This window comes from Acidovorax sp. GW823-FHT02H02 (assembly GCF_058797075.1).
This window is the reverse complement of sequence record NZ_JBXAJH010000020.1, coordinates 1-55,530: the sequence shown is the minus strand read 5'-3', so window position 1 is coordinate 55,530 and position 55,530 is coordinate 1. Positions and strand designations below refer to the sequence as shown.

The following is a 55,530-nucleotide window of genomic DNA, read 5'->3' as shown; positions in this document are numbered from 1 at the left end:
TCATTGAAACGCACGGCGCCCGGCAGGTTGTAGGCGGGCACCATCTTCTTGACGTTGCGCACCACGTAGTTGACCAGCAGCCCCTTGAGCATGCCCAGCTGATCGCCCATGGCGCACAGCACCACATGCTTGATGGGCGTATGCGCAATGCAATGCTCCAGCGTGGAGGCGAAGTTCTCGATGATCACGATGGCCTTGGCACCCGAGTCCTTGAGCTGGTGCTCCAGCTCGCGCGGGGTGTACAGCGGGTTCACATTGACCACGACAAAGCCTGCCCGCAGGATGGCGGCCACCGCGACGGGGTATTGCGGCACGTTGGGCATCATGATGGCCACACGGTCCCCCTTGACCAGGCCCAGGCTCTGCAGGTAGGCCGCAAAAGCGCTGCTCAGGGCATCGGTCTGTGCAAACGTGACCTCCTTGCCCATGAAGCTGTAGGCAACGCGGTCGGCGTATTGGGTGAATGCCTCGTCCATCAGGGCGACGAGGGAGGGGTAGTGTGACGGGTCGATGTCGGCGGGCACGCCTTGCGGGTAGGCAGCCAGCCACGGGCGGTCGGTCATTTGCGCGGTCTCCAGGTAGGTTTTATTGCGGCCATGAAAACACGCCGGCGTTTTTCAGCACGGCCGTGCTTTTTCTGCAAGGGCATTATGCCCGTCAGCCTTTGAGCGCGGCGAGTACTTCATCGAGCATCTTTTTGGCGTCGCCGAACAGCATGCGGTTGTTGTCCTTGTAGAACAGCGGGTTGTCCACGCCGGCGTAGCCCGAGGCCATGGAGCGCTTCATCACGATCGAGGTCTTGGCCTTCCACACTTCGAGCACCGGCATGCCCGCGATGGGGCTGGTGGGATCGTCGAGGGCGCTGGGGTTCACGATGTCGTTGGCGCCGATGACCATGGCCACGTCGGTCTCGGGGAAGTCCTCGTTGATCTCGTCCATCTCCATCACGATGTCGTAGGGCACTTTGGCCTCGGCCAGCAGCACGTTCATGTGGCCGGGCATGCGCCCCGCCACCGGGTGGATGCCAAAACGCACATTGACGCCCTTTGCACGCAGCGTCTGGGTGATCTCGTTCACCGTGTGCTGGGCCTGGGCCACGGCCATGCCGTAGCCGGGCACGATGATGACGCTCTTGGCCTCGCGCAGCAGCTCGGCGGTCTCGGCAGCGCTGACGGGCACCGCCTCGCCCTGCGGCTCTGTTGCATCACCCTTCTTGGCGGGCGTGCCGGCGCCCGAGCCGAAGCCGCCCGCGATCACGCTGATGAAGTTGCGGTTCATCGCATTGCACATGATGTACGACAGGATGGCGCCCGAAGAGCCCACCAGCGCGCCGGTGACGATGAGCAGGTCGTTCGAGAGCATGAAGCCCGTGGCCGCCGCCGCCCAGCCCGAATAGCTGTTGAGCATGGACACCACCACCGGCATGTCGGCACCGCCAATGGCCATGACCATGTGGATGCCGAACAGCAGCGCGATCACCGTCATCACCATCAACGGCACCATGCCCTGTTCTATCGTCTCGGCGCGCAAAAATTCGCGGCCGAACCAGACCACCACCAGCAGGCCGGCCAGGTTGAGCCAGTGGCGCCCGGGCAGCAGCAGCGGCTTGCCGCCGATCCTGCCGTTGAGCTTGCCGAAGGCAATCAGCGAGCCGCTGAACGTGACCGCGCCAATCAGAATGCCAACGTAGATCTCCACCTCGTGGATGATCTTCTCCGCGCCCTGCAGCTGGATCGAGGTATCGACGTAGCTGGCAAAGCCCACCAGGCAGGCCGCCAGGCCCACCAGGCTGTGCATGAGCGCGACCAGCTCGGGCATCTGGGTCATCTTGACAACCTTGGCGGCATACAGGCCGATGCCGCCGCCGACCACCAGCGCGCCCACAATCCAGGCAATACCCGAAGGGCTGACGCGCGGGCCGAACACCGTGGCCAGCACGGCCAGCGCCATGCCGACCATGCCCAGCAGGTTGCCACGGCGCGAGGTTTCCGGGTTGGACAGGCCACCCAGGCTCAGGATGAACAAAATGGCCGCCCCCAGGTAGGCAACGGTAGCGAGACTTTGGGACATGTTCGTCTTTCCTTGGCTTTGTCGTTGTTATTTGCGGAACATGGCGAGCATGCGGCGCGTGACCGCGAAGCCACCGAACATGTTGACGGCCGTGAGCACCAGTGCGGCAAAGGCCAGCCAGAGAATCAACCCATCAGGGCGCCCGTTGATGCCTGCATCGGGTGGCGCAATCTGCACCAGCGCGCCGATGGCGATGATGCTGGAGATGGCGTTGGTCACGCTCATCAGCGGCGTGTGCAGCGCGGGCGTGACATTCCACACCACCATGTAGCCGATGAAACAGGCCAGCACGAACACCGTGAAATGCCCCAGGAAGGCCACCGGCGCATAGGCGCCGATGGCCCAGAACAGCAAGGCCAGCACGGCAAAGACGATGGTCAGCGTCTTGGCGGACATGGGTTCACCCGGGCCATGGCTGGATTTCTTCACGGCCACGGGAGCCGCCGCTGGCTTGGGTGCCGGCGCAGGCGCCTGCTTGAGCGGCGGGGCGGGCCAGGTGATCGCGCCGTCCTTGACCACGGTGAGGCCCCGGATCGCGTCGTCCTCCATGTTGACCACGGCCACGCCGTCCTTGGCCTTGCACAGTTCTTCAGTGAGGCGCAGCAGGTTGGTGGCGTACAGCGTGGACGACTGCTTGGCCAAGCGGGAGGCCAGGTCGGTGTAGCCGACGATGGTCACCCCATGGCGCACCACGGCCTGGCCGGGCACGGTCAGCTCGCAGTTGCCGCCCTGCTCGGCGGCCATGTCCACGATCACGCTGCCGGGCTTCATGCTCTGCACCATCTCGGCCGTGATGAGCTTGGGCGCGGGCTTGCCCGGAATCAGCGCGGTGGTGATGATGATGTCGGCGTCCTTGGCCTGCTCGGCGTACATCTTGCGCTGCGCGGCCTGGAAACCCTCGCTCATGACCTTGGCGTAGCCGCCGCCGCCTGAGCCCTCCTCTTCGTAATCCACCTTGACGAATTCACCGCCCAGCGATTTGACCTGGTCGGCCACCTCGGCGCGTGTGTCGTTGGCGCGCACGATGGCGCCCAGATTGGCCGCCGTGCCGATGGCGGCGAGGCCCGCCACGCCAGCGCCTGCAATGAACACCTTGGCGGGCGGTACCTTGCCCGCGGCCGTGATCTGGCCGTTGAAGAAGCGGCCGAAGGCGTTGGCCGCCTCGATGACGGCGCGGTAGCCGCTGACGCCGGCGGTGGATGTAAGCGCGTCCATCTTCTGGGCGCGTGACAGTGTGCGCGGCAGGCAGTCGATGGCCAGCACCGTGGCCTTCTTTGCGGCCAGCTGCTGCATCAGATCGGGGTTCTGGGCAGGCCAGATGAAGTCGATGAGCGTCATGCCCTCGCGCATCAGCGCCACTTCGCCACTGCTGGGCGGGCGCACCTTGAAGACGATGTCCGAAGCGGCCCACAGTGCGGCAGCGTCGCCGGCGATCTGGGCCCCGGCGGCGCGGTAGGCGTCATCGCTGAAATTGGCGGCATCCCCGGCACCCGACTCCACGGCAACCCGGAAGCCCAGCTTGATCAGCTTTTCCACCACATCGGGCACGGTGGCCACGCGCTTTTCGCCGGGGAAGGTTTCCCTGGGTATGCCGATGCATTGCACCGGTGGAATGGGGTTTGCCTGCATGAATGGTCTCCTCCAAGTTGAGTGATCGTTACGCGAGCCCCGCTGTGGCTTGCTGCGCTATCGAACCGGGCCGCGATGCTCCGTACACGCACCCGCGCGCGCTAACTGACCACGAGCTTACATGAAGAAAATGCAAGGCCCGCCTCCTCCGGGACACTCTCGCCTGATCAGCCCCCCAAAACGCCAACCGGCAGCACAAGGGCTGCCGGTTGGCGCTGAAGGGGTGAGCAAAAAACGTCAGTTGACCACTTGGGCCAATGCACCTGCAGTGTATTTTTGGGCCATCACGGTCAGCGATGCACCCTTGATCTTGCCCCCCTGGCCTTCGCAGCCGAACTCGATGTAACGCTGCTTGCAAATCGCCTTGGCAGCTTCGCGCGCGGGCTTGAGCCATTCGCGGGCATCGAACTTTTCGGGGTTTTCGGCCAGGAACTTGCGCACCGCGCCAGTCATGGCCAGGCGGATGTCGGTGTCGATGTTGATCTTGCGCACGCCGTGCTTGATGGCTTCCTGGATTTCGGCCACGGGCACGCCATAGGTTTCCTTCATCTTGCCGCCGTACTGGTTGATGATGGCCAGCAGATCCTGGGGAACCGAAGACGAGCCGTGCATCACCAGGTGGGTGTTGGGGATGCGGGCATGGATTTCCTTGACGCGGCTGATGGCCAGGATGTCACCCGTGGGCGGACGGCTGAACTTGTAGGCGCCATGGCTGGTGCCAATGGCAATGGCCAGGGCATCCAGCTGGGTGGCCTTGACAAACTGGGCAGCCTCTTCGGGGTCGGTCAGCATCTGGCTGTGGTCCAGCTTGCCTTCGGCGCCAATGCCGTCTTCTTCCCCGGCATCACCCGTCTCCAGGTTGCCCAGGCAGCCCAGCTCGCCCTCCACCGTGACGCCGTACTTGTGCGCCAGCTCCACCACTTTGCGCGTGACTTCGACGTTGTAGTCGAACGACGAAGGGGTCTTGCCGTCCTCCATCAGCGAGCCATCCATCATCACCGAGCCAAAGCCCAGGTCGATCGCGCCCTGGCACACCTTGGGCGAAGTGCCATGGTCCTGGTGCATGACCAGCGGAATGTGGGGATACATCTCGGCCGCCGCCTGGATCAGGTGCTTGATGAAGGGCTCGCCTGCGTATTTGCGCGCACCGGCGCTGGCCTGCAGGATGACGGGCGCACCCACCTCGTCGGCGGCGGCCATCACGGCCTGCACCTGCTCCAGGTTGTTGACGTTGAAGGCAGGAATGCCATAGCCGTTGGTGGCAGCATGGTCGAGCAGTTCGCGCATCGAGACGAGGGGCATGGTGGTGAAGTCCGTTCAGGGTTGAGGGAGGCGCTGACAGGCAGCCGGCGCGGTGGTAACCGCTTGGTAACCCGGATTTTACCCGGCCGCCACAGCGCTGGGTGGTGGGAAATCCAGACGGTAGCAAGTGGTGAATGGCGCCGGCGCAGCCGCCACGCCAAAGGTGCCGTTATGCATCTGCGCCACACGCAGCACAATTTCATGCCCCAGCTGCAGGCTGTCCGCCGGGCGCGCCATGCTGGCGTTGCCCGCAGCCGCCTGGACACGCCCGCCGTCGTCACACACCTGCAGCCAGACCGCCCCGGTGTCGGACTGCCCTATCTGCACGGAAATCCGGGTGCCATGCGGAGTGTGCCTGAGGGCGTTTTCGACCAGATTGCGCACCGCCAGGTCCAGCAGCACCCCATGGCCCGCCATGGGCAAAGCCTCGGGCGCCACCACGGCGATCTCGCCCCCCCGATGCCATGCGGCCTGGGCATAGTCGACACACACAGCGCGCGCCGTGGCGGCCAGGTCCACCGGCGCCGTGGCTTCGTGCAGCTCGGCACGGCTGGCCCGGGCCAGCGCCAGCAACTGGTTCAGCACATGGCCCGCACGCAAGGCATCCTGCTGTATCCGCGCCAAGGCCTGTGCCTGCGCGTTCGGGTCCAGCCCACCGCCCAGCGCACTGGCCTGCAGCGCGATCGACGACAAGGGTGTGCGCAGCTCGTGTGCCACCTCGTTGGCCAGACGGCGCTCGCGCACCAGCGCGGCCTGCTGCCGCTCCAGCAGCGTATTGATGGAGGCCACCACCGATTCGAATTCGCTCCATGCGTGGCGCGACGCCAGCCGCTGCGCGATGGCAGGGTCGAGTGCGGCCACATCCGCAGACAGTGCATACAAGGGCCGCAATCCCCGGTGCAAGGCCAGCCCCAGGGCCAGGGCCACCACCGGCAGCAGCCACAACCCCGGCTCGACCATCTGGTCGGCGATGTCCTGCGCCAGCTCGTCGCGCTCGCGCAACTCCAGCAGCACCATGACCTTGCGGGTTTCGGCCTCATCCCATTGCGAAAAGCTGCGCCAGGCCACGGCCTGCGGTCCCAGGCTCAGATCGGCGAACCCCTCGGCCTCATTGAAGGCAGGCAATGGTGCGCTGCCGCTGTGCGCCAGCACATGCCCTGCGGCATTCCACTGCACCACGCTGATGGACTGCTGGTAGTCATGCGCCTTGAGCCAGGGCATGGCGGGGCGCTGCTTAGTGACGGCCTGGTCCACGGCTTCAAAAGCGCGCAGATTGATGAGCAGCGCCGCCACACTGGCCAGATGGCCGTCGGTCAGCTCATCCGCCTCATTCACACCGGCGCGGTACCCCACGAACACGAAGCTGCCCCAGACAAGCACCAGCGCCCCCAGAGACCACAGCAGCAGATGCCGGGTCAGCGAGTGGCGGACCGGGCCCCGGGAGGGGCGGGCAGCGGAACCCGGCGCTGCCGTCACAAGGCCTCCTGCGGCATGAAGTAACCCACGCCCCGCATGGTCTGGATGCACCCGCTGCCCAGCTTGCGGCGCAAATGGTGGATGTGCACTTCGACCGCGTTGCTTTCGATGGCCGATTGCCAGCTGTACAGGCGCTCCTCGATCTGCTGGCGGGACAGCACCCGGCCCCGGGCCTGCAGCAGCACGAGCAGCACGGAAAACTCGCGCGGCGACATATCGACCGGTTTGCCGGCCTGCAGCACCGTGCGCGCGGCCGGATCCACTTCGATATCGCGGTAGCGTATGGTCGGAGAGGCCCGGCCTGCCGCCCGGCGCAGCAACGCACGCAGGCGAGCATCGAGTTCATCGACATCAAAGGGTTTGACCAGATAGTCGTCGGCCCCCTGGTCCAGGCCGGCGATGCGCTGGCTGACCAGATCGCGGGCCGTCACGATGAGCACCGGGGTCGCAGGATCGGGCAGCGCTGGCACGCCAGCGGCCGGCGGACTGGCGCGCAGCCGGTGCAACAGCTCCCCGCCTTCACCGTCGGCCAGTCCCAGGTCCAGCAAGACGGCGTCAAAGCGCTCGGCACGCAGTGCGCCCCAGGCCGACGCAATGCCATCGCACACATCCACGGCATAGCCGCGCTGCTGCAGGTTGGTGCGCAGCCCGTTGGCAATGCCCGCATCGTCTTCGACCACTAGGATTCGCATGGCCCGATTGTCACCGCGACGGCCCCCAGAAAAAGGTTAAGACCCCGTTAAGCGCACACGCCTATCGTGCCGAACATGTCGCAGTCAAGCCTTGCTTCCACCTCGCCACCCCACTCCCTGCGCGGAACCCTGGCCTGGACCCTTGGCACATTGGCATGCCTGCTGGCCTGGGATGCCCTGGGGCAGGACCGGGCACTGGCCCATGTTTTTGGCTCGGGCACCGGTTTCCCGATGCGCGAGCAGTGGTTCTTCACGCAGGTACTGCACGAAGATGCCCGCCATCTGGGCTGGCTTGTGGTGCTGCTGCTGACCCTGGGCGTATGGTGGCCGGTGGGCTTGCTGCGGCGCATCGACCTGGGGGAGCGGCTGCAACTGGCCGCCAGCGCGCTGGCGGCGCTGTTTGTAGTGAGCAGCCTCAAGAGCCTGAGCGCCACCAGTTGCCCCTGGGATCTGGCCGAATTCGGTGGCGTGGCCCGCTACGCATCGCACTGGGCCCTGGGCATCGTGGATGGTGGAGGGGGGCGCTGTTTTCCTGCGGGCCATGCCTCGGCGGGGTTTGCCTTTGTGGGCGGCTACTTTGCGCTGCGGCGGCGCCAGCCGCGCGCCGCGCGCCTGTGGCTGGCGGCATCGCTGGTAGCAGGCCTGATTCTGGGCGGCGCCCAGCAGGTGCGTGGCGCCCACTTCATGAGCCACACCCTGTGGACGGGCTGGCTGTGCTGGACCACCGGCTGGCTGTGCGACCTCGCGGCTGCCGCGCTGCGCCGGCGCCTGGCGCTTGCCGACAACCCACAAGCCGACGAGCCGCCGCCTGCAGCCAGGTGACCTGGCCGTGGTTCACGCCGTGAACGGGGTCAGCTTGCGCGGCAGATTTTCAGCATGTTGGTGCCACCCGGTGCGCCCATGGGCTCGCCACAGGTAATGGCATACACGTCGCCGCTTTGCACAATGCCGCGGCTCTTGAGGTGGCCTTCGGCCTGCGCGAGCGCCGTGTCGCGGTCGGCGCTGGTGTCCATGAGCAAGGGGCGCACATTGCGGTACATGGCCATCTTGCGCTGCGTGGCCACCTTGGGCGTGAGCGCGTAGATCGGGATATGGCTGCGGTGGCGGCTCATCCACAGGGCAGTGGAGCCGCTGTCGGTCATGGCCACGATGGCCTTGGCCTCCAGGTGGTGGGCCGTGAAAAGCGCCCCCATGGCAATGGACTGGTCGATGCGGCCAAAGGTGCGGCCTGTGAAGTCGGCATCCAGCCGATGGTCCTCGGCCGCCTCGGCGGCGGCGCAGATCTTGGCCATCTCTTCCACGGTTTCCAGGGGGTATTTTCCGGCCGCCGTCTCGGCGCTGAGCATCACCGCATCGGTGCCGTCGAGCACGGCGTTGGCCACGTCGCTCACCTCGGCCCGGGTGGGCACGGGGTTGGTGATCATGCTCTCCATCATCTGCGTGGCGGTGATGACCACCTTGTCGAGATCCCGCGCCATGCGGATCATCTTTTTCTGCAATGCCGGCACGGCCGCGTTGCCCACCTCCACCGCCAGGTCGCCGCGCGCCACCATGATGCCGTCGCTCACGCGCAGGATGGACTCCAGGTGCGGAATGGCCTCGGCGCGCTCGATCTTGGCGATCAGCCCCGGCTTGTGGCGGTATTCCGCCGCCGCCACGTTGCACAACTGGCGCGCCATCTCCATGTCGGTGGCATTCTTGGGAAAACTCACGGCCACATAGTCGGCCTGGAAACCCATGGCCGTGCGGATGTCTTCCATGTCCTTGGCGGTGAGCGCCGGCGCCGTGAGGCCGCCACCCTGCTTGTTGATGCCCTTGTTGTTGGACAGCTCGCCGCCAATCTTCACCGTGGTGTGCACGGCCTCGCCGCGCACGGCGTTCACCGTGAGAACGATCAGGCCGTCGTTGAGCAGCAGCACATCGCCGGGCTTCACGTCACGCGGCAGTTCCTTGTAATCGAGCCCCACGCCGGCCAGATCGCCCGGCTCGGTGCGGGAAGCATCCAGCACGAACGGTGCGCCCTGCTCCAGCAGCACCCGGCCTTCGGCAAACTTGCCGACCCGAATCTTGGGGCCCTGCAGGTCCGCCATGATCGCCACCTCGCGCCCGGCCCGCTGCGCGGCGGCGCGCACTGCCGTGGCGCGGTCGATGTGGTCCTGCGCCTTGCCGTGGCTGAAGTTCAGGCGCACCACGTTGACGCCGGCGCGGATCATGCGCTCGAGCAATTGCGGGTCGCTGGAAGCGGGGCCCAGGGTGGCAACAATCTTGGTGGCGCGACGGGTGGACATGGAGGTGTCTCTTTCTCACTGAACGTGTAATTGAGTTTCCATTTTTACACGGAAGCGGTTACCACCGCGGAACCATCGGCTGCCACGCGGCCTGGGCACCGCGCTGCGGGGCCCGCTTCAGGCGCGCATCAGGGCCTCGATCTCGTCGGCCTGCACCGGCACGCCGCGCGTGATCAGTTCGCAGCCCGCCTCGGTGACGATGGCGTCGTCCTCGATGCGGATGCCGATGTGGTGAAACGCCTCGGGCACGCCCGCGGCGGGCCGCACATAGATGCCCGGCTCGACGGTGAGCACCATGCCCGGGCGCAGCACGCGGCTGGGGCGATTGGTGATCAGCTCGCCCGAGAGCGGGTCCTTGCGCTGGCCCACCTGGCCCACCTCGCCGGGCTCCACGTAGCTGCCGCAGTCGTGCACGTCCATGCCCAGCCAGTGGCCGGTGCGGTGCATGTAGAACTGGAAGTACGCCCGCTGGTCGATCACGTCCTGCGCTGTGCCCACCTTGTTCCTGTCGAGCAGGCCCAGGTCCAGCATGCCCTGTGCCAGCACGGCCACGGTGGCGTCGTGCGGGTCGGTGAAACGTGCGCCCGCCCGGGTGGCGGCCACGGCGGCTTCCTGGCTGGCGAGCACCAGATCGTAGAGCGCACGCTGTGGCCCGGTGAAACGGCCATTGGCCGGAAAAGTGCGCGTGATGTCGCTGGCATAGCCGTCGAGTTCGCAGCCGGCGTCGATCAGCACCAGCTCACCGTCGCGCACGGGCGCGGTGTCGGCGCGGTAATGCAGCACGCAGGCATTGGCCCCCGCCGCGACGATGGAGCTGTAGGCGGGGTATTGCGAGCCCTGCTGGCGAAATTCGTGCAGCAACTCGGCATCGAGGTGGTATTCGCGCACCTCTTCGCCCGCACGCAGCATGCGGGCCGAGCGCTGCATGGCGCGGATGTGGGCGCCGGCGCTGATGGCGCTGGCGCGGCGCATGATGGCCTGCTCGTGTTCATCCTTGACCAGGCGCATCTCGTCGAGCAGGGTGCACAGGTCGTTTTGCACTGCGGGGCACAGCGCACCGTAGCGCACGCGGGCGCGCACGGCATTCAGCCAGCCCTCCACCCGGGCGGCCAGCCCGCCGTGGGTGGCAAACGGATACCAGACGCAGGCCCGGTTCTCCAGCAGGCGCGGCAGCTGTGTGTCCAGATCGCTGCTGGCATGGGCGGCCTCCACACCCAGCGCGGCAGGCGCCGCCGCGGGGCCCAGCCGGTAGCCGTCCCAGATCTCGCGCTCCAGATCCTTGGGCTGGCAAAACAGCGTGCTGCGGCCTTCCTGCGTGAGCACCAGGCAGGCGCCCGGCTCGGTGAAGCCCGTGAGGTAATAGAAATAGCTGTCGTGGCGAAACAGAAAGTCGCTGTCCCGGTTGCGCTGGCGCTCGGGCGCCGTGGGGATGATGGCGATGCCGCCTTCGCCGAGCATCGAGGCAAGGCGGGCGCGACGCTGGGCATAGATGGATGTCGGTAGACTCATCCACGCATTTTGAGCCCTCCGGGCGCAGTACGGTCTGCCAGACGGCGAATTTCCTTTCACTTTCCGGCTTATCGGTGCCGCACGGGCACCCTCTTCCCTTTCTCCATCGCATGTCTGATTTGTTCACTTCCCTCTGGCAGTTCATCCTGGCCACCTTGGTCCCGTTGCTGGGGCTCGTGCTGATCGTCGCACTGCCCGTCTATGGTGTGTATGTGCGCTGGATCGACGTCCCCCGCAAATGGCTGCTGGCCCGGCGCACGGTGCAGGTGCTGCTGGCCGTGGCGCTTTTGTGCAATGCCTGGCTGGGCGTTCGGCTCTACCTGTCGCACAGTGCGCAACAGGCCCGGCAAGACGGCGCTTCCGTCCGCGCAAGCCGTGAGCGGTTTGTGCTGCCGCAGGACTTTGTGTATGGCGAACTGACCATCCCTGCGGGCAGCCTGATCAACCGCCGGGACCCTTTCGACAAGGGCGAACCGGGCCGCCCGCTGGCGTTGCATGGCCTGGAGGCCGTGCGCTTCGCGCAGCCAGTGCAGGTGGCTGGCGTGTGGGCCAGCGCGCTGCAAACCGTTCCCATGCGCGTGGAGCTGGCGCAGGACCAGAGCATCGGCCCGCTGCACCGCTTCGACAGCGCCAGCCTGAGCTGGGTGCCCAACACCGTCGTGTCGGCACTGAACTGCAAGAAGGGCCAGATCGCCCTGTTCCACGTGCCGCACATTGCCTACGACATCCAGGCGGAGCTGGACAAACCCGCACCCGACGGGCCGCAGGCGAGGTTTCTACCCAGCCAATGGCTGTTTCGCAACTGCGAGGCGGGCCCGGCCATCGCCGTGGAACCCGTGCCGCCATCGTCTTAGCGGTTGAGCTCTGCCAGCCGCTCGGGTGTGCCGACATCGGTCCAGCGGCCGGTGTAGAGCGAGGCCGATACCCGGCCGGCGTCCATCGCACGGCGCAGCAGCGGTGCCAGCGGGGCCTGGGTGCCACCGGGGTTGCCCGCCGGGATATCGGACCAGGGCGCCGCAAAAAGTTCAGCGCGCAACAGGGCGATGGTGCTGTAGGTGTAGCGCGGTGTGGGGTCGTTGGCGGGCAGGTTCAGCGCCACGCCGTCGGCCGACAGGCCAAAGTCGCCACGCGGGTTGTGCGCCGGGTTGGGCACCAGCCACAGGTGGGCCAGATGGTCGCTGGCGGCAAAGGCCTGCACGGCGGCACGGTCGAACATGAAGTCGGGCGCAAACACATCGCCCGCCGCCAGCCAGAAAACCGGCCCCAGCTGTGGCAGGGCGCGGGCGATGCCACCCGCCGTTTCCAGCGCGCCGCCAAAATCCACGCCCTCGTGGGAGTATGAAATCGATAGCTGCTCGCGCTTATTTGACATGCGCCACAAGCCATTCTGATTTGAAAAGTAGGCCGGAATCTGCTCACCCAGCCAGGCGGTGTTGATCACCACGCACGACACGCCGGCGTCGGCCAGCGCCTGCAGATGCCATTGCAGCAGGGGCTGGCCCTGCACCTGCAGCAGCGGCTTCGGGGTGGTGTCGGTGAGGGGCCGCATGCGTTCGCCGCGGCCTGCCGCCAGCACCAGGGCTGGCACCTGCACAGCAGTGGACTGCGTCATCGCACCGCCCCGGTGGCGGGCCCCACGGCGCCGCGCTGCAGGGCATGGCGCTGCACCTCGGCAGGGTCGAAAAGGGCCAGCAGCGCATCCATCAGGGCCTGGGCCCTGGCCGAATGGTCGGCGCCAAAGTTGCAGACATACACATCCAGCGTGACGGCGCTCTGCTCGGGCCAGGTGTGCACGCACAGGTGCGACTCGGCCAGCAACACCGTGGCGGTCACCCCGCCAGGGCCTTGCGCCGTGGCCGGGAAGGTGTGGAACAGCTGGCCTACCGCCTGCAGCCCCGCAGCGCGCACGGCATCCGTGCAGGCCAGGGCCAGGGCGGCGGCATCCAGCAGGCGCTGGGAAACGCAGCGGCAGCCACGCAGATCGGCGGTGAGATGCAGTCCTTGCATGGCGTGCACTGTAGTGCATTGCCGCCGCTGCCCCAGGCCTGCCACGGGCCAATTCAGGCGAACGAAAGCCGCCCCGGTAAAATGCGGGGTTTCCCCTGAACCTCCCACCCCTGAACCCTCCCCCATGGCCAACACCCAGCAATCCCACCAGATGGCCAACGCAATCCGCGCGTTGGCCATGGACGCAGTTCAACAAGCCAACTCCGGCCACCCCGGCGCGCCCATGGGCATGGCCGACATGGCCGTGGCGCTGTGGAGCCGCCACCTCAAGCACAACCCTGCCAACCCCCAGTGGTTTGACCGCGACCGTTTCGTGCTGAGCAATGGCCACGGCTCGATGCTGCTGTATGCGCTGCTGCACCTCACGGGCTACGACCTGCCGATAGGCGAACTGAAGAACTTCCGCCAGCTGCACAGCAAGACCGCTGGGCACCCCGAAGTGGGCCACACCCCCGGCGTCGAAACCACCACCGGCCCGCTGGGCCAGGGCATCACCAACGCCGTGGGCTTTGCGCTGGCCGAAAAGCTGCTGGCCAGCGAATTCAACCGCGAAGGCCACACCGTGGTGGACCACCACACCTACACCTTCCTGGGCGATGGCTGCCTGATGGAAGGCATCAGCCACGAAGCCGTTTCGCTGGCCGGCGCCTGGAAACTCAACAAGCTGATTGCCCTGTACGACGACAACGGCATCTCCATCGACGGCCAGGTCGCCCCCTGGTTTGCCGACAACACTCCGCAGCGCTTTGCGGCCAGCGGCTGGAACGTGATCGGCCCCATCGACGGCCATGATGCCGACACGGTGGACGCCGCCATCGAAGAGGCCAAGCAGCAGACCGAGCGCCCCACCCTCATCGTATGCAAGACGCACATCGGCAAGGGCAGCCCCAACCGCGCCAACACGGCCAAGGCCCACGGCGAGCCGCTGGGCGCCGACGAAATCGCACTCACGCGCGAAGCCCTGGGCTGGACCAGCGAGCCCTTCGTGATTCCGCAAGACGTGTATGCCGACTGGGATGCCAAGGCCAATGGCCAGGGTTTTGAATCCGTCTGGAACGAGCGTTTTGATGCCTACAGCAAGGCCTTCCCCGAACTGGCCGCCGAGTTCAAGCGCCGCATGGAAGGCAACCTGCCCGCCCGTTTTGCGCAAGTGGCCGTGGACACCGTGGTCGCCGCCCACACCAAGGGCGAAACCGTGGCCAGCCGCAAGGCCAGCCAGCTGGCGCTGGAAGCCTTCACCGCAGCCCTGCCCGAACTGCTGGGCGGCAGCGCCGACCTGACCGGCTCCAATCTCACCAACACCAAGAGCACGCCCAGCCTGCGCTTTGACCAGCAAGGCGCCGTGGTGCAGACCGAGGTCGAAGGCGGCAAGAAAATCGGTGGCCGCCACATCAACTACGGCGTGCGCGAGTTCGGCATGGCCGCCATCATGAACGGCATTGCGCTGCATGGTGGCTTCATCCCCTACGGCGGCACCTTCCTGACCTTCAGCGACTACAGCCGCAACGCCATCCGCATGGCCGCGCTGATGAAGCAGCGCGTGATCCACGTCTTCACGCACGACTCCATCGGCCTGGGTGAAGACGGCCCCACGCACCAGTCGGTGGAACACGCCGCCAGCCTGCGCCTGATCCCCAACCTCGACGTCTGGCGCCCCGCCGACACGGCCGAAACCGCCGTGGCCTGGAGCGTGGCCCTGAGCAACCGTGACAAGCCCACCGCCCTGCTGCTCTCGCGCCAGAACCTGCCCTACGCACCCAAGCGCGACCTGGGCGACATCTCGCGCGGCGCCTATGTGCTGTCCGAGCCTGCGGACGTGGGCCTGAAGAAGAAGGCCCAGGCCGTGATCATTGCCACCGGTTCCGAAGTGCAGCTGGCCCTGAAGGCCCAGCGCCTGCTGGCCGACAAGAAGATCGCCGTGCGCGTGGTCTCCATGCCCAGCACCACCACCTTCGACCGCGAAGACATCCCCTACAAGAGCAGCGTGCTGCCTGCCGGCGTACCCCGCGTGGCCGTGGAAATGGGCGTGACCGACGGCTGGTGGAAATACGGCTGCGCGGCCGTGGTGGGCATCGACACCTACGGCGAATCGGCCCCGGCGCCTGTGCTGTTCAAGCATTTCGGCTTTACCGAAGAGAACGTGGCAGCCACCGTGCTGGCCGTGCTCCAGCGCAAGTGATCTGGCAAGGGGTCCCGCAGTGATGCGAGGCCCCTTTGGGTTTTGGATTTTCGGAAATCAACTTTGGAGAGACTATGACGATCAAGATTGGTATCAACGGCTTCGGCCGCATCGGCCGCAACGTGCTGCGCTCGGCCATCCAGAACTTCAGCGACATCGAAGTCGTTGGCATCAACGACCTGCTGGAGCCCGACTACCTGGCCTACATGCTGCAGTACGACTCGGTGCACGGCCGCTTCAAGGGCGAAGTCTCGGTGGAAGGCAACACCCTGGTCGTCAACGGCAAGAAGATCCGACTGACGCAAGAGCGCGATCCGGCCAACCTGAAGTGGAACGAAGTCGGCGCCGACGTGGTGATCGAATCCACCGGCCTGTTCCTGGACAAGGCCTCGGCCCAGAAGCACATTGATGCGGGCGCCAAGAAGGTGCTGCTGTCGGCCCCCTCGAAGGACGACACCCCCATGTTCGTGTTCGGCGTGAACCACGACACCTACGCCGGCCAGGCCATCGTGTCCAACGCCTCGTGCACCACCAACTGCCTGGCCCCCGTGGCCATGGTGCTGAACAACAAGTGGGGCATCAAGCGCGGCCTGATGACCACCGTGCACGCCGCCACCGCCACGCAAAAGACCGTGGACGGCCCGAGCAACAAGGACTGGCGCGGCGGCCGCGGCATCCTGGAAAACATCATCCCCTCCAGCACCGGCGCTGCCAAGGCCGTGGGCGTGGTGATTCCGGCCCTCAACAAGAAGCTGACCGGCATGTCGTTTCGCGTGCCCACCTCCGACGTGTCGGTGGTGGACCTGACGGTGGAACTGGACAAGGCTGCCACCTACGACGAAATCAAGGCCGAGATGAAGGCCCAGTCCGAAGGCGCCCTGAAGGGCGTGCTGGGCTACACCGAAGACAAGGTGGTGGCCACCGACTTCCGTGGCGACACCCGTACCTCCATCTTTGATGCCGACGCCGGCATTGCGCTCGATGGCACCTTCGTGAAGATCGTGTCCTGGTACGACAACGAGTGGGGTTACTCGAACAAGTGCCTGGAAATGGTGCGCGTGGTGTCCGCCAAGTAAACGCTGCGGCCCCATGAAAAACGCGCCTTTCGGCGCGTTTTTTTATGCCCTGCCCAGAAAGACCGGGCCCGGCGAACCGCGCAGCAGCGCTTATTCCTGTGCGTCACGGATGGTGTCGCGCCCGTGGCGATCCTTTGCCCGGCCCAGGTCGGCGTCCAGCGCGCGCATAAGCTTGTCCACGGCGCTGATGAAGGCAGCGGCCATCTTGTCGGCTTCGGCGGTCACGGCCACCGGTTGGCGGCTGGCCACGCGGGCCTCGATGCGGCAGCGCTTGTCCTCCGCGCCCGATTTGCCGGCGTCCACGTCGGTCAGAAACACCTCCACGCGCGTGATGTAGTCCCGAAACCGCGCGAGCCGGGTGCCAGCCTCGTCCTGGATCCATTGCGCCAGCGACTCTCCACCCTGGATGTGGTCGTCGGTGTGTACTTGTACTTGCATAGGGCACTCCTTGTGAAAATGAAGCGGGATGGCGACAGGCCATGGCCAACCGCATGCCTTCATCATGCACGCAAGCGCAGGTCGCGACTTGACGTCCGTCAATAGCAGTTCGCCATCCGGGGAAACAGCGCCACGGCGCGCGCACCCAGCGCCAGTGCCGGAACAGGCATGCACGACACTTTCCTACAGACGTAGCCTGGGTGTGGTGCTACAAACATATTGGCAAAATTCTCTCGCACGGTTTTGCTGCGCACTGCGCCTGTTCTCCATCGGAGCCTCTTCATGCCCGCTTCCCGCCGCCTCAAGATTGGCCTGTCGGCCTGCTTCCAGCATGCCGACCCCACCCGCCCGTTGTTCACTGGCAAGACCCTGCAGTACGTCGAGCAATCGATTGCCCACTGGCTCATGTCGGCCGGTGCCATGGTGGTCATGGTGCCCTGCCCCACGGGCGAGACGGCACGCGGCGACGTCACACTGGACCACTATGCCGAATGGCTCGACGGCATCGTCATGCACGGTGGCGCCGATGTGTGGCCCGGCAGCTACGGCGAGGAACCCCTGCGCGAAGAATGGGTGGGCGACCGCGTGCGCGACCTGTACGACCTGGCCCTGGTGAAAGCGTTTGCCCAGGCCGGCAAACCCATATTTGGTGTCTGCCGGGGCCTGCAATTGATCAACGTGGCGTTTGGCGGGGCGCTTTACCAGGATCTACAGACCCAGCATCCGGGTGCGCTGCAACACCGCAATGCCGCCACATACGACCAGCACTTCCACGACATCCACATCGTGGCCGGCTCGCATCTGGCCAAGCTCTACCCCGACACGCCGCGCGCCCGGGTGAACAGCATCCACCACCAGGGCATCAAGCGCGTGGCGCCCGACTTTATGGTGGAGGCGCTAAGCGAGCCCGACGGCGTGCCCGAAGCCATTCGCCTCCAACCCGCGCCGGGGCGCGGCTACATCGCGGCTACGCAGTGGCACCCCGAGTTCCACAAGGCCAGTTCGTACACGCTGGACGACACGGCCATCCTCAACGACTTTCTGGCGGCGTGCGCACAGGCCAAGGCGAACCCGCCGGCGCGGCGGGGCCCGCCTGCGGGGCTGCGGGATCGGGCAACGAGGCTGCTGCGCAGTGCGTTGCGCAGAGACAAGGCGGCGGAATAGTTGGCAGCCGGACGGGCGTGAACGGGCCGCCAATGCGACGCTGGCGGATGCCTGCAAAGCGCTGTGGCCCGCTGGTTGGCCAAGGAGATGAGGACAACCGTGGCGGCCATGCGCCACCGCACGTTAAGGCTCCAGAAACGTCGCGCCCAGGTGCCCCACCTTCACCAGAATCAGCGCATCTTCGGCCCCAGTGAAGGGGGTGTGCTGGCTCCAGCGCTGGCTGCGCAGCCAGCTGCCCTGCGGGTAGTGGCCCCATTCGTCGGAAAAAAACGCCTTGCAGCACCAAAATCTCTTCGCCCCCCGGATGGGTGTGGGGCTGAAACCGGGTGTGGGGCGCCCAGCGCACCAACGCGGTGTCAATGCCGTCGTGCGAATGCAGCGGCATCACCGTCAAGCCCGGCACCAGGCCCTGCCGCCAGGTGCCCGCGCGGGTGTCCAGGCGCAATGGCTCGGTATCGCCCGCGGTGAACTGCCACAGCTTCACGAACAGCACGCAGCCCTCGCGCGAAAACGGGGCGTGGGCGCTGCCCGGTGGGTTGCGCAGGTAGGTGCCTGCGGGGTGATCGCCCGTTTCGTCGGAGAACACGCCCTCCAGCACCAAAATTTCCTCGCCGCCGCCGTGCACATGGCGGTCAAAGCGCGCGCCGGGTGCATAGCGCACGATGCTGGTGGCCCGCGCCGCCTCGCCCCCTGATCGGTCAAGCATGCGGCGCTCCAAGCCCGCCAGGGACGAGAGCGCCCAGTGGGCATCGTCGGGCAGCACAGTCACCCGTACGGTCATGTCGTCGTGAAGTTTTTGGAGCAGGCCTGCAGCGACCTCGTGAGTAGCCTCCGCAAAAACCCCAGAGATGGCTGATCGAGGTGTTTTCGCGCATTCAGAATGCATCGAATTACGGGCCGTAACCGGCTCCATTCGAGATCAGGCCGCTCTCTCCTCCCTATCGAAAACCCGTGCGCAACGGGTCGTTTGGCGGCAATCAATGACTGAGATCCGTGGTGACTACGCGGGTCATTGGCATGGGGATGTCTCACGTGCCGCGGGCTCGCGGCCATGGTGCAACCAATACACGCGGGGGATACCACGCTGGCGCCAGCGTACGGGTAACGCAACATCCAAATCCATATTGCGATTGTGGAAAGCGGTCCCTGCCCTTACCATCTGCAAAATAGTTTCGCCTGAAAGTAATTTTCGGGAAATATCCAACACAAACACATCTAGGAGACACATGAAAAATACCAAATTGTTACTGGCCTTGCTAGCCTGCGGCGTTGCCACCAGCGCCATGGCACAAGCGGGGAAAGACAACCTCTCCAATCTCAAACAGATGAAAGTGTCGGGCACCGACCTGAACATTCCACCTGTACCGCAAGAGGGCAAGAACGCGGATGCCATCCGCGCCAATCTGAAGGCCGTGAAGTTGCCACCGGGCTTCAAAATCGATCTCTACGCCGTCGTACCCGACGCACGGCACATGGCCGTGGCGCCAAGCACCAACATGCTGTTTGTTGGCACCCGCAAAACACGCGTATGGGCCGTGACAGACCGCAACGGCGACGGCATGGCCGACGAAGTCAAGCCGTTCGCTCCATCGCTCAACTTCAAGGTGCCGAACGGCGTGTGCTGGACCAAGGATGGATTCTTGGTGGTGGTGGAGCAAAACCGGGTACTCAACTTTCCTGCGGCAGAGTTCTTTTATGAGGGACCAGATGTCGCCGTGTCCGAAGTGGTTCCGCAGGGGGCGCTGATCCCCGTAGAGGAAGAGTCATACAACCACGGTGCACGCACCTGCCGTGTTTCCGACGACGGCACGCTTTACATCACGCTGGGCCAACCGCACAACGTACAACCTGCCAATAAGGTCGATCTGTATGACAAGCTGGGCATTGGCGGCATCATCCGCATGAATGCGTTTGACGGATCCAAGCGCGAGGTATTTGCACGCGGCGTGCGCAACTCGGTCGGCATGGACATCAACCCCAAGGACAAGACCGTGTGGTGGACCGACAACCAGACCGACGGTCTGGGTGATGACATTCCCCCGGGTGAACTCAACAGGTCCACCAAAGCCGGCGAGCACTTTGGTTACCCCTATTGGAACGGTAAGTTCAAAGTGGCTGGATCCGCTGCAGCGCCAGACCTCAAAGACATGAAGGAACCGGCAAATGCGGTGTTTCCGCAAGTGGAATTTCCAGCGCACCAGGCTCAGCTGGGGATGACGTTCTATAACGGCAAACAATTTCCAGCCAAGTACCAGGGTGGCATTTTTGTAGCCGCGCACGGTTCGTGGAATCGCAGCAAGGCCACTGGCGGTTTGATTAATTTCATTCCGCTCAACCCCGATGGCACGGCCGGCAAGTCAGAGGTATTTGCCGAAGGCTGGCTGGATGGCAATGGCGTGTACAAAGGCCGTCCGGTGGATGTGGCGCCCATGAAAGACGGTTCGCTGTTGATCTCTGACGACTACGTCGGCGCAATCTATCGCGTCACCTATTCGCCCAACTGATCTGGCGCGATCACAGCAACTAAGCTAATGCCCCGCGCTGGCGACCACCCTTGCTGGCGGCCAGCGTGGGGGCACCCTGACAAGGACTCCCAGAACCATGCGATTTTTCCTCCTGATGGTGACCGCTGCGCTGAGCATCGGTGCCGCGCACGCCGCCGACGCGGTTGTCGGCCGCACCAAAGCCAACGGGGCCTGCGCTGTCTGCCACGGCCCCACGGGCATAGCGATGGTGCCCAACGCCCCCAACCTTGCGGGTCAACCCGCCATTTACCTGACGGAGCAGCTCCACAACTATCGAAGCGGCAAGCGCTCGCACGAAGTGATGACCGTCATCGCCAAGCCCCTGACCGATGCAGAGATCGACGATCTCGCAGCGTGGTACTCATCGCTACAAATCAGCGTTCAGGCCCCCTAAGCCTCCCCGGAGTTCACCCAACTTCCTTCACAGCCCACCCAACAATCGTGCGCTACCTTGCTATTTTCCCCCTCGCCGTGCTACCCGCTTGGCTGCACGCCCAGACGACGCTGCAATCCGATGTCCCCGACGGTGGGGCTTTGGCACCGGTAGTGATCACTGGCAGCGGCTCAGTCGCGCAACGCTGGCGCGGCGCGGTCACCGTGGATGTAGTGGACGGCCGCGAATTGCGCGACGGCCAGTTGCAGATCAACCTGTCCGAAGGACTCGCGCGCGTGCCGGGGTTGGTGATTCGCAATCGCGAAAATTACGCACAGGACCTTCAAGTGTCAATCCGAGGATACGGCGCCCGGTCCACTTTCGGGGTGCGCGGCGTGCGCCTGTTTGTTGACGGTATTCCGGCCAGCGCTCCAGACGGCTCCGGTCAAGCGGCGAACTTTCCGCTGGGCAGCGCCGATCGCATCGAGGTCGTGCGCGGGCCGTTCGCAGCGTTATATGGTGCGTCCAGCGGCGGGGCGATCTTGTTGTACACGGAAGACGGTAGGCGCCCCGGTGAGATCCGCACCGGTGTTGCGGCGGGCGCGAATGGCTTGTGGCGCTTTTCAACCCAAGTCAGTGGCCATACCGGCTCCGAGCAGGATCCCGGCTGGTCCTACGCGCTGGATGTGGGCAAGTTTGCAACCGATGGTGCACGGGCGCAGTCGGCGGCCGACCGGACCACCGCAAACATGAAACTTTCGCGCGCCCACGACGGTGGACGCACGGTGTTGCTGTTCAACCAACAGCGAGGGTTTGCGCTCGATCCGTTGGGCCTGTCGCGTGCCGAGTTTGATGCGGACGACCGGCAGACCACACCGGCCGCGATCCAATACAACACCCGCAAATCGGTGTCGCAACGCCAGCTGGGCCTGGCCTGGGACCAAGCGCTCGGCGGAGGTCACAAGATCGAATTGATGGGATATGGTGGCAATCGCCAGGTGGTGCAATATCAGTCCATTCCCACAGGTGCCCAGGGCATCACCAGTTCTGGCGGCCTGATTGACCTGGACCGGAACTACTGGGGCTGGAATGCACGCTGGCGCTGGACCGGGGAGGCCGCCCATGGTCGCGTCAACCTGAGTGCTGGGCTGGCGTCCGACCGCCAGGTTGATCTGCGCAAGGGCTACCAGAATTTCGTTGGTCCATCCCTGGGCGTGCAGGGTGCTTTGCGCCGCGATGAAACGAACCGCGGGACCACCCTCGACCCTTATGCACAGGCCGAATGGAGCACCGAGCAGCTGACCCTCAGCGCGGGTGTGCGCCGCGTGCATGCCGAATACAGCTCCAGCGACCGATTCATCAGCGGTGCCAATGGCAACGATAGCGGTGCCCGGGATTTCGGCGGCACGCTTCCCGTAGTGGGAGCGCGGTACCAGATCACCCCCGCCCTGCAGGTTTTTGCCAACCTGGGCAAGGGATTGGAGATCCCTACGCTGAACGAGGTTGCCTACCAGAGCAGTGGCGCGGCCGGCTTCAACAGCACGCTGAACGCAGCCCGCAGCACCAACGCCGAAGTGGGCCTGCGCGGGCGCAGCGGTGCTGGTTTTTGGAACGCAACCGTGTTTGACATCCGCACCGACGACGAGATCGTGGTGCAGAACAATACCGGGGGCAGGTCCACGTTTCAGAACGCAGGGCGAACACGGCGCCAGGGCTTGGAGCTCTTGGCCGAGCACGGTGTAGGCCCGTTCACCCTCACTACCGCCTACACCTACCTGCGAGCGCATTACCAGGACAGTTTTAGCACCTGCACTGTCACGCAGTGCCCAGGCGTGAATCCCCAGGTGCGGGTCCCTTCAGGCAATCGCATGCCAGGGATTCCTGAGCAACAACTCTTTGCACAGCTGGCCTGGGCGCCGAATTTCGCCGGCACCTGGGCGGCCGGAAGCGTGTTCACAGTGGAAGTGCGCAGCACAGGGCGGGTGTATGTGAACGATCTCAACAGCGAGTCGGCCGGCGGGCACACACTGATTGGGGTGGTGGCTCGCTTTGAGCAAGGCAGCGGGCCATGGACCTTACGCGAGTTCATCCGCGTCGACAACCTGGCCAACAAGAAACACGCTGGTTCTGTGATCGTCAACGACGGCAACCATCGGTTCTACGAACCGGGCCTGCGCCGTGCGCTCGCGGCAGGGCTGGAGGTTACGCGGCGCTTTTGAGCAGGGTTAAGGCCAACTGCAATATCGTGCATGGCTGTCTATCCTGCCTCGACTACGGGGGCTCACCCGCCGTCCGGTGAAGCGGCGCCGCTTTAGTGCTGGTGGCCGTGCGCCCCGTGCACGTGGCGGTGGGCGATCTCTTCGGCGCTTGCAGCGCGCACCTCGGTCACCTTGCAGCTGAACTTCAGCGCCTGGCCGGCCAACGGGTGGTTGCCGTCCAGGTGCACTTCGGGGCCCTTGATCTTGACCACATTGAACACCTGCGGCTGGCCATCGGCGCCCGCGCCCTGCAGCTGGCCGCCCACCTTCACGCCCGGGGGAAACTCGGCCTTGGGGATGGTGCGCACCAGGCTTTCGTCGCGGGCACCAAAGGCGTCTTCGACGGCCAGATCAAGCGCCGCGCTGAAGCCGACGGCCTGGCCTTCCAGCGCCGCTTCGACCTTGGGAAAGATGTTGTCATAGCCGCCATGCAGGTACGACAGGCTGCCGGAATCCAGCGGCTTGCCCTGGGGCGTGGTGACCTTGTAGGTGATGGTGACGGCGGTGTCTTTGGTGATGTTCATGGTTTGGCTTTCGGGAACCGCGGCGCATGAACCAGGCCCATGCACCGCACAAAACAGCCATTGTCGGCGACTCGGGCTATTCCGGGGCACGATCAGGGCTCCCCTGCCGCGTCAACCCAGGCATTGCCGCGCGCATTCAAGCAGGCTGCGCGCCCAGCGCGCGCGGGCCGAGGTATTGAGCCACAGCAGGCCGACCTTGCGCGCATCCGGGGCGCGGCCGTCGCCGCCCGCACCCGCCCCATTCGGCAGCGCCAGCGTGCATACGTCGCGCCCCTGGGCCAGCACGCTGCCGATGTCGGGCACCAGCCCCACGCCCAGGCCCTGGTCGACCATCATGGCCACGGCCAGCACCGAATTGAGCTCCATGCGCTCCACGGGAACTATGCCCTGTGCCTTGAGGTAGCGGTCGGCCAGGCGCCCGCCGGCCAGCGCGCGGTCGTAGCGCACCAGGGGCCGGCTGCGTAGCAGCGCCAGTGGGTCTTGGTGCGCGTCCTCGCGGCGGCACAGCACGACCAGGGGTTCCTCGCGCAGCTCGGCCCAGCAGACGGTCTTGGGCAGGTCAAACGAGGGCTTCAGGCAGATCAGCACGTCCAGCTCGGACTGCACCAGGGCGGTGTACAGCTCGGGCGTGAGCCCGGCGCGCACGCTGATGCGCACCTGCTCATGGCGAGCCACGAAGGCCTGCATGACGGCGGGCAGAAAGCCGTGCAGGGCCGTGTTCACCGTGCCCAGGCGCAGCTCGCCGCCATCGGCATCGCCCAACACCCATGCGCGCAGGCCGTCGAAGTCCTGCAACAGCCGCTGCCCGCGTTCGAACAGGCGCTCGCCGGCCGCTGTGGCGCGCACGCTGCGGCCATGGCGCACCAGCAGGGGAGCACCCAGGCCGACCTCCAGTACGCGCATCTGCTGGGCGATGGCCGAGGGGCTGAGGTCGAGCTGGCGCGCGGCTTCGGACATGGAGCCCGTCTGCACGACGCACAAGAAATTGTGTATGTATCTGACATCCATTTCACACATTTTCTTCAAACAAATACCAGCCGCAAGCCCTGTTTTCCGGCGCCGGCCTGGACCACACTGCGGACAACGAACTTTCAAGGAGACAAGAAATGCGCGAGTCCGATATCCTGCGCCGCCGCCAGTGGCTGGCCACCGCGGCCGCCGGCGTGGCGGCCAGCCTGGGCGTGGCCGTCCTGCCCGCCTGGGGACAGCGGCGCAGCACGCGCATCGTCGTGCCTTTCGCGCCCGGCGGCGGCAACGATGTGCTGGCGCGACAGATGGCGCACGGCCTCAACGAGGCCTTCGGCTACGGCATGATCGTGGAGAACAAGGCCGGCGCGGGCGGCAATCTGGGCACGGAGATGGTGGTACGCGCACCCGCCGACGGCAGCATCTTTCTGCTGGGCCATACGGGCACGGTGTCCATCAATCCTTCGCTCTACCCGGGTCTCAAGTTCAATGCCTCCACCGATCTGCAGCCGGTGGCCATGTTCGCCTCCTCGGCCCTGCTGCTCGTGGTGCCGGCGGCTTCACCCGCCAAGAACCTGGCCCAGCTGGCCGAGCTGCTGCGCCGCCGCGGCGGCGAGCTCAATTACGCCTCCAGCGGCTCGGGCACGGGCGGCCACCTCACAGGCGAGATGTTCGCCCACGCCCTGGGCGCCAAGGCCATCCACGTGCCGTACAAGGGCACGGCCCCATCGCTGACCGATCTGGTCGGCGGCAATGTGGACTTCAGCTTCGGCGTGATCCCGGCGGCCATGGCGCTCGTGAAAGCGGGCAAGCTGCGCGCCCTGGCCGTGACCGGCGCCAAGCGCCAGCCGCAGCTGCCCGACGTGCCCACGGTGGCCGAGTCGGGCGTGCCGGCCCTGGCGGATTTCGAAAGCTCGCTGACCTATGGCGTGCTGGCCCCCAAGGGCACGGCGCAGGAGACGGTCAATGCACTGGGGCGCGACATTCTCAAGGTGGCGGCCTCCAGCAGCTTCCAGTCGCGCCTGGAGGTGGAAGGCGCCGTGCCGCTGCTGGGCGACAGCAAGCAGTACGCAGCCCGCATCCGCCAGGAAAGCAGCAAGTGGGCGGCGGTGATCAAGGCGTCGGGAGCCACGGCCTGAAGCCGGCACGAGCAGCATGACCCTGGTGAACGACTATCTGGGCCCGGCAGGCGGCGGTGCCTGGTTTTCCGATGCGCAGTGGCTGCAGGCCCTGCTGCGCTTCGAGTCCGGCCTGGCCCGGGCGCAGGCCGACTGCGGGCTGATTCCGGAGCCTGCGGCCCTGGCCATTGCCAGCGCCTGCGCTCAGGCGCCGCTGGACCGCGACAGCATCGCCGAACAGGCGCGCGCCAGCGGTGCGCTGGGCCTGGCCTTGGTGACGCCGCTGCAGCAGTGGCTGCAAGCCCATGCCCCCCAAGGCCTGCCCTGGCTGCACTGGGGTGCGACCACACAGGATGCCGTGGACACGGCCAGCGCCTTGCTCACCCAGCAGGCGCTGCAAGCCCTGCTGGCCGAGCTGCACGCCCTGGTCGCAGCGCTGGTGGAGCTGGCCACGCGGCATGCAGCCACGCCCATGCTGGCGCGCAGCCTGCTGCAGCCAGCGCAGATCACGAGCTTCGGCTTCAAATGCGCGCAGTCGGCCGCGGCGCTGCAACGCAGCATCGACCAGCTCGCGCAGCTGGCGCCCCAGGCCTTGTGCGTGCAACTGGGCGGCGCCGTGGGCAACGGCGCGACCCTGGGCACGCACAGGCTGGCGGTGGAGCAGGCGCTGGCGCGGAACCTGGGCCTTGGGGCCAGCGGCCGCAGCTGGCATACGCAGCGCGACACCTGGATGCGCCTGGCCATGGAAGTGGCCGTCTGCTGCGGCAGCCTGGCCAAGCTGGCGCGCGACTGGTCGCTGATGTCGCAATACGAGGTGGGAGAGATCAGCGAGGCCGCGCGCGGCAGCACTTCCAGCGCCATGCCGCACAAGCGCAATCCCGTGCACTGCATGCAGGCCGTGGCCCAGGCCCAGGCCGTGCCGCCGCTGGCCGCCCTGCTGCTGGGCTGCATGGCACAGGCCCATGAACGCGCGCTGGGTGAATGGCAGGCGGAAGTCGCCCAGTGGCCCGACCTGTGGCGCCACGCCCATGGCGCGGCCGCGGCGCTGCGCCATGCGGCGCAGACGCTGCAGGTTCATCCCCGGCGCATGCTGGACCATGTGGCCAGCCTGCGGGGCCTGGTGTTTTCGGAAGCCTGTGTGCATGCGCTGGCGCCCTTCACCGGCAAGCATGAGGCTCTGGCCGCAGTGGAGCAGCTCGCGCCCCTGGCGCTGGAGCAGCAGTGCGAGCTGCAGGAGCTGCTCTTGCAATGGGCCGCCGACCGCACCGCGCCCGAACGGTTGCCTTTGCTGCGCTGCGCGCTGGCCCTGGCCTGCGACCCGCAGCAGGCCGTGCAGGCTTCGCAGCGGGAGTGCCTGGCCCTTCTGGCAACCCATTCAGCAGCCGCCTTTGAAGAAAGCACTGTAAATGCAGAACACACCAACACCTGTTCCTGAAGCCACCGACAGCCTGCAGCGAGGCCTGGCTAACCGCCGTCGCGTGCTGGGCGATGCCTGGGTGGACCGGTCCGTAGAGAACGCCAATGTGCTCAATGTGGAGTTCCAGCGCATGATCACCGCCTATGCCTGGGACGGCATCTGGAGCCGCCCGGGGCTGGAGCGCCGCACGCGCCGCATCATGGTGCTGGCCATCACGGCCGCCATGGGCCGCTGGGAGGAGTTCGAGCTGCACATACGCACCGGGCTGCAGGCCGATCCGACCGACAGCGAGGCCGCGCCCCTGGACCTGGACACCATCCGCGAGGTGCTGCTGCAGACCGCCGTCTATGCCGGCGTGCCCGCGGGCAACACCGGCATGGCGGTCACGCTCAAGGTGCTCAAGGAGCTGGGCCGCACGCCGGAGGCTGCCAGCTTCGCGCCCTGAGCTTGCCGTCTCAGCCTCTCAAGCCTTGGGAGGCTGTTCCTCGGCGTCCGCGCCCGGATAGCGCGCAAAGCGCCGCGCCTCGGTGCCGTGCACCGGGTCCTGCTCGGGCCAGGGCCAGCCGCCAAACTGGGTGCGGCGGTAGTCGTTCATGGCCTGCATGATTTCGGCCTGCGTGTTCATCACGAAGGGGCCGTATTGCGCCACGGGCTCGCCAATCGGCTGGCCCTGCAGCAGCAGGCATTCCACGGCGCTGGCGCCGGTGTTGGTCAGCAGCCAGTCCTGGCCCGCTGCCACCTCCAGCGCGGCGTGGCGGTCCACGTCCTGCGGGCCCACGCGCAGGCTGTCGCCCACGAAGAAGTACAGCATGCGGCGCGTGCCCTGGCCTTGTGCCGCAGGCAGCGTCCACTGGGCGCCGGGCTCCAGATGCAGCGTCCAGATGGCCACGTCGCCCTCGGGCTGCGAGGCCCAGGACTCGGGCGGCGGCGCCAGCGGTGCGGGTGCGCCGGGCAAGGCACCCGCCACCACCGTCACCGTGGTGGCACGGCCTGCGGCATCGCGGTGCACCAGGCGCGGAATGCGCTCGTTCCACAGCATGGTGAAGTGCGGCGCCACCATCTTGTTGCGCGCTGGCAGGTTCAGCCAGATCTGAAAGAGTTCGAGCGGGTTGGGCTCGGTGGCGTTGAGCAGCGGAAACATCTCCGAGTGCACGATGCCCTTGCCGGCCGTGACCCACTGCACATCGCCGCCGCCAAAGCGCGCGGCCGCGCCCAGCGAGTCGGAATGGTCGATGAGCCCCTTGCGCACCAGCGTCACCGTTTCAAAACCGCGGTGCGGGTGGCCCGGAAAGCCCGGCACGGTGTCGCCGTGGTACATGCTCCAACCGTCCTTGCGGCTGAAATCGCTGCCGATCTGGCGGTCTTCCAGCGACACGGCGGGCGCAAAGGCACCGTTGCCTGCGGGGTAGGCGTCGTCATGGTGGGCGCAGAACAGGAACGGGTCCATCGTGGGCCACAGCGGGCCCAGCGCCTGGGCTTGCACGATGGGCAGGGTGGCGGTGGTTGGGGACGACGGCATCAGGAACTCCTTTGGCTGGTGCACCACCACGATGGGGCGGCATGTGGGTGGAATATGGGGCCAACGCTACCGCAGCGAAAGTGCGCCGGATGGAACACTGCGGTGCACTGTGCAGGACGGTGGAATGGGCCCCCTCGGACATCGTGCAAGGCGCACAGCCTCTCTGGACGGCATATTCTGGATGAAATACGCCTCAAGCGCTTTTGCATCAATCGCCAAAAGCTATCAAAACAGAAGCGTTCTGCACCGCAGCGGATTCAAGGCTGCTGGCGCACAAAGGCCACCGTCAGCCCCTTGGCCGTTACCGTGATGGGCCCCGGCTGCAGCCCCAGGCCGTCGAACACGGCCGTGTCCTGCGGGCGCAGCTGGTGCAGCGTGACTTCGCGCAGCGCCTGCTCGGCCAGCACCGGGCCGTAGGCGTTGAGGAGTTCGGTGACGGCGGGCCTCAGGGTGGGGAAATCCAGCGGCCCCAGCCGGATCTGGTGGGCGCGCAGGCTGCGGTCGCTGGCCTCGTAGCGCAGCGCAAACTCCACATCGAAACTGCCCGCATGGCTGCGCCGCAGCGCAGGGCCTGCCGCATCCACCGCCATGACCGCACCCAGGCGATTCACCTCGGGCAGCAGGCGCAGGCGCGGCGCCTGCACCGTCAAATCCAATAGCCCCTGCACCGGCACACTGCGCGGAAACTTCTGCCCCACCATCTCCTGCAACTGCGCCAGCGGCACGGTGTAGCTGGGCTGGGACTGCGCACCACGCGCCCCCAGCAGCGCCGCACCCCCCAGGGCCATGGCGCGGGTGGCGGTGGTCAGAAATCGGCGGCGGTGCAGCATGGGTGGTCTCCTGGAATGCAGGTGGGACACGGCTTCGCTGAAAAGGTGCCGCACCATCGTTGATCTTTGCGAAGCCATACCATTAAACGTATTATTTTTATCTATTCAGATATTCAATACATCCATTGAATTCAATGGAATTTTACAAAAATATATCTATTCATATAATCATTCATGAAAAGTTCCCACGAACTCACCCCCAACGCCTTGCAGGCCCTGCGCCGGCAAGGCGGCGTGCTGACCAGCGCCGAGCTGCAGAACCTGTTGGGTGTGAGCCAGCCCACGGTGTCGCGTGCGCTGGCTCCGCTGATCCATGCCGGCCAGGTGCAGAAGGTGGGCGCGGCGCGATCGCAACGCTATGTGCTGCCCCGCACCGTACCCGGTGTGGGCAACGAAGTGCTGGTGATGCACATTGACGCACAGGGCCGCCCATCGCCGTTTGCGCGCATGGTGCCGCTGGAAGGGGGCGCTTTCTGGGTGGACGAGGTCGATGGCGAACATCGCCGCCACGATGGTCTGCCCTGGTTTCTGGACGACATGCGGCCCCAGGGCTTCATGGGCCGCACCTTTGCCCATGCCCACCCCGAACTGCAACTGGGCCACGACCCACGCCACTGGAGCGACGACGACGTGCTGCGCGCCATGACGCTGTATGGCGACGATCTGCCAGGCAACCTCATCATGGGCGAGGCCGCGTTCCAGCGCTTTCACACCCTGCCCGTGCGTGCATCGCGCGCCGCCTCGGCCTTTGATTACCCGCAGCTGGCCGAGCAGGCCATGCAGGGCACGCACGCGGGCTCGTCGGCGGGCGGCGAGCAGCCCAAGTTCTGCACCCTCACCGCCGGGCGGCATGTCATCGTGAAGTTCTCGCCCGCTGGCGATTCCCCGGCCGACCAGCGCATGCGCGACCTGCTGGTGTGCGAACACCTGGCGCTGCACACGCTGGCACAGGCGGGGCTGCCGGCCGCGCGCACGCAGCTCTTCACGGGCGCGGGGCGCGTGTTTCTGGAATCCGAGCGCTTTGACCGTACACCGGTGCCAGCGAACGACCCGCAGGGTATGGGCGGACTGGGCGGACGTATTGGCATGGTTTCGCTCCAGGTCTACAACGCCGAATACGTGGGCGAGATCGACAACTGGGCCGCCACCGCCAACCGCATGGCCACGCGCAACTTGCTCACGCAGGCCGATGCCCGCACCCTGCGCCTGCTGGAGGCCTACGGCCAGCTCATCGCCAACACCGACCGGCACTACGGCAACATCTCGCTGGTGCTGGAGGGCGACGACTGGGCGCTGTCACCCACCTACGACATGCTGCCCATGCTGTATGCGCCCGTGGGTGGCGAGCTGGTGCCGCGCGACTTTGCCAGCCGCCCGCTGCAACCCACGGCCGCCACGCTGGGCGAGTGGCAGGAGGCGAAGGCACTGGCGCTGCAGTTCTGGCAGGCGGCTGCGGAGGATGGGCGGATTTCGCCGGAGTTCCGAGTCATCGCTGCAGAAAATGCAAACCATATTGGTCGCTAACCCTTATTGAAAAGGCGCTAACAGCTATCAATAAAAGAGCAATTGAAGAAATCAACGCTGGCTCAGCGCCCCACCACCGACCAGCCGGCCTTCTGGTTGGTCTTGTCGTTCTCGTACTCCCAGGCCGTGCCGCAGCGGTCGCACACATAGCGGGTGATGGTCACTTCACCGTGATCGCGGTCTTCCTTGCGGTTGCCGCGCTGCACCAGTTCGGCGTGGCCGGGCGCCTTGCGCCAGTTGCGCTGGATGCCCTGGCAGGGCTCGCACAGCGCCATGGGTTTGAGTTCGTTCTGTCGTGCCAGGTCTTTGGTCATGGGGGGAGCCCTGGGGGCTGGTGTGTTGGGGGTGGGCCTGGCTTGCAGCCAGCAGGGCGGCTACTGTAAGGCACCGGCGCAAGGTACCGGAGTTTGCGCGCAGGCTCAGGCCATTGTGCTGACATCGCGCAGGCGCTGGTGCAGCGCGTTGCCCTCGTCCACCGGCAGCTGGTTCTTGGCCTGCAGGTAGTGGTGGGTGAACACATCCAGGTAAGCCTCCAGCGTCTGCGCCGCGCGGGTCTCGCCGGCCAGTTCGAGGCACAGGGCTGCCACCTCGCAGGTGCACAGGTGGTCATCGTGCAGGGTGTGGCGCAGGCGGTAGCGTGAGCGTTGCCCGGGCTGCAGGCGGAGCACGGGCAGGCGATCCAGATAGGGGCTTTTGCGAAACATCCGGCGCGCCTCGGGCCAGGTGCCGTCCAGCAAGATGAACAGCGGGCGCTTGCCGGTGGTGCCGCCCGGGGCTTCTGTGTCAGCGTTGCGGGGCAGGGACTCCACCATGCGCTCGGGCGCCACGCCTTCGCCCGGAAACACCACCACCGGCTGCCACTGCGGATCGGCCAGCAGGGCCAGCAGATCCGGGTGCACCACGGTGCGCGCCCAGCCGAAGGCAAAGGTGTCGGCCACCACATCGGCGATCAGCCAGCCGGTATTGCTGGGCTTGAGCGCCTCGACATCGCCCATCAGAAGGCACACGCCCGCGCGCGTGGGCACGGCCGGGCGCAGCGCGCACAGGCAGTGGCTGGGCAGCAGGCGGCAACCGGGGCAGCGCTCGCCGCGCGGGCCGCCGCGCGCCAGAAAAGGCTTGGAGCTGCGCGCCAGGCGCTCGGCGCGCTGGCGGGCAACGGCATGGGGTGGTGCGGGCACGCAAGACATGCTCAACGCCCGCCCGCGCATTCCAGCGCAAACAGCGGCACTTCGCACCGGTGGCTCAACCACACGCCGCCGCCGATCTCGGCAAACCCTTCCTGCAGGCCGCGCCGGTACAGCTCGGCCCGGTGGCGAAACAGGCGCGGGTCGGTCAGCTCGTCGTCGATGATGTCGCGCTCGTAGTCTTCGCGCGTGACGGCTTCCACATACAGCGCGCCCCGGCTCAGCTGGCACAGATTGCGCAAGGCCAGTTTCAGGTCGGACGGGTTCAGGTAGGGCAGCACGCCCTGGCAGATCACCAGATCGAAGGGCTCGGCCGGGTCATGTGCCTGATAGTCCACCACCGAACCGCGCTCCCAGCCAAAGCGGGTGCACAGGTATTCGCTGAACTCCACGCCGTGGTAGCTGGCATCGGGAAAATGCCGCGCCAGCGCCGCACGCCACAGGCCGATGCCGCAGCCCACATCGAGCACCCGCTGCACCGGCACGCGCAGGTACTGCAGGTAACTGCACACAAAGTCGCCCAGCCGCTCGGCATGCTCGGGGTCGACCACACTGGTTTTCTTGTCGTAGTAGTAGCGCTGGTAGTAGGCCTCGTCGAACCATTGATCACTTGCAGATTTCACTCGCCACTCCTTCGGCCATGGGGCGCACTACACCTGCATCCCCGTATGCCGGAGCAGGCAGTGCCGACTACCGTATGCGCCCAAGTATCGCGCAGCGGGGTGGAGGCACGGCTTGCGCCGGGCCATTGCCGCCGGGCGGGGCCCGGGGCTGGCGACAGAAGGCGCACGGCTTGGACACCCTGAGGCCAACGCCGCAGTCTCTGCGCAGGGTTTGGGCAGCCCCTAATCGACCGACGCACCCGACGCCTTCACCGCGGCGCCCCACTGCTTTATTTCGCTGGCGATGAAGCGATCCAACTCGGCGCCCGTGGTGGGTGCGGGCTCCGAACCCCGATCCCGGATGAAGCGCGCCAGCGGCTCGCCACGCAGCAGATCCACCACCTCGCGGTTCAGGCGCTGGGTGATCTCGGGCGGTGTGCCCCTGGGCGCCATCAAGCCCAGCCAGCCCACGGCCTCGAAGTCCTTGAACTCGGGCACGCCACTCTCGCGCACCGTGGGCACTTCGGGCAGTTGCGACGAGCGCTGCGCCGATGTCACGGCCAGCGGCACCGCGCGCTTGCTCTGAATGTGCGGCAGCGCGGCCGTGACCGAATCCACCATGAGCGGCACCTGCTCGCCCAGAAAATCCGCCTGCGCCGGGCCGCTGCCCCGGTAGGGAATGTGGGTGACGAACACGCCAGCGCGCGACTTCATCATCTCGCCCGACAGATGCTGCGTGCCCCCAATGCCCGCGCTGGCATAGTTGAGGCGGCCCGGCGCCTTGCGCGCCTGCTCCACCAGCTGCTTCATCGACGTGATGCCCGAGCCCGGCGTGGCCAGAAAGATCAGTGGCACCTTGGCAATCAGCGAAATGCCCACCAGGTCTTTGGTGGGGTCGAACGACACCTTCTTGTAGAGCGTCTGGTTCACCGCCATCGCGCTGCCCGCCACCAGCAGCGTGTAGCCATCGGGGGTCGAGCGCACCACGAACTCGCTGCCGATGTTGCTGCCTGCCCCGGCCTTGTTTTCGACCACCACGTTCTGCCCCAGGCGCTGGCCCAGTTGCTCGGCCAGGGCGCGCGCAAAGATATCGGTGGCCTGCCCGGTCGGGAATGGAACGATCAGCTTGATGGGCTTGTCAGGCCAGGCCGCATGGGCCAGCGAGGCGCAGCCCAGGGCGAGGCCGGCGGCCACGGAAAGTACAAGACGGCGATGCAGCATGGGGGGTGTCTCCTTGGGGTTTTTGTGACGGCGTGCAGCCCCGCAATGCGAAGCCGATGCCTGCGGCTTGCTGGGCCCGCCCACCCATTCTGCAGCGACCGCATCCCCATGAAGCATTCACCGTGCTTGCGCGCTGCACTCTGCCCGCCCGAGGGCAAGGTGACACGCGATACGGCCAGTTTTGTGCGGCGAGAGCCTCAGCGCAGGTAATTCAAAAGTGCATGGCAGCGCCTGACAGGCGACGCCCATGGCCACACATCACACTGCCTGCAGATACCGCCCCGCCAGCTCTTTCTGCGCGGCTGCATCCACGCCCAGCACCTCCACCAGATACGCCTGCACGCCACCAAAATCGCTGTCCACCGAGTGCAGCGCCGCATCCAGAAACTCTTCCTGCACGCGCCACAGCACGCGCAGCACCTCCTCGGGGGCGTTGCTGCCCATGCCGGGCGGGCGCTGGTAGAGCGCGTTGGTGAGCAGGTAGTCGTGCATGACCACGTCGCGCGGCACGCCCAGGGCCAGCAGGATGAGGGCGGCGGCAAAGCCGGTGCGGTCCTTGCCGGCAGTGCAATGGAAGACGGTGGGCGCGTCGCTGGCCAGCAGCAGGCGAAACAGCGCTGCAAAACGCGGGGCGTTGTCGTGCACGAAGCCGCGATACGTCTCCTGCATCAGCGCCACGGCGTCTTGCGCAGTGAGCTGGCGGCCAGCACGTTGCAGCTCCAGGGCGCGCTGCACCACGGTGGGTTCGATGGCCAGCGGGTGCCGGGCCACGCCGGGCAGGGCGTAGGCATGGGCCGCGCTTTCGGCTTGGCCACGAAAGTCCACCGCGCGGGCCACGCCCAGCCCGGCCAGCAGGGCCTGGTCTTGCGGCGTGAGTGCCGCCAGGTGGTCCGAGCGGAAAAGGCGGCGCCACTTCACCGGCTGCCCACCGTGGCCGGTGTAGCCGCCCAGGTCGCGGAAATTGCTGGCGCCCGTCAATGGCAGGGAGCGGGTGGGGCTGCTGGAAAGCGTGGAAAGTTGCTGCTGCATGGCCAGGGGTTTGAGTGTGTGGACGGGAGGTGGATCCAGCTTAGCCCATGCGGGTGACAGTCTATGGCCCGCTCTGTCACCACCTCCTGCCCATCAGCCCAGGTGATTGCCCAGGATGCCCGCCAGCTCGAACATGCCCGCGCTGTCCTTGCCGAACACGGCGCGCAGCTTGTCGTCGGCGACGATGGTGCGCTTGTCCTTGGGGTCCTGCAGGTTGTGGGCCTTGATGTATTCCCACATCTTCTTGACGGCCTCGGGCCGGGCCACGGGCGCGGCGCCGATCACGGCGGCCAGGGCAGCGCTGGGCGCCTTGCCTGCGGCGGCCTTGCGGGGTGCCTTGGCGGCAGCGGTCTTGGTGGCCGCAGCTTTCTTGGCGGGCGCCTTTTTGGCTGCGACGGTTTTGCCTGCGGCACCTGCGGTTTTGGTCGCGTAGGCGCCAGCGGCGGGCTTGCGTGGCGGGAACTTGCTGGGCGCAAACTCGAAGTTGACCTTGCCCGCCTCCTTGTCCCACGCCAGGTGGGCCTTGAAGGCGCGGCGCGTGCGCATGCTCACGAACTTGTCGAGCAGGTCGGTCTTGCCGGTCTCCAGCAGCTTGGTCATCTGCTCGCGCTCCACGGGCTGCTGCAGGATGATCTTGCCGCTCTTGAAGGTGCAGCTGGGCGTGGGCTGCGCGGCGGTGGGCACGGCCTTGCTGCACACGTAGTTGCTGCCGTGCTCGTGCACCTCCGATCCGCAGATGGGGCAGGCGCCCAGCGATGCGTCTTCGAACTCCACGATCTCGCCGGATTCCTCGCCCTTCTTGTCGTCGCCAAAGTCGAATTCGAGCTTGTAGTTGTGCGCCTCGTCGTCGTACTTGATGACGATCTCGGACGTGAAGGGCCAGCCCGCCTTGGAGCGGAAGCCCTCTAGCGGGCCGATCTTCCTGTCGCGCAGCAGGGCGTTGGCCTCGGCGGTTTCAAACGTGCGGCCTGCGGGCGACTTGCCGAAGCTGAAGCCGCAGGGCTCCGCGCCTGGCTTGCCCACGCAGGCAAAGCGGCGGTAGTTTTCCTTCACCACGCCGCCGCAGTTAGGGCAAGGCGATTCGAGCGTGGCGTAGTCGCCAGGGATGGTGTCGCGGTCGTACTCCTTGGCCTTTTTCACCATGCGCTCGGTCATGGCGGCGATCTCGGCCATGAAGGCTTCGCGGCTGAGCTGGCCCTTTTCCATCTGCGAGAGCTTGTACTCCCACTCGCCGGTCAGGTCGGCGCGGCAGAGTTCTTCCACCTCCAGCCCGCGCAGCAGCGTCATGAGCTGGAAGGCCTTGGCCGTGGGAATGATCTCGCGGCCTTCGCGCAGCATGTATTTTTCGGTCAGCAGCCCTTCGATGATGGCCGCGCGCGTGGCCGGGGTGCCCAGGCCTTTTTCCTGCATGGCAGAGCGCAGTTCTTCGTCGTCGATCTGCTTGCCGGCGCTTTCCATGGCGCCCAGCAGCGTGGCTTCGGAGTAGCGGGCGGGGGGCTTGGTCTTGAGGCCCTTGGGATCGACCTGCAGGGTGTTGACCATTTCGCCGGGTTTGACCGGCACCAGGTTCTGGCCCTTGTCGCCGTCCTTGCCGCCTTCCACTTCGTCGGCCGCTTCCTTGCCGTAGATGGCCAGCCAGCCGGGCTTGACCAGCACCTTGCCTTCGGTCTTGAAGCTGTGCGGGGCCACGGTACTGATGCGCGTGGTGACGGTGTATTCGGCACTGGGGAAGAACACGGCCATGAAGCGGCGCACGACCAGGTCGTACAGCTTCTGCTCCGCTTCACTGAGGCCACTGGGCGCCTGCAGCGTGGGGATGATGGCAAAGTGATCGCTCACCTTGCTGTTGTCGAAGATGCGCCTGGACGGGCGCACGTAGTTGTTGTTCAGTGCCGTGAGCGCGTGCGGCGCGAGATGCCGCATGCCGCTGTCGGCCAGCATTTCGAAGGTCTGTTTGGCCACCGGCAGATAGTCTTCGGGCAGCGCGCGCGAGTCGGTACGCGGGTAGGTCAGGGCCTTGTGGCGCTCGTACAGGCTTTGCGCCAGGGCCAGCGTGGTCTTGGCAGAGAAGCCGAACTTGCCGTTGGCCTCGCGCTGCAGGCTGGTCAGGTCGAACAGCAGCGGCGATGCCTGAGAGGTGGGCTTGCTCTCTTCGGTGACCGTGGCCTGCTGGCCGCGCACGGCGTTGGCGATGGCCTGTGCTTCGGCGGCAGACCACACGCGGTCGGCGCGGGCTTCCACATCCTCGCCTTTCTTCCACTTGGGGTCGAACCACTTGGCGGGGTACTCGCCCGCCTCGGCGCCGAAGGTGGCGTGGATTTCCCAGTAGTCGCGGCTCACGAACTTGCGGATTTTTTCTTCGCGCTCTACCACCAGCGACAGAGTGGGCGTCTGCACGCGGCCCACGGTGGTCAGGAAGAAGCCGCCGTCGCGCGAGTTGAACGCGGTCATGGCGCGCGTGCCGTTGATGCCCACCAGCCAGTCGGCCTCGGAGCGGCTGCGCGCGGCGCTGGCCAGGCCGGCCATCTGCTGCTCGGTGCGCAGGGCCTCGAAGCCATCGCGGATGGCCTGGGGCGTCATGGACTGCAGCCACAGGCGCTTGACCGGCTTGCTTAAGGTCCCCTTGGCGCCGCCGGCGTACTGCTCGATCAGGCGGAAGATCAGCTCGCCCTCGCGGCCCGCGTCACAGGCGTTGATGAGCTCGGTCACGTCCTTGCGCTTGGCCTGCTTGACCACCGCGTTCAGGCGGCTCTTGGTCTTGTCCACGGGCTTGAGGTCAAAGTAAGGCGGGATCACGGGCAGGTGCGCAAAGCTCCATTTGCCGCGTTTCACGTCGAATTCTTCCGGCGCCTGGATCTCCACCAGGTGACCCACGGCGCTGGTGACTACATAGCGGTCGTTCTCGAAGTGGTCTTCGTGCTTGTCGAACTTGCCCGCCACGGGGGTCAGCGCGCGCACGATGTCTTGCGCGACGGAGGGTTTTTCTGCAATTACCAGGGTCTTGGTCATTTGGGGGCTCTCGCCTGTCATTTGGCTTGCCCGGGCTGCGGGCGCTTCTACAATTCGGCTCTCACGCGCATGCACACGCATACACGCGCACGCACACCTGTGTGCACCATCAAGTTAACAGAGTTTTTGCCATGCCCCGCTCCGCATCGCCTGCCGTCCCCCCCATTGCCCCGGGCCGCCGCATCCAGACCCGGCGCTCGGGCGTGCATGGCAAGGGCGTGTTTGCCGTGCAGGACATTGCCGAGGGCGAGGTGCTGGTGGAGTACACCGGCGAGGTCATCGGCTGGCAGGAAGCGCAGGACCGCCACCCGCACGACCCCCTGCAACCCAACCACACGTTCTACTTCCATGTGGATGAAGACCATGTGATCGACGCCAAGTTCGGCGGCAACTCCTCGCGCTGGATCAACCACAGCTGCAACCCCAACTGCTACGCCGACGAGCGGGACGGCCGCATTTTCATCACGGCGCTGCGCAATATCAAGGCCGGCGAAGAGCTGAACTACGACTACGGCCTGATCATCGAAGAGCGCTATACAAAGAAGCTCAAGGCCGAATACCCCTGCTGGTGCGGCAGCAAGAACTGCCGGGGCACGCTGCTGGCACCCAAGCGCGGCTGGGCGCCGCCGGTGCCGTTGCCGCCGTCCAAGCCGGCAAAAACGGCGTCCAAAAAAGCCAAGGCGGCCTCCAAGCCACGGCGCAAGCCATCGCAGTGATGCAGCAACCTATCCGCTGGCCCGCCGAGGCCATCTGGGAGGCCGTGGCGCCCCTGCTGCCCGGCTTTACCGTCGAGGTGCTGCCCAGCATCGACTCCACCAACACCGAGTTGATGCGCCGCGCACGCGCCGGCCAGTGCGAGCCCACCCTGCTGGTGGCCGAGCAGCAGACGGCAGGGCGCGGGCGGCTGGGGCGGGTGTGGCAAAGCGACGTGGGGGCTTCGCTCATGATGTCCCTGGGACTCCCGCTGGCACCGGCCGACTGGTCGGGCCTGTCGCTGGCCGTGGGGGTGAGCGTGGCCGAAAGCCTGCAGCCCTTGCCGCCCCCCCCGGAGGTGGAGCAGCCGGCACGCGTGGGCCTCAAGTGGCCCAACGACCTCTGGCTGGGCGGCGCTGCGGGCGACCGCAAGCTCGGCGGCATCCTGGTGGAGACGGCAAGTTTCGTCACCCCCCAGGCGGCTACAGCAGCCCGCCCCGCCAGCGCCCGCTATGTGGTGGTGGGCATCGGCATCAACGTGCTGCCGCGCAGCCCCGAGGGCCTGAGCATGGCGCCCGGCAGCCTGCAGGAGGTGGAGCCGGGGCTGGATGCACCCACCGCGCTGCTGCGCATCGTGCCCCCGCTGGTGGCCATGCTGCAGTCGTTCGAAGGCTATGGCTTCGCGCCCATGCAGGCCCGGTTTGCCACCCGCGACGTGCTGCAGGGCCGCGCAGTGACGCTCAGCGACGGACAGGCCGGGATGGCCCATGGCGTGGCCGAAGATGGCGCGCTGCTGGTGCACACCGTGCAGGGCATGCAGGCCATCACCAGCTCTGAAATCAGCGTACGGCCCACGGCCGCGCCCCCCGCCTGAAGGACCTGCCCCATGCTGCGCCTTGCCGCCATCGTCCTGCTGCTGGCCAATACCGGCTATTACGCCTGGTCGCAGGGCTGGCTGCGCACCTGGGGGCTGGCGCCGGCCGAGCAGTCCGAGCCCCACCGCCTGGCGCAGCAGATCCGCCCCGAGACGCTGCGCATACTGCCGGCCCGCGACACCGCCCCGGTGGCCAGCGAGGCCCCTGCCGAGGCCGCCACGGTGTGCCTGCAGGCCGGTGTGCTGAACACGCGCCAGGCCGACGCCGTGCGCAGCGCCGCCGCCGGCCTGCCGCAAGACAGCTGGAGCCTGGAACCCATCACCATTGCCGGGCGCTGGATGGTGTACATGGGCCGCTTTGCCGACGACGAGGCGCTGGAAAAGAAACGCGCCGAGCTGCGCGCCCGCAAGCTGCCCTTTGACCGCCCCGGCAACCCCGCCCTGGAGCCGGGCCTGTCGCTGGGCCGCTTTGGCACAGAAGAAGCCGCCCAGCGGGCGCTGGCCACACTCAACGGCCAGGGCGTGCGCACCGCCAAAGTGGTGGCGGAACGGGCCGAGGCCCAGGGCTTCACGCTGCGCCTGCCCGCCCTGGACAGCGCCACGCGCGCACAGGCCGAAACCCAGCTGCGCCAGGCCCTGGGCGACAAGGCCCTGCGCGCCTGCCCCTGAGACAATTGGAAGAAAAACGGCTGCAGCGCTCTATAGCAAAGCGCTACATGCTGCCGTTTCAACAGCAACCCACCGCCTGTACCCGGGCGGGCTCAGCCCTGCGGAGCATCGGCGTCCGGCGAGCGCGCGGCAAAGCGCACCGTGAACCGCGCGCCCGGTGGTTGCTGGCCCGGGTGGGCATCTTCCAGCAGCACCTCGGCCGCATGCTGGCGCGCGATCTCCAGCACGATGGGCAGGCCCAGGCCCGAGCCGTCGGCCTCGCTGCCCAGCGCCCGGTAAAAGGGCTGGAAGACCAGCTCGCGCTCGGACTCGGGCACGCCGGGCCCCGAGTCTTCCACCTGCAGCAGCAGCACATGGCCAAAGGTGTCGGCCAGCACGCGGGCAGTGACCACGCCGGGCTTGTCGGGGGTGGAGGGGGTGTAGTTGATGGCGTTGTCCACCAGGTTGCGCACCAGCTCCTTGAGCAAGGTGGGGTTGCCATCCACCCAGACGCCGGGGGCGCCAGGCTGGGCTCCGTCGTAGCCCAGGTCGATCTGCTTGTCGAGCGCGCGCGGCACCGAGTCGCGCACCACCTCGATGGTCAGGCGGGCCAGGTCGCAGGGCACGCGGGCAATGCCCGCGCCGCTGCCCTCGGCACGCGCCAGCGCCAGCAGCTGGTTGACGGTGTGCGTGGCGCGGATGCTGGAGCGGCCAATCTGCTGCAGCGAGCGCTTGAGCTCTTCGGTGCTGGTGCCCTCGCGCTGGGCCAGGTCCGCCTGCATGCGCAGCCCCGCCAGCGGCGTCTTGAGCTGGTGGGCCGCGTCGGCCAGAAAGCGCTTTTGCGTGGCCAGCGAGTCGCCCAGGCGCGTGAGCAGGTCGTTGACGGACGACACCAGCGGCGCCACTTCCAGCGGCACGGTGCGGTCGTCCAGCGGCGAGAGATCGTCGGGGCTGCGCTCGCGGATGCGCTGCTCCAGCTGGTTCAGCGGCTGGATGCCGCGCGCCAGCGCCAGCCACACCAGCAGCACCGCCAGCGGCAGGATGACGAACTGCGGCAGCATCACGCCCTTGATGATTTCGGTGGCCAGCACGCTGCGCTTTTCGCGCGTTTCGGCCACCTGCACCAGGGCCAGCGGCGCATCGGGCAGCGGCAGGCGCACCCAGATGTAGGCCACGCGGATCTCCACGCCGCGCAATTCGGCGTCGCGCAGGCGCACGTCGCCGGGCGCGGGGCGGTCGTCGTCTTCGGGTTGCGGCAGGTCGCGTTCGCCCGAGAGCAGCTTGCGCCCGGGGCCCATCACCTGGTAGTAAACGATGTCGGAATCGTCGGCGCGCAGGATCTCGCTGGCCGGCTGGGGCAGGTTGAACTGCACCTTGCTGTGCTGCACCGTCACCAGCTGCGCCAGCGCATGGGCGTTGTATTCGAGCGCACGGTCAAACGGCTTGTTGGCCAGGCCCTGCGCCACCAGCCAGGTCAGCGCCAGGCTCACGGGCCACAGCAGCAGCAGCGGCGTGAGCATCCAGTCGAGGATTTCGCCGAACAGGGAGCGCTGCTCGCGCTGGAAGATTTTCAAGGTTTCAAGCCTTTTTGGCCTCTGGCGCTTATCCAATAAGCGCCAAAAGCTATTATTTTTGCTTCAAACTTGGACACCGCACTCACCCACAGCCGGTGCAACTGGCGCGGCCCAGGCCAGTGCACCCGTGGAACTGGCTTTGCCAGGCCACCGGGTGCGTCCCCCTCCCGAAGGAGAGGGGGAAGGCGCGAAGCGACTCAGGGAGTGCATCCTTATCCAGGAATCTTTTCCAGGCAGTAGCCCAGCCCGCGCACCGTGGCAATGCGGATCGGGCCTTTCTCGATCTTCTTGCGCAGGCGGTGGATGTAGACCTCGATGGCGTTGTTGCTCACCTCCTCGCCCCACTCGCACAGGCGCTCCACCAGCTGCTCCTTGCTCACCAGGCGGCCGGCACGCTGCAGCAGCACTTCGAGCAGGCCCAGCTCGCGCGCCGACAGCTCGACCATCTTGCCGTCGATGGTGGCCACGCGGCCGGCCTGGTCGTACACCAGGGGCCCGTGCTTGATGGCGCTGCTGGTGCCGCCCATGCCCCGGCGCGTGAGGGCGCGCACGCGGGCTTCGAGCTCCTGCAGGCTGAACGGCTTGGCCATGTAGTCGTCGGCGCCGTAGTCCAGCCCCTTCACGCGCTCGTCCACGCTGTCGGCGGCGGTGAGGATGAGCACCGGCAGGGCCGAGCCCCGGCTGCGCAGGCGCTTGAGCACCTCCAGGCCGTGCATCCTGGGCAGGCCCAGGTCGAGGATGAGCAGGTCGAACTCGTTGTTGGTCATGAGCGCGGCATCGGCCTCGCTGCCGCTGGCCACATGGTCCACCACGGCGCCCGATCCGCGCAGCGTGCGCAGCAGGCCATCGGCCAGCACCTGGTCGTCTTCGGCAATGAGGATGCGCATGCGGGGTCTCCTGGTGGGGGGCAGCGGTCTGGCGCCGCGCCTGTGCCACGATTTTAGGCGGCGCAGCCCCGCAAATGCTGCGCACTTTGCCGGGAGAACGCGGCGGTGGCGCGCTGCCCCCCCCGGCCACCGCTGCCTTTCAGCGCGGATCGGTGGCCAGCAGCTTGTGCACCAGGGCCTGCAGGTCGGCCTGCAGGCGGGCCATGCCCTCGGGGTGCTGCGCCAGCGTGTGCTCGTCCATGTAGAGCTTGCGGTTGATCTCGACCTGGATGCTGTGGCGCTGCTGCGCCGGGTTGCCGTAGCGGCGCACCAGCTCCACGCCTTTGTACGGGTGGTTGTAGTCCACGCTGTAGCCGCAGCCGCGCAGGTGCTCGCAGATCAGGGCCGCCAGCGCCGGGCTGGCCGTGCTACCGTCGCGGTCGCCCACCACGAAGTCGGCATGCACGAGGCCCGGGAATTCCGTGGCAAAACGCCCGGCCACCGCGGGCATGGAGTGGCAGTTGAGGTGGATGCTGTAGCCGTGGCGCGCATGGGCCGCGTCGATGGCCGCGCCCACCGCCGCGTGGTAGGGGCGCCAGCAGCGGTCGATGCGTGCGCGCACCTCGGCCACGGACAGCAGGCGCTGGTAGATGGGCTCGCCGTCGTCGGTGAACTTCCAGACCAGGCCCTTGCCCAGGCGCACCTTGCTGAGCACCTTGGGGTCGGTGGAGAGGGGTTCGGTCCATTCACCATCGAGCAGCGTGGTGTCCAGCTCGGTGGTGTCGCGGTTGGCATCGAGGTAGATGCGGGGGAAATGGGCCTCGATCCAGGCCACGCCGAGCGCGGGGGCAAAGGCGTAGATCTTCTCGACATGCGTGTCTTCCGCGCGGCGCAGCGTGGCCAGGTCGAGTGCGGAGCCAAAGTCGGCGGGGTACTGGGTGCCGCTGTGCGGGGAGTCGAGCACCAGCGGCGTGGTGCCGGGCTGGTGCGACACCATGCGCACGGGCGGCGTTGCGCCACCGGGCGAGCCCGTGGCACCGGGCTGGGCTTGCTGGAAGCGGTGGTTGATGAGTTTCAAGGCTGCATGCATAGGCAGAGTGTGCTGAATGGGGGGCGGCCGGCCTCGCCGCCCGGACCCGACAGACCCCATGGTTATTCCTGTGCCTGTCCGGCTGTGGCCGTCGGGCCCGCAGGCCCGTACTGCGATCAGTCGAGGCTGACCTTGGCGAATGCCGCCACGCCCTTCATCTTGTCGATTTCGCGGGCGATCTGGGCCGTGAAGGCCTTGGGCGTCGTGCCCGAGGGGTACAGCCCCTGCGCGGCCAGCCGCTCACGCACGGCGGGCTCCTGCAGGGCCTGGGCCACGGCCTGCTGGATGCGATCCACCGCCGCCGGCGGCGTGCCGGCCGGCGCCACCAGGCCAAACCACGACGGATCGTTGTTGGCGGCATGGCCCAGTTCGCCGTAGGTAGGCACATCGGGCAGCACATCCAGCCGCTGGGGCCACGAAACGGCCAGCGCCTTGACCTTGCCGGCCTTGACGTGCGGCAGCGACGAAGCCACCTGGTCAAAGTACACCGCCACCTGGCCCGCCAGCACGTCGTTGATGGCCGGGCCCGCGCCACGGTAGGGGATGTGCACCATCGAGGTGCCTGTGCTGCTCTTGAACAGCTCGCCCCACATGTGGCCGATGGTGCCGTTGCCCGGCGTGGCATACGACACCTTGCCGGGGTTGGCCTTGAGATATTTCACCAGGTCGGCAAAATCCTTGACGGGCAGCGCCTTGGGGTTGACCACGATGACGCCCGGGGCCTTGACGATCTCGGTCACGCCGACGAAATCCCTGGTGGGGTGGTAGGGCAGCTTGCTGTACACGGCGGGGTTCACGCCATGGGTGGACAGCGTGGCCACGCCGATGGTGAGGCCGTCTGCCGGGGCGCGGGCCACTTCCGCCATGCCGATGGAGCCGCCCGCACCACCGCGGTTTTCCAGCACCACGGGCTGCTTGAGGATGCGGGCCATGGCGTCCTGCAGCGTGCGTGCCGTGATGTCGGTGGCGCCCCCGGGCGGAAAGGGGACGATCATGCGCAGTGGCTTGCCCTCCTGGGCAAAAGACATTCCAGGCGCTAAAGATACGGCAGCCAATGTGGCCAGCAGGTGACGGCGTTGCATAGCTTGTTTCTCCTTTGAGATGCACCGAGGTTAACGAAAGGGACGCCATTGACCAAGCAATGAATATGCCTGATAACATTCCAATCTGGAATGTTTTGAGTACCACCACCATGTCGCTGCGCCGCCTCGCGCCCCCGCTGCACCTGCTGCGCGCGTTCTCCACCGTGGCGCGGTTCGGTGGCGTCTCGCGCGCCGCCGAGGCGCTGCACCTCACGCAGAGCGCCGTCAGCAAGCAGGTCAAGGACCTGGAGACCTGGGTGGGCGTGCCGCTGTTCGAGCGCACCCGCAAGCGCCTGGCCCTCACCCCTGCCGGCGAACGCTACGAGAAGGCCGTGCAGGCCGTGCTGCTGCAACTCGAAGCCGCCACGCTGGAGCTCATCACCAGCGACGACGGCGGCGGCGCGCTGCACCTGTCGAGCCTGCCCACCTTTGGCGCCAAGTGGCTCATTCCACGGCTGCCGCAGTTTCAGCAGCAGCATCCGCAGGTCACGCTGCATTTCGTGCCCTATGTGCACAGCTACAACTTCGAGCGGCCCGAGCTCGACTGCGCCATTCTGTTTGGCGATGGCCACTGGCCTGGCGCCCACGCCCACTACATCACGGGCAACGACGTGGCGCTGATCGCCCCGCGCGCCAAGGTGGCCGACTGGCCCATCCATGCCCCGCGCGATGTGGCGCGCCACACCCTGCTGCGCCATGTGACCGTGCCCGAGGCCTGGCTGCGCTGGAGCGAGACGCACGGCGTGCCGGGCGCCATCGACCCGCTGGCCGGCCCGCAGTTCGACCAGTTCCAGACCATGATCCGCGCCGTGATGGCCGGCATGGGCCTGGCCCTGGTGCCGCGCTGCCTGGTGCAGGACGAAATCACCGCCGGCCTGGTGCGCGAGCCGCTGGCCGATTCCGCCCAGCGCGGCGGCTACCAGAGCGATGTGGGCTACTGGCTCTGCTACCCCGAAGGACGCACGCAGCTGCATGCGCTGCAGTGCTTTCGGCAATGGCTGCTGGCCTGCGCCGCGCCGGTGGGTGCTCAGGCGCCGGCGTCGCCGCCCGCGTAGGCCTCCAGCCCAATGGCCACCACGGTGGCCACGTCGTGGCCCACCTCGGCGCGAAACTCTGCCTCGGCCTGCGCCACCGCGTCCCGGAACGCCTGCAGCCAGGCCAGCCCCGTGGGTGTGAAACACACCCGGCGCGCGCGCGCATCCAGCGGATCGGCCGCGCGCGTGACCAGCCCCCAGGCCTCGCACTGGTCCACCAGGTGGGCCATGGCCTGCTTGGTCATGCACGCGCGCTGGGCCAGGTCGGTCAGGCGGTCGCCCGACAGCGCAAGATGCCGGGTGATATGCACATGGGCAGCGGTCACCTGGTCGCGCGCCGCTAGGTTGGACAAGGCCAGCGGCACCTCGACATTGCGCGCCATGAGCTGCAGCACCCGGGCATCGAAGCGGCGCAGCGCGCTGCCCATGAGGCGCCCGAGGTGGGTCTGGCGCCAGCGGTCGTCTGGCCCCTGGGAAGGCGCAGGGGAAGCGGCGGCAGGGGAAAAATCACTCATGCCAAATTGTCAGGCAAACTGACCAAAAATTGCTTTGTTTTGATTTCACAGCGCGCATAAACTACTGTTCAAGCATCCAGCCTGTGATTAACCGCAGAGCGATGCCAGCATCCAACCTGTTGTTTTTCAAGGAGTTTCTCATGGACGTCGCAGTCAAAGGCACCAACCCCGCATTGCCCGCAAACGCCGAAAAGGCCAAGGCCCTGGCCGCCGCGCTCGCCCAGATCGAGAAGCAATTTGGCAAGGGCACCATCATGCGCCTGGGCGAGGGCGAGGTGATCGAGGACATCCAGGTGGTCTCCACCGGCTCGCTGGGCCTGGACATTGCCCTGGGCGTGGGCGGCCTGCCGCGCGGCCGCGTGGTCGAGATCTACGGCCCCGAATCCTCGGGCAAGACCACGCTCACGCTGCAGGTGATTGCCGAGATGCAAAAGCAGGGCGGCACCTGCGCGTTTGTGGATGCCGAGCACGCCCTCGATGTGCAATACGCCCAGAAGCTGGGTGTGCAGCTGTCCGACCTGCTGATCAGCCAGCCCGACACCGGCGAGCAGGCGCTCGAAATCGTGGACAGCCTGGTGCGCTCGGGCGCCGTGGACCTGATCGTGGTCGACTCCGTCGCCGCCCTCACCCCCAAGGCCGAAATCGAAGGCGAAATGGGCGACAGCCTGCCCGGCCTGCAGGCCCGCCTGATGAGCCAGGCGCTGCGCAAGCTGACCTCCACCATCAAGAAGACCAACTGCATGGTCATCTTCATCAACCAGATCCGCATGAAGATCGGCGTGATGTTCGGCTCGCCCGAAACCACCACCGGCGGCAATGCGCTCAAGTTCTACGCCTCGGTGCGCCTGGATATCCGCCGCACCGGCACCATCAAGAAGGGCGACGACGCCATCGGCAACGAAACCAAGGTGAAGGTGGTCAAGAACAAGGTGAGCCCGCCCTTCAAGACGGCCGAGTTCGACATCCTGTTCGGCGAAGGCATCAGCCGCGAGGGCGAGATCATCGACATGGGCGTGAACGCCAAGATCGTCGAGAAGGCCGGCGCCTGGTATGCCTACAACGGCGAAAAGATCGGCCAGGGCCGCGACAACGCCCGCGAGTTCCTGCGCGAGAACCCCGACCTGGCCCGCGAGATCGAGAACAAGGTGCGCGAGAGCCTGGGCATCGCGCTGCTGCCTGCCGCCCTGCAAGCCGCACCCGCCGGCAAGCCCGCCAAGGGCGAGAAGGAAGACAAGTAAGCAAGGCAAGCAGCTGGCGCTTGTCCGATAAGCGCCAGTAGCCATCCATAGCAGAGCATCACCGCCATGGGCTTTGGCACCCTTTCCCTCAAGGGCCGCGCACTGCGGCTGCTGGCCCAGCGCGAGCATTCGCGCGCCGAGCTGGCCACCAAGCTGGCGCGCCATGTGCAAGAGGGCGATGACCTGAACGCCGTGCTCGACGAGTTGCAGGCCAAGGATTTCATCAACGCCGCGCGCGTGGCCGAATCGCTGGTGCACCGCCGCGCCGCGCGGCTGGGCACGCAGCGCCTGGTGCACGAGCTGCGCGGCAAGGGGCTCGACGATGATCTGGTGCGCGCCACGGCCGAACGCCTGCGCGCCACCGAACAGGAGCGCGCCCAGGCCGTCTGGCGCCAGCGCTTTGGCCGCGTGGCCACCGATGCGCAGGAGCGGGCGCGGCAGATGCGCTTTCTGGCCGCGCGCGGTTTTGCGGGCGATGTGGTGCGCCGCGTGGTGCAGTGCGGCAGCCCGGACGAAGAAGTGGAGTGAAAGCGCGGGAGAGGTTGCGGCAATCCTCCGTGGCCGGCTTCACCGCAGAATTGAAACCAGAAAAGCCGAAAGCACCTTGCCGATAAGCGCCGCCAGCTCTTCAATAATGCGCAAATCCGTCGCCGAATCTGCCCATCCGCTGTGCAACGCTCCGCAGCCGCGGGGCCTGCCGGCTCACAGACCCAGCATCAACTGCAGGTTTTGCACCGCCGCACCGCTGGCACCCTTGCCCAGGTTGTCGAGGCGGGCCACCAGCACCGCGTGGCGATAAGTTTCATTGGCGAACACGCGCAGCTCCAGCCGGTTGGTGTCGTTGAGCGCGGTGGGTTCGAGCTTGCCGTCTTCGGTGGGCGGCAGAACGCTCACCCATTGCGCAGGCGTGTTGCTTTGCGCGTAGTGCGCCGCCAGCGCGTCGTGCAGATCGGCCGCCTTGGGCTGGCCCGGCAGCAGATCCAGGTGCAGGGGCAGTTGCACCAGCATGCCCTGGCGGAAGTTGCCAACAGCGGGCACAAAAATGGGCCGGCGTGTCAGCCCGGTGTATTTCAGGATCTCCGGCAGGTGCTTGTGCGACAGGCCCAGCGCATACAGCTCGAACGGCGCCGCCTGGCCCTGCTCATAGGCTTCGATCATGGTGCGGCCGCCGCCCGAGTAGCCACTGACCGAGGGCAGCGCAAGCGGAAAGTCCTTCGGCACCAGGCCTGCATCGACCAGCGGGCGCAGCAAGGCAATGGCACCGGTGGCATAGCAGCCGGGGTTGGAGACGCGCAGCGCCTCGCGCACGGCCTGCGCCTGGCCCGCGGCCAGCTCGGGGAAACCAAACACCCAGCCGGGCGCAGTGCGGTGCGCGGTGCTGGCGTCGATCACCTTGACCTGGCGGCCGGTGGTCTTTTCGATGTCATCGACCATGGCCACGGTCTCGCGTGCGGCATCGTCGTGCAGGCACAGCACCACCAGATCGACACCCGCAATCAGGTCGCGCTTGGCAGCGGGGTCCTTGCGCAACGCAGGGGCAATGCTCACCAGCTCGACCTGCGGCATGGCCTGCAGGCGCTCGCGGATCTGCAGGCCCGTGGTGCCGGCTTCGCCATCAATAAAGATTCTGGACATCGGAAAGCTCCTGCAAGGGGGTGATTGCGCGCTGACCCACCCCTGTAAGCTTGGCACAAGGGATGGTGCATTGCAGCATGATACAGTCGCCGGCTGCCATGTCCCCGCCCGCGGCCAGACAATAGTCCATGGTAAACGGGTAAATACCACCCTTCCCTGAGAGAGACCTCATGAAGATTCACGAATACCAAGGCAAGGAAATCTTGCGCAATTTTGGTGTGCCCGTTCCGCGTGGCATTCCCGCATTCACGGTGCAAGAAGCCGTTGAAGCAGCCCAGAAGCTCGGCGGCCCCGTGTGGGTGGTCAAGGCCCAGATCCACGCCGGTGGCCGTGGCAAGGGCGGCGGCGTGAAGGTTGCCAAGACCATCGACGACGTCAAGCGCCTCGCTGGCGACATCCTGGGCATGCAGCTCAAGACGCACCAGACCGGCCCCGAAGGCCAGAAGGTCCGCCGCCTGTACATCGAAGACGGCGCCGACATCAAGAACGAACTGTATGTGTCGCTGGTGACCGACCGCGCCACGCAGAAGGTGGCCCTGATCGCTTCGTCCGAGGGCGGCATGGACATCGAGGAAGTGGCCCACTCCACGCCCGAGAAGATCATCACCGAGATGATCGATCCCCTGACCGGCATCACCGCCGAGCAGAGCAAGAAGGTGGCAGCCGCCATCGGCCTGACCGGCGCCTCCATCGACCAGGCCGTGGACATCTTCGCCAAGATCTACAAGTGCTACATGGACACCGACGCGTCGCTGGTGGAAATCAACCCGCTGAACTGCGACTCCAAGGGCAACCTGATGGCCCTGGACGCCAAGTTCAACTTTGACGCCAACGCCCTGTTCCGCCACCCCGAAATCGTGGCCTTCCGCGATCTGGACGAAGAAGATCCGGCCGAAGTGGAAGCCTCCAAGTTCGACCTGGCCTACATCAGCCTGGACGGCAACATCGGCTGCCTGGTGAACGGCGCCGGCCTGGCCATGGCCACCATGGACACCATCAAGCTGTTCGGCGGCGAGCCTGCCAACTTCCTGGACGTGGGCGGCGGCGCTACCCCCGAGAAGGTCACCGAAGCCTTCAAGATCATGCTCAAGAACCCCAAGGTCGAGGGCATCCTGGTCAACATCTTCGGCGGCATCATGAAGTGCGACACCATCGCCACCGGCGTGATCACCGCCTGCAAGGCCGTGAACCTGAACGTACCGCTGGTCGTGCGCATGAAGGGCACGAACGAAGAGCTGGGCAAGAAGATGCTGGCCGAAAGCGGCCTGCCCATCATCGCTGCAGACACCATGGCCGAAGCTGCGACCAAGATCGTTGCTGCCGTGTCCAAATAATTTTGCGGGACAGACCGCAGGCCGCGCAGCGGACAAGCTCTGTCCCCAACTGAATAGGTAACTCTCATGTCGATCTACATCAACAAAGACACCAAGGTCATCACCCAGGGCATCACGGGCAAGACTGGCCAGTTCCACACCGAAAAGTGCCAGGAATACGCGAACGGCAAGAACGCCTTCGTGGCCGGCGTGAACCCCAAGAAGGCCGGCGAGTCGATCTTCAACATCCCGATCTACGCCTCCGTCAAGGAAGCCGCGCAGCAGACCGGCGCCACCGTGTCGGTGATCTACGTGCCGCCCGCAGGCGCCGCCGACGCCATCTGGGAAGCCGTCGAAGCCGACCTGGACATGGCGATTTGCATCACCGAAGGCATTCCGGTCAAGGACATGCTGATGGTGCGCAACAAGATGAAAGCCAAGGAAGCCGCTGGCGGCAAGAAGACCCTGCTGCTGGGTCCCAACTGCCCCGGCCTGATCACGCCCGACGAGATCAAGATCGGCATCATGCCCGGCCACATCCACCGCAAGGGCCGCATCGGCGTCGTGAGCCGCTCGGGCACGCTGACGTACGAAGCCGTGGCCATGCTGACCGAAGTCGGCCTGGGCCAGTCGAGCGCCGTGGGCATTGGTGGCGACCCCATCAATGGCTTGAAGCACATCGACGTGATGAAGGCTTTCAACGACGATCCGGACACCGACGCCGTCATCATGATTGGCGAAATCGGCGGTCCCGATGAAGCCGAAGCCGCCCAGTGGTGCAAGGCCAACATGAAGAAGCCTATCGTGGGCTTCATCGCTGGCGTGACCGCCCCTCCCGGCAAGCGCATGGGCCATGCCGGCGCGCTGATCTCCGGTGGCGCCGACACGGCCGATGCCAAGCTCGCCATCATGGAAGAGTCGGGTTTCATCATCACCCGCAACCCGTCGGAACTGGGCAAGCTGCTCAAGGCCCAGCTGAAGTAATTCTCGTAAGCAGAATTACGGACGACCCGGGCGCCCTCGCCCGATAAACTGGCTGCTCCAAAAAAACAGAAGCGCCCGAAACCAAGGTTTCGGGCGCTTCTTGCATTCATAACAATGGAGTGAAGTCATGGAATTTCTGCACAGTGCCGATTTCTGGATCGGTCTCATCAAGATCGTCTGGATCAACATCATCCTGTCCGGTGACAACGCGGTTGTCATTGCACTGGCCGCGCGCTCCCTGCCGCCGCACCAACAGCGCAAGGCGGTTTTCTGGGGCTCCGGCGCGGCCGTGGTGTTGCGCATCGTGCTGACAGTGGTGGCTGCCAAGCTGCTGGAGCTGTCGTTCCTGCAGATCGTGGGCGGCTGCCTGCTGCTGTGGATCGGCCTGCAACTGCTCAGCGACGACGGCGACGAGGAGGGCGAATCCAAGTCCCACGGCAACCTCATGGCCGCCGTGCGCACCATCCTGATTGCCGACCTGGTGATGAGCCTGGACAACGTGATTGCCGTGGCCGCCGCCGCCCATGGCAACCTGGTGCTGCTGGTGCTGGGCCTGGCCATCAGCATTCCGCTGGTGATCTTTGGCAGCACGCTGATGATCAAGCTGATGGAACGCTTTCCGGTCATCGTGGTCCTGGGTGCGGCCCTGATCGGCTGGGTGGGCGGCGAAACCATTGTCAGCGACGCCTCATTGCACGACTTTGCAGTGGCACACCCGGCCCTGCACTACGTGGCCGCCGCACTGGGCGCCACGTTCGTGGTGGGCATCGGAAAATTCTGGCCACGTCTCCGGCGTGCCGCGTCCTCACAGTAACCAAGACGGCATGGGTTGTGACAAAAATGACACACCCATGACACACCCATGACACCCCGCTCCCCGCCTCGGCGGAAAAAAGGGCCGGCATGGAGCGCCGCCCCTGCCAACCAGGGCAGATGACCCCTTGGCGATGCCCAGGCCGACGCGGGCGCAGAAATTGCTTTTAACCCGTGCCCCACCGTACGACCGAGAGCCGTTGTTGATCATGCAAAGCCATCGCCATCCATGAACCCAGGCATGGTCCCGATTCCTGCCGCCATGGCACGGCCAGACAAAGCACTCGTCTATGATGCGAAGCACGATGCCAATGGGCCAGACATGGCAGATTTCCAGACACCGGCGCTGGAACTTGCCACGCTCCGCAATTCGGGGCTTCCACCGAATTCGGCTGCCTGACGACGCACGCGGCAACCTCCATGACCTATGAATTTTTTGCCCGCACCGACTGCGGACGGGTGCGCAACAACAACGAAGATGCGGTGGCCATCGACCGTGATGCGCGCATCACAATTCTGGCGGACGGCATGGGCGGCTACAACGCGGGTGAAGTGGCCAGCGCCATGGCCACCACCTTCATTCGCACGGAGATGGCGCGCTGGCTGGCCCAGGCCGGCAAGAATGCACCGGCTGCCGATGTACGCAGGGCGCTTGAGATCTGCGTCGAAAACGCCAACCATGCCGTGCTGGGCGCATCCCTTTCCAACCCCCTTTATGCAGGCATGGGCACCACGCTGGTCGTGGGTGTTTTTCGGGATGCCCGGCTCATCCTGGGGCACATCGGCGACTCGCGCTGTTACCGCCTGCGCGGCGGCGTTTTGCAGCAAATCACGCGCGACCACTCGTGGCTGCAGGAACAGGTGGACGCCGGCTTGCTCACGCCCCAGCAGGCCGCCGCATCCAGCAGCCGCAACCTCGTCACGCGTGCGCTGGGCGTAGAACCCCACGTGCAGATGGAAGTGAACGAGTTCCAGGTGGCCCCGGACGATTTGTTCCTCATGTGCTCGGACGGCCTGACCGACATGGTTTCCGATGCCGACCTGGCGGAAATGGTGCGCGCACCCCTGTCACTCGAAGAAAAAGCCACGCTGCTCATCGACACCGCCAATGCCCATGGAGGGCGCGACAACATCAGCGTGCTGCTCGTGCACATGGCGGCAGGCGGCAAAAAACGAGGTTTCATGTCCCGGTTGATCAGGACCGCATGATGCCGCTCAACCCCCCAATACCCCAACACCGCAGGAGTGGATCATGCCCAGAATGATCGTTTCGATCGACAGCGTCGTCATCAAGGACGTCGAATTGACCAAGGAGCGGACCACGCTGGGTCGGCGCCCCTACAACGATATCGTGATCGACAACCTGGCCGTCAGCGGCGAGCACGCCGTCATCCACATGGCCGATGGCGGCGTGGAAATTGAAGACCTGGGCAGCACCAACGGCACCTATGTCAACGCCAAGTCCGTCAAGCGCCAGGAACTGCGCAACGGTGACGTCATTGAAGTCGGCAAATACAAGATCCGCTTCCTCCAGGAGGCCGAGGGCGAAAATTTCGAAAAAACCATGCTCTTCAAGCCAGGCATGGTGCCACCGCTTGCGGCAGCCTCCCGCGCTGCAACAGCGCCCACTCCGCCTGCAGCCAAGCAGCCTGCGGCGATCATCCGGGTGATGTCGGGCGCGGCGGCCGGGCGCGAGGTGATCCTGCAGAAAGTGGTCACCACCATCGGCAAGCCCGGCGTGGCCGTGGCCTCCATCACCAAGCGCCACCAGGGCCATGTGCTGGCGCATGTCGAAGGCCCCGACATGCCCCTGGTCAACGGTGCCGCCATCGGCGCTACCCCCCTGCCCCTCAAGCACGGCGACCGGATCACACTCGCAGGCACGGAAATGCAGTTCGAGCTGGCGTGATGCTTCGGGCGTGTGGCTGGCTTGCCATCCCTGCGCCCCTATTCGCTTGGAATGCAGACCGGGCGGTTGAGCGCATCACAACCCAGAGTAAGGCGGTGGCCTGAAAGTTCGCGAGTTGGGCTGCTCGGGCGCCATTGCCCAGCGCAGCCTGCACCTGGCACCCCACACCCTGGCGCAACTGCAAACCGGCAAACCGTGCCCCCTCTACATCACGCACACCAAGCCGTCCGAGACGCAACTGATCGTCGAAGAACTCCGCCACTTCGACGCCATTGCGCAGCCCGGCGGCCGTGCCCCGCATGACATTTCGTGGCTACAGACGGGGCAAGAGTTTGAGGTGCGAACGCCAGTTGCCAGCAGGCGCAGCACACGATATGTAAGCCGATCTTGCATTTCGTGACACACATGGCAGACAAAAATGTCTCCCGCCGGGTGCGACATTGCCGGCGCCCCTGCGCATTCATATTTTTATCAGCCCACCGAAAGCACTCAGATACGCCTTGTTGCACTCTCCAGTGTGGCACGGATACTGCTTATATCTGCACGAACCTGAAGAATTCTTCTGCAGGTTTTCATTTGCAATTGACTCCGAGGAGAAATTTATGAAGCGTTCCATGCAAAAGGGTTTTACCCTGATCGAATTGATGATCGTGGTTGCGATCATCGGTATTCTGGCTGCCGTGGCTCTCCCTGCTTATCAGGACTACACCAAGCGCGCCAAAATGTCTGAAGTGATTCTGGCTGCATCTTCTTGCCGCACCGGAGTTACCGAGGCATACCAGGCATTGACTGCATCGACCGCTCCAGCTGCGGACGCTTGGGGCTGCGAAAGTGCATCGGCAACGAGCAAATATGTTTCCGCAATCCACACCGACGCAAATGGGTTGATTAAAGTCACCATCGCTGCTGGTATTGATCCAAATGCAACGGGTAAAATTGTTCTGCTTCAGCCGCAGGATGCTACAGGAGTCAAATTGACCACAACGAACATTCCAACTGCAGTTGGCCAGTGGGGTTGTGGTGCTAGCAGCACTGATATTTCTGCAATTACCAAGTTTTTGCCTGCAACTTGCCGCGCCACTATTACCCCCTAACGATTTAAAGTGCTGCCTCCAAGGGAATAAGTGCCTTGGGTAGCGGCCAAAGTGGAGTTTGAAGAGTACTGAACGAACTTCGGATAACATCACAAAAAGGCCCTGACGGGAGACTGTCGGGGCTTTTCAATTGGTTCTGTCGCCTGAGCGGTTTAATCTCCTGGCGGATTCAAAAGTGAAGTGCAACACCTGCCAACCTGTAAGGTCAGCAGATGCACTCCTTCCCTTCGCAGTACCGC

General features: G+C 65.9%; 51 protein-coding genes and 1 pseudogene (1 of these 52 only partly in view). 24 read left to right on the top strand and 28 right to left on the bottom strand.

Annotation, left to right across the window (positions count from 1 at the left end; genetic code table 11):
- From AC1RDS_RS18490 to AC1RDS_RS18465, 6 genes are all read right to left on the bottom strand, one after another.
- Positions 1 to 563: the 5' portion of a long-chain-fatty-acid--CoA ligase gene (locus AC1RDS_RS18490; protein ID WP_348682886.1), read on the bottom strand. The gene continues 1,117 nt to the left of window position 1, outside the view; only the first 563 of its 1,680 coding nucleotides appear in the window; its start codon is at positions 561 to 563; its stop codon lies beyond the left edge, outside the window.
- A gap of 94 nt (positions 564 to 657) precedes the next feature.
- The gene (gene pntB, locus AC1RDS_RS18485; protein WP_348682888.1) at positions 658 to 2,070 is read right to left on the bottom strand and encodes a Re/Si-specific NAD(P)(+) transhydrogenase subunit beta; all 1,413 of its coding nucleotides are present in this window, start codon (positions 2,068 to 2,070) and stop codon (positions 658 to 660) included.
- Between the two features lie 27 nt (positions 2,071 to 2,097).
- A complete protein-coding gene (locus AC1RDS_RS18480) occupies positions 2,098 to 3,699 on the bottom strand; it encodes a Re/Si-specific NAD(P)(+) transhydrogenase subunit alpha (protein WP_348682890.1) in 1,602 nt (533 codons plus the stop codon).
- A gap of 237 nt (positions 3,700 to 3,936) precedes the next feature.
- Complete coding sequence (gene fba / locus AC1RDS_RS18475; protein WP_092700917.1) at positions 3,937 to 5,001, bottom strand: class II fructose-bisphosphate aldolase; 1,065 nt, start codon at positions 4,999 to 5,001, stop codon at positions 3,937 to 3,939.
- Between the two features lie 78 nt (positions 5,002 to 5,079).
- The gene (locus AC1RDS_RS18470; RefSeq protein ID WP_348682892.1) at positions 5,080 to 6,477 is read right to left on the bottom strand and encodes a histidine kinase dimerization/phospho-acceptor domain-containing protein; all 1,398 of its coding nucleotides are present in this window, start codon (positions 6,475 to 6,477) and stop codon (positions 5,080 to 5,082) included.
- The gene (locus AC1RDS_RS18465) at positions 6,474 to 7,169 is read right to left on the bottom strand and encodes a response regulator transcription factor (RefSeq protein WP_092700911.1); all 696 of its coding nucleotides are present in this window, start codon (positions 7,167 to 7,169) and stop codon (positions 6,474 to 6,476) included. Before AC1RDS_RS18465 ends, AC1RDS_RS18470 begins: the two co-directional genes overlap by 4 nt.
- Before the next feature lie 75 nt (positions 7,170 to 7,244).
- Between AC1RDS_RS18465 and AC1RDS_RS18460 the strand changes: the two genes are divergently transcribed.
- Positions 7,245 to 7,991 (top strand): phosphatase PAP2 family protein, encoded by a 747-nt coding sequence (locus tag AC1RDS_RS18460; protein WP_348682664.1) that lies wholly within the window; start codon positions 7,245 to 7,247, stop codon positions 7,989 to 7,991.
- A gap of 29 nt (positions 7,992 to 8,020) precedes the next feature.
- Here the strand turns inward: AC1RDS_RS18460 and pyk are convergent, their stop codons facing one another.
- A complete protein-coding gene (gene pyk, locus AC1RDS_RS18455) occupies positions 8,021 to 9,457 on the bottom strand; it encodes a pyruvate kinase (RefSeq protein ID WP_092700905.1) in 1,437 nt (478 codons plus the stop codon).
- 117 nt (positions 9,458 to 9,574) lie between these two features.
- Positions 9,575 to 10,966, bottom strand: a complete 1,392-nt coding sequence (locus tag AC1RDS_RS18450; RefSeq protein WP_348682663.1) for an aminopeptidase P N-terminal domain-containing protein — start codon at positions 10,964 to 10,966, stop codon at positions 9,575 to 9,577.
- Between the two features lie 110 nt (positions 10,967 to 11,076).
- Here AC1RDS_RS18450 and AC1RDS_RS18445 point away from each other — a divergent pair, with 110 nt between their 5' ends.
- A complete protein-coding gene (locus tag AC1RDS_RS18445) occupies positions 11,077 to 11,820 on the top strand; it encodes a hypothetical protein (protein WP_092700899.1) in 744 nt (247 codons plus the stop codon).
- Here AC1RDS_RS18445 and AC1RDS_RS18440 read toward each other — a convergent pair.
- Positions 11,817 to 12,578, bottom strand: coding sequence for a nucleotidyltransferase family protein (locus AC1RDS_RS18440; RefSeq protein ID WP_348682662.1), 762 nt, complete (start codon positions 12,576 to 12,578; stop codon positions 11,817 to 11,819). The genes AC1RDS_RS18445 and AC1RDS_RS18440 overlap by 4 nt on opposite strands.
- On the bottom strand, positions 12,575 to 12,973 hold the full coding sequence (gene speD, locus AC1RDS_RS18435; RefSeq protein WP_092700893.1) for an adenosylmethionine decarboxylase: 399 nt from the start codon (positions 12,971 to 12,973) through the stop codon (positions 12,575 to 12,577). Before speD ends, AC1RDS_RS18440 begins: the two co-directional genes overlap by 4 nt.
- Positions 12,974 to 13,097: 124 nt before the next feature.
- On the opposite strand from speD, the gene tkt reads away from it, so the two are divergent.
- On the top strand, positions 13,098 to 15,152 hold the full coding sequence (tkt, locus tag AC1RDS_RS18430; protein WP_348682661.1) for a transketolase: 2,055 nt from the start codon (positions 13,098 to 13,100) through the stop codon (positions 15,150 to 15,152).
- 74 nt (positions 15,153 to 15,226) lie between these two features.
- Positions 15,227 to 16,228 (top strand): type I glyceraldehyde-3-phosphate dehydrogenase, encoded by a 1,002-nt coding sequence (gene gap, locus AC1RDS_RS18425; RefSeq protein WP_287879318.1) that lies wholly within the window; start codon positions 15,227 to 15,229, stop codon positions 16,226 to 16,228.
- Positions 16,229 to 16,318: 90 nt separating this feature from the next.
- Here gap and AC1RDS_RS18420 read toward each other — a convergent pair whose 3' ends face one another.
- A complete protein-coding gene (locus AC1RDS_RS18420; protein ID WP_092701750.1) occupies positions 16,319 to 16,666 on the bottom strand; it encodes an HPF/RaiA family ribosome-associated protein in 348 nt (115 codons plus the stop codon).
- 282 nt (positions 16,667 to 16,948) lie between these two features.
- On the opposite strand from AC1RDS_RS18420, the gene AC1RDS_RS18415 reads away from it, so the two are divergent.
- The gene (locus tag AC1RDS_RS18415) at positions 16,949 to 17,830 is read left to right on the top strand and encodes a gamma-glutamyl-gamma-aminobutyrate hydrolase family protein (RefSeq protein ID WP_287879321.1); all 882 of its coding nucleotides are present in this window, start codon (positions 16,949 to 16,951) and stop codon (positions 17,828 to 17,830) included.
- Positions 17,831 to 18,104: 274 nt separating this feature from the next.
- Here the strand turns inward: AC1RDS_RS18415 and AC1RDS_RS18410 are convergent.
- Positions 18,105 to 18,611: pseudogene (locus AC1RDS_RS18410) on the bottom strand (cupin domain-containing protein); the annotation flags it as partial.
- A 445-nt stretch (positions 18,612 to 19,056) separates the two neighbouring features.
- On the opposite strand from AC1RDS_RS18410, the gene AC1RDS_RS18405 reads away from it, so the two are divergent.
- The 3 genes from AC1RDS_RS18405 to AC1RDS_RS18395 all read left to right on the top strand — a co-directional run bounded on the left by AC1RDS_RS18405 (position 19,057) and on the right by AC1RDS_RS18395 (position 22,947).
- Positions 19,057 to 20,334 carry a PQQ-dependent sugar dehydrogenase gene (locus AC1RDS_RS18405; RefSeq protein WP_287879324.1) on the top strand — a complete coding sequence of 426 codons (1,278 nt, stop codon included), beginning with the start codon at positions 19,057 to 19,059 and terminating at the stop codon, positions 20,332 to 20,334.
- A 97-nt stretch (positions 20,335 to 20,431) separates the two neighbouring features.
- A complete protein-coding gene (locus tag AC1RDS_RS18400) occupies positions 20,432 to 20,749 on the top strand; it encodes a c-type cytochrome (protein ID WP_287879327.1) in 318 nt (105 codons plus the stop codon).
- A gap of 47 nt (positions 20,750 to 20,796) precedes the next feature.
- A complete protein-coding gene (locus tag AC1RDS_RS18395; RefSeq protein ID WP_287879329.1) occupies positions 20,797 to 22,947 on the top strand; it encodes a TonB-dependent receptor family protein in 2,151 nt (716 codons plus the stop codon).
- Positions 22,948 to 23,039: 92 nt separating this feature from the next.
- Here the strand turns inward: AC1RDS_RS18395 and AC1RDS_RS18390 are convergent, their stop codons facing one another.
- Both AC1RDS_RS18390 and AC1RDS_RS18385 read right to left on the bottom strand, forming a co-directional pair.
- On the bottom strand, positions 23,040 to 23,510 hold the full coding sequence (locus AC1RDS_RS18390) for an FKBP-type peptidyl-prolyl cis-trans isomerase (RefSeq protein ID WP_092700117.1): 471 nt from the start codon (positions 23,508 to 23,510) through the stop codon (positions 23,040 to 23,042).
- A gap of 111 nt (positions 23,511 to 23,621) precedes the next feature.
- A complete protein-coding gene (locus AC1RDS_RS18385) occupies positions 23,622 to 24,518 on the bottom strand; it encodes a LysR family transcriptional regulator (protein ID WP_431603975.1) in 897 nt (298 codons plus the stop codon).
- 98 nt (positions 24,519 to 24,616) lie between these two features.
- Between AC1RDS_RS18385 and AC1RDS_RS18380 the strand changes: the two genes are divergently transcribed.
- From AC1RDS_RS18380 to AC1RDS_RS18370, 3 genes are read left to right on the top strand one after another with little or no spacing between them, the layout of a single operon-like run.
- Complete coding sequence (locus AC1RDS_RS18380; RefSeq protein ID WP_287879337.1) at positions 24,617 to 25,615, top strand: Bug family tripartite tricarboxylate transporter substrate binding protein; 999 nt, start codon at positions 24,617 to 24,619, stop codon at positions 25,613 to 25,615.
- Between the two features lie 16 nt (positions 25,616 to 25,631).
- Positions 25,632 to 27,029: a lyase family protein gene (locus AC1RDS_RS18375; RefSeq protein ID WP_092700111.1), complete on the top strand. Its 1,398-nt coding sequence runs from the start codon at positions 25,632 to 25,634 to the stop codon at positions 27,027 to 27,029.
- Positions 27,001 to 27,456 carry a carboxymuconolactone decarboxylase family protein gene (locus AC1RDS_RS18370; protein ID WP_092700109.1) on the top strand — a complete coding sequence of 152 codons (456 nt, stop codon included), beginning with the start codon at positions 27,001 to 27,003 and terminating at the stop codon, positions 27,454 to 27,456. Before AC1RDS_RS18375 ends, AC1RDS_RS18370 begins: the two co-directional genes overlap by 29 nt.
- 18 nt (positions 27,457 to 27,474) lie before the next feature.
- Here AC1RDS_RS18370 and AC1RDS_RS18365 read toward each other — a convergent pair whose 3' ends face one another.
- Complete coding sequence (locus tag AC1RDS_RS18365) at positions 27,475 to 28,530, bottom strand: pirin family protein (protein ID WP_287879340.1); 1,056 nt, start codon at positions 28,528 to 28,530, stop codon at positions 27,475 to 27,477.
- 257 nt (positions 28,531 to 28,787) lie between these two features.
- Entirely contained in the window at positions 28,788 to 29,360 is a 573-nt protein-coding gene (locus tag AC1RDS_RS18360; RefSeq protein WP_348682659.1) for a DUF1439 domain-containing protein, read from the bottom strand.
- A 174-nt stretch (positions 29,361 to 29,534) separates the two neighbouring features.
- Between AC1RDS_RS18360 and yjjJ the strand changes: the two genes are divergently transcribed.
- Positions 29,535 to 30,884, top strand: coding sequence for a type II toxin-antitoxin system HipA family toxin YjjJ (gene yjjJ / locus AC1RDS_RS18355; protein ID WP_348682658.1), 1,350 nt, complete (start codon positions 29,535 to 29,537; stop codon positions 30,882 to 30,884).
- Positions 30,885 to 30,946: 62 nt separating this feature from the next.
- On the opposite strand, the gene AC1RDS_RS18350 is transcribed toward yjjJ, so the two are convergent.
- From AC1RDS_RS18350 to AC1RDS_RS18325, 6 genes are all read right to left on the bottom strand, one after another.
- Positions 30,947 to 31,198 carry a hypothetical protein gene (locus AC1RDS_RS18350; protein WP_348682657.1) on the bottom strand — a complete coding sequence of 84 codons (252 nt, stop codon included), beginning with the start codon at positions 31,196 to 31,198 and terminating at the stop codon, positions 30,947 to 30,949.
- Between the two features lie 105 nt (positions 31,199 to 31,303).
- Positions 31,304 to 32,071: a tRNA-uridine aminocarboxypropyltransferase gene (locus tag AC1RDS_RS18345; protein WP_287879349.1), complete on the bottom strand. Its 768-nt coding sequence runs from the start codon at positions 32,069 to 32,071 to the stop codon at positions 31,304 to 31,306.
- A 2-nt stretch (positions 32,072 to 32,073) separates the two neighbouring features.
- Entirely contained in the window at positions 32,074 to 32,691 is a 618-nt protein-coding gene (locus tag AC1RDS_RS18340; RefSeq protein WP_348682656.1) for a class I SAM-dependent methyltransferase, read from the bottom strand.
- Between the two features lie 222 nt (positions 32,692 to 32,913).
- Positions 32,914 to 33,891, bottom strand: coding sequence for a Bug family tripartite tricarboxylate transporter substrate binding protein (locus tag AC1RDS_RS18335; RefSeq protein WP_092700099.1), 978 nt, complete (start codon positions 33,889 to 33,891; stop codon positions 32,914 to 32,916).
- A gap of 258 nt (positions 33,892 to 34,149) precedes the next feature.
- Positions 34,150 to 34,920: a tyrosine-protein phosphatase gene (locus AC1RDS_RS18330; protein ID WP_348682655.1), complete on the bottom strand. Its 771-nt coding sequence runs from the start codon at positions 34,918 to 34,920 to the stop codon at positions 34,150 to 34,152.
- A gap of 93 nt (positions 34,921 to 35,013) precedes the next feature.
- Positions 35,014 to 37,929 (bottom strand): DNA topoisomerase III, encoded by a 2,916-nt coding sequence (locus tag AC1RDS_RS18325; protein WP_348682654.1) that lies wholly within the window; start codon positions 37,927 to 37,929, stop codon positions 35,014 to 35,016.
- Positions 37,930 to 38,060: 131 nt separating this feature from the next.
- Between AC1RDS_RS18325 and AC1RDS_RS18320 the strand changes: the two genes are divergently transcribed.
- The 3 genes from AC1RDS_RS18320 to AC1RDS_RS18310 are packed head-to-tail and all read left to right on the top strand — an operon-like array spanning position 38,061 to position 40,165.
- On the top strand, positions 38,061 to 38,645 hold the full coding sequence (locus tag AC1RDS_RS18320; RefSeq protein ID WP_092700095.1) for an SET domain-containing protein: 585 nt from the start codon (positions 38,061 to 38,063) through the stop codon (positions 38,643 to 38,645).
- Positions 38,645 to 39,496, top strand: a complete 852-nt coding sequence (locus AC1RDS_RS18315; RefSeq protein WP_287879357.1) for a biotin--[acetyl-CoA-carboxylase] ligase — start codon at positions 38,645 to 38,647, stop codon at positions 39,494 to 39,496. The genes AC1RDS_RS18320 and AC1RDS_RS18315 overlap by 1 nt, the downstream gene beginning before the upstream one ends.
- Before the next feature lie 12 nt (positions 39,497 to 39,508).
- Complete coding sequence (locus AC1RDS_RS18310; protein ID WP_092700091.1) at positions 39,509 to 40,165, top strand: sporulation protein; 657 nt, start codon at positions 39,509 to 39,511, stop codon at positions 40,163 to 40,165.
- 92 nt (positions 40,166 to 40,257) lie between these two features.
- Here AC1RDS_RS18310 and AC1RDS_RS18305 read toward each other — a convergent pair whose 3' ends face one another.
- From AC1RDS_RS18305 to AC1RDS_RS18290, 4 genes are all read right to left on the bottom strand, one after another.
- Complete coding sequence (locus AC1RDS_RS18305; RefSeq protein WP_092700089.1) at positions 40,258 to 41,718, bottom strand: sensor histidine kinase; 1,461 nt, start codon at positions 41,716 to 41,718, stop codon at positions 40,258 to 40,260.
- Between the two features lie 212 nt (positions 41,719 to 41,930).
- Positions 41,931 to 42,605, bottom strand: a complete 675-nt coding sequence (locus AC1RDS_RS18300; protein WP_092700088.1) for a response regulator — start codon at positions 42,603 to 42,605, stop codon at positions 41,931 to 41,933.
- Positions 42,606 to 42,744: 139 nt separating this feature from the next.
- A complete protein-coding gene (locus tag AC1RDS_RS18295) occupies positions 42,745 to 43,674 on the bottom strand; it encodes an N-formylglutamate amidohydrolase (protein WP_092700086.1) in 930 nt (309 codons plus the stop codon).
- A 116-nt stretch (positions 43,675 to 43,790) separates the two neighbouring features.
- Entirely contained in the window at positions 43,791 to 44,756 is a 966-nt protein-coding gene (locus AC1RDS_RS18290; protein ID WP_348682653.1) for a tripartite tricarboxylate transporter substrate binding protein BugE, read from the bottom strand.
- 110 nt (positions 44,757 to 44,866) lie between these two features.
- Here AC1RDS_RS18290 and AC1RDS_RS18285 point away from each other — a divergent pair, with 110 nt between their 5' ends.
- Positions 44,867 to 45,811, top strand: coding sequence for a LysR substrate-binding domain-containing protein (locus tag AC1RDS_RS18285; protein WP_348682652.1), 945 nt, complete (start codon positions 44,867 to 44,869; stop codon positions 45,809 to 45,811).
- Here AC1RDS_RS18285 and AC1RDS_RS18280 read toward each other — a convergent pair.
- Positions 45,784 to 46,305, bottom strand: a complete 522-nt coding sequence (locus AC1RDS_RS18280; protein WP_348682651.1) for a MarR family winged helix-turn-helix transcriptional regulator — start codon at positions 46,303 to 46,305, stop codon at positions 45,784 to 45,786. The genes AC1RDS_RS18285 and AC1RDS_RS18280 overlap by 28 nt on opposite strands.
- A gap of 140 nt (positions 46,306 to 46,445) precedes the next feature.
- Here AC1RDS_RS18280 and recA point away from each other — a divergent pair, with 140 nt between their 5' ends.
- Together recA and recX are read left to right on the top strand one after the other, a co-directional pair.
- A complete protein-coding gene (gene recA, locus AC1RDS_RS18275) occupies positions 46,446 to 47,543 on the top strand; it encodes a recombinase RecA (RefSeq protein ID WP_026435508.1) in 1,098 nt (365 codons plus the stop codon).
- 66 nt (positions 47,544 to 47,609) lie between these two features.
- Positions 47,610 to 48,071, top strand: a complete 462-nt coding sequence (gene recX / locus AC1RDS_RS18270) for a recombination regulator RecX (protein ID WP_026435509.1) — start codon at positions 47,610 to 47,612, stop codon at positions 48,069 to 48,071.
- A gap of 174 nt (positions 48,072 to 48,245) precedes the next feature.
- On the opposite strand, the gene argC is transcribed toward recX, so the two are convergent.
- Positions 48,246 to 49,178, bottom strand: coding sequence for an N-acetyl-gamma-glutamyl-phosphate reductase (gene argC / locus AC1RDS_RS18265; RefSeq protein WP_026435510.1), 933 nt, complete (start codon positions 49,176 to 49,178; stop codon positions 48,246 to 48,248).
- Positions 49,179 to 49,348: 170 nt separating this feature from the next.
- Here argC and sucC point away from each other — a divergent pair, with 170 nt between their 5' ends.
- The 6 genes from sucC (at position 49,349) to AC1RDS_RS18235 (ending at position 55,291) form a co-directional block, all read left to right on the top strand.
- Positions 49,349 to 50,512, top strand: a complete 1,164-nt coding sequence (gene sucC / locus AC1RDS_RS18260) for an ADP-forming succinate--CoA ligase subunit beta (RefSeq protein WP_026435512.1) — start codon at positions 49,349 to 49,351, stop codon at positions 50,510 to 50,512.
- Between the two features lie 66 nt (positions 50,513 to 50,578).
- Entirely contained in the window at positions 50,579 to 51,475 is an 897-nt protein-coding gene (sucD, locus tag AC1RDS_RS18255) for a succinate--CoA ligase subunit alpha (protein ID WP_026435513.1), read from the top strand.
- A 127-nt stretch (positions 51,476 to 51,602) separates the two neighbouring features.
- Positions 51,603 to 52,289 (top strand): TerC family protein, encoded by a 687-nt coding sequence (locus tag AC1RDS_RS18250; protein ID WP_026435514.1) that lies wholly within the window; start codon positions 51,603 to 51,605, stop codon positions 52,287 to 52,289.
- 419 nt (positions 52,290 to 52,708) lie between these two features.
- Entirely contained in the window at positions 52,709 to 53,497 is a 789-nt protein-coding gene (locus AC1RDS_RS18245; RefSeq protein WP_026435515.1) for a Stp1/IreP family PP2C-type Ser/Thr phosphatase, read from the top strand.
- A gap of 43 nt (positions 53,498 to 53,540) precedes the next feature.
- Positions 53,541 to 54,197 carry an FHA domain-containing protein gene (locus AC1RDS_RS18240; RefSeq protein ID WP_026435516.1) on the top strand — a complete coding sequence of 219 codons (657 nt, stop codon included), beginning with the start codon at positions 53,541 to 53,543 and terminating at the stop codon, positions 54,195 to 54,197.
- A 602-nt stretch (positions 54,198 to 54,799) separates the two neighbouring features.
- On the top strand, positions 54,800 to 55,291 hold the full coding sequence (locus AC1RDS_RS18235) for a pilin (RefSeq protein ID WP_348682650.1): 492 nt from the start codon (positions 54,800 to 54,802) through the stop codon (positions 55,289 to 55,291).
- Positions 55,292 to 55,530 lie beyond the last annotated feature (239 nt).

What these genes read in the sequence shown, in the direction of transcription:
- AC1RDS_RS18365 (WP_287879340.1), bottom strand. Translation starts at nt 28,530, where the DNA reads ATGCCGTCGTCCCCAACCACCGCCACCCTGCCCATCGTGCAAGCCCAG.
- AC1RDS_RS18245 (WP_026435515.1), top strand. Translation starts at nt 52,709, where the DNA reads ATGACCTATGAATTTTTTGCCCGCACCGACTGCGGACGGGTGCGCAAC.
- AC1RDS_RS18295 (WP_092700086.1), bottom strand. Translation starts at nt 43,674, where the DNA reads ATGCATGCAGCCTTGAAACTCATCAACCACCGCTTCCAGCAAGCCCAG.
- sucD (WP_026435513.1), top strand. Translation starts at nt 50,579, where the DNA reads ATGTCGATCTACATCAACAAAGACACCAAGGTCATCACCCAGGGCATC.
- AC1RDS_RS18280 (WP_348682651.1), bottom strand. Translation starts at nt 46,305, where the DNA reads ATGAGTGATTTTTCCCCTGCCGCCGCTTCCCCTGCGCCTTCCCAGGGG.
- AC1RDS_RS18315 (WP_287879357.1), top strand. Translation starts at nt 38,645, where the DNA reads ATGCAGCAACCTATCCGCTGGCCCGCCGAGGCCATCTGGGAGGCCGTG.
- AC1RDS_RS18400 (WP_287879327.1), top strand. Translation starts at nt 20,432, where the DNA reads ATGCGATTTTTCCTCCTGATGGTGACCGCTGCGCTGAGCATCGGTGCC.
- recA (WP_026435508.1), top strand. Translation starts at nt 46,446, where the DNA reads ATGGACGTCGCAGTCAAAGGCACCAACCCCGCATTGCCCGCAAACGCC.
- AC1RDS_RS18380 (WP_287879337.1), top strand. Translation starts at nt 24,617, where the DNA reads ATGCGCGAGTCCGATATCCTGCGCCGCCGCCAGTGGCTGGCCACCGCG.
- tkt (WP_348682661.1), top strand. Translation starts at nt 13,098, where the DNA reads ATGGCCAACACCCAGCAATCCCACCAGATGGCCAACGCAATCCGCGCG.
- AC1RDS_RS18350 (WP_348682657.1), bottom strand. Translation starts at nt 31,198, where the DNA reads ATGACCAAAGACCTGGCACGACAGAACGAACTCAAACCCATGGCGCTG.
- AC1RDS_RS18310 (WP_092700091.1), top strand. Translation starts at nt 39,509, where the DNA reads ATGCTGCGCCTTGCCGCCATCGTCCTGCTGCTGGCCAATACCGGCTAT.
- AC1RDS_RS18460 (WP_348682664.1), top strand. Translation starts at nt 7,245, where the DNA reads ATGTCGCAGTCAAGCCTTGCTTCCACCTCGCCACCCCACTCCCTGCGC.
- AC1RDS_RS18390 (WP_092700117.1), bottom strand. Translation starts at nt 23,510, where the DNA reads ATGAACATCACCAAAGACACCGCCGTCACCATCACCTACAAGGTCACC.
- AC1RDS_RS18285 (WP_348682652.1), top strand. Translation starts at nt 44,867, where the DNA reads ATGTCGCTGCGCCGCCTCGCGCCCCCGCTGCACCTGCTGCGCGCGTTC.
- AC1RDS_RS18420 (WP_092701750.1), bottom strand. Translation starts at nt 16,666, where the DNA reads ATGCAAGTACAAGTACACACCGACGACCACATCCAGGGTGGAGAGTCG.
- speD (WP_092700893.1), bottom strand. Translation starts at nt 12,973, where the DNA reads ATGCAAGGACTGCATCTCACCGCCGATCTGCGTGGCTGCCGCTGCGTT.
- gap (WP_287879318.1), top strand. Translation starts at nt 15,227, where the DNA reads ATGACGATCAAGATTGGTATCAACGGCTTCGGCCGCATCGGCCGCAAC.
- AC1RDS_RS18375 (WP_092700111.1), top strand. Translation starts at nt 25,632, where the DNA reads ATGACCCTGGTGAACGACTATCTGGGCCCGGCAGGCGGCGGTGCCTGG.
- AC1RDS_RS18325 (WP_348682654.1), bottom strand. Translation starts at nt 37,929, where the DNA reads ATGACCAAGACCCTGGTAATTGCAGAAAAACCCTCCGTCGCGCAAGAC.
- AC1RDS_RS18235 (WP_348682650.1), top strand. Translation starts at nt 54,800, where the DNA reads ATGAAGCGTTCCATGCAAAAGGGTTTTACCCTGATCGAATTGATGATC.
- argC (WP_026435510.1), bottom strand. Translation starts at nt 49,178, where the DNA reads ATGTCCAGAATCTTTATTGATGGCGAAGCCGGCACCACGGGCCTGCAG.
- AC1RDS_RS18335 (WP_092700099.1), bottom strand. Translation starts at nt 33,891, where the DNA reads ATGCTGCATCGCCGTCTTGTACTTTCCGTGGCCGCCGGCCTCGCCCTG.
- AC1RDS_RS18320 (WP_092700095.1), top strand. Translation starts at nt 38,061, where the DNA reads ATGCCCCGCTCCGCATCGCCTGCCGTCCCCCCCATTGCCCCGGGCCGC.
- AC1RDS_RS18385 (WP_431603975.1), bottom strand. Translation starts at nt 24,518, where the DNA reads ATGGATGTCAGATACATACACAATTTCTTGTGCGTCGTGCAGACGGGC.
- AC1RDS_RS18480 (WP_348682890.1), bottom strand. Translation starts at nt 3,699, where the DNA reads ATGCAGGCAAACCCCATTCCACCGGTGCAATGCATCGGCATACCCAGG.
- AC1RDS_RS18405 (WP_287879324.1), top strand. Translation starts at nt 19,057, where the DNA reads ATGAAAAATACCAAATTGTTACTGGCCTTGCTAGCCTGCGGCGTTGCC.
- AC1RDS_RS18300 (WP_092700088.1), bottom strand. Translation starts at nt 42,605, where the DNA reads ATGCGCATCCTCATTGCCGAAGACGACCAGGTGCTGGCCGATGGCCTG.
- AC1RDS_RS18415 (WP_287879321.1), top strand. Translation starts at nt 16,949, where the DNA reads ATGCCCGCTTCCCGCCGCCTCAAGATTGGCCTGTCGGCCTGCTTCCAG.
- AC1RDS_RS18370 (WP_092700109.1), top strand. Translation starts at nt 27,001, where the DNA reads ATGCAGAACACACCAACACCTGTTCCTGAAGCCACCGACAGCCTGCAG.
- AC1RDS_RS18465 (WP_092700911.1), bottom strand. Translation starts at nt 7,169, where the DNA reads ATGCGAATCCTAGTGGTCGAAGACGATGCGGGCATTGCCAACGGGCTG.
- recX (WP_026435509.1), top strand. Translation starts at nt 47,610, where the DNA reads ATGGGCTTTGGCACCCTTTCCCTCAAGGGCCGCGCACTGCGGCTGCTG.
- AC1RDS_RS18290 (WP_348682653.1), bottom strand. Translation starts at nt 44,756, where the DNA reads ATGCAACGCCGTCACCTGCTGGCCACATTGGCTGCCGTATCTTTAGCG.
- sucC (WP_026435512.1), top strand. Translation starts at nt 49,349, where the DNA reads ATGAAGATTCACGAATACCAAGGCAAGGAAATCTTGCGCAATTTTGGT.
- AC1RDS_RS18440 (WP_348682662.1), bottom strand. Translation starts at nt 12,578, where the DNA reads ATGACGCAGTCCACTGCTGTGCAGGTGCCAGCCCTGGTGCTGGCGGCA.
- AC1RDS_RS18450 (WP_348682663.1), bottom strand. Translation starts at nt 10,966, where the DNA reads ATGAGTCTACCGACATCCATCTATGCCCAGCGTCGCGCCCGCCTTGCC.
- fba (WP_092700917.1), bottom strand. Translation starts at nt 5,001, where the DNA reads ATGCCCCTCGTCTCGATGCGCGAACTGCTCGACCATGCTGCCACCAAC.
- AC1RDS_RS18240 (WP_026435516.1), top strand. Translation starts at nt 53,541, where the DNA reads ATGCCCAGAATGATCGTTTCGATCGACAGCGTCGTCATCAAGGACGTC.
- AC1RDS_RS18445 (WP_092700899.1), top strand. Translation starts at nt 11,077, where the DNA reads ATGTCTGATTTGTTCACTTCCCTCTGGCAGTTCATCCTGGCCACCTTG.
- AC1RDS_RS18345 (WP_287879349.1), bottom strand. Translation starts at nt 32,071, where the DNA reads ATGTCTTGCGTGCCCGCACCACCCCATGCCGTTGCCCGCCAGCGCGCC.
- pntB (WP_348682888.1), bottom strand. Translation starts at nt 2,070, where the DNA reads ATGTCCCAAAGTCTCGCTACCGTTGCCTACCTGGGGGCGGCCATTTTG.
- pyk (WP_092700905.1), bottom strand. Translation starts at nt 9,457, where the DNA reads ATGTCCACCCGTCGCGCCACCAAGATTGTTGCCACCCTGGGCCCCGCT.
- AC1RDS_RS18360 (WP_348682659.1), bottom strand. Translation starts at nt 29,360, where the DNA reads ATGCTGCACCGCCGCCGATTTCTGACCACCGCCACCCGCGCCATGGCC.
- AC1RDS_RS18330 (WP_348682655.1), bottom strand. Translation starts at nt 34,920, where the DNA reads ATGCAGCAGCAACTTTCCACGCTTTCCAGCAGCCCCACCCGCTCCCTG.
- yjjJ (WP_348682658.1), top strand. Translation starts at nt 29,535, where the DNA reads ATGAAAAGTTCCCACGAACTCACCCCCAACGCCTTGCAGGCCCTGCGC.
- AC1RDS_RS18250 (WP_026435514.1), top strand. Translation starts at nt 51,603, where the DNA reads ATGGAATTTCTGCACAGTGCCGATTTCTGGATCGGTCTCATCAAGATC.